48 protein-coding genes and 1 tRNA gene (1 of these 49 running past the window's edge) are annotated in these 57,671 nt (G+C 72.3%); 37 read left to right on the forward strand and 12 right to left on the reverse strand.

All coding sequences use genetic code 11. The annotated features are described in order from the left end of the window. Positions 1-51: 51 nt before the first annotated feature. Genes RM590_RS18980 through RM590_RS18990 form a run of 3 tightly spaced genes read right to left on the reverse strand, consistent with a single transcriptional unit; the run spans position 52 to position 2,931 of the window. The gene (locus RM590_RS18980) at positions 52-477 is read right to left on the reverse strand and encodes a hypothetical protein (RefSeq protein WP_311705817.1); all 426 of its coding nucleotides are present in this window, start codon (positions 475-477) and stop codon (positions 52-54) included. Continuing rightward, complete coding sequence (locus RM590_RS18985) at positions 474-1,589, reverse strand: molybdopterin-dependent oxidoreductase (RefSeq protein WP_311705818.1); 1,116 nt, start codon at positions 1,587-1,589, stop codon at positions 474-476. Before RM590_RS18985 ends, RM590_RS18980 begins: the two co-directional genes overlap by 4 nt. Before the next feature lie 10 nt (positions 1,590-1,599). Further along, entirely contained in the window at positions 1,600-2,931 is a 1,332-nt protein-coding gene (locus tag RM590_RS18990; protein WP_394813901.1) for a hypothetical protein, read from the reverse strand. Between the two features lie 106 nt (positions 2,932-3,037). On the opposite strand from RM590_RS18990, the gene RM590_RS18995 reads away from it, so the two are divergent. Further along, a complete protein-coding gene (locus RM590_RS18995) occupies positions 3,038-3,772 on the forward strand; it encodes a DsbA family protein (protein WP_311705819.1) in 735 nt (244 codons plus the stop codon). Positions 3,773-3,799: 27 nt separating this feature from the next. On the opposite strand, the gene RM590_RS19000 is transcribed toward RM590_RS18995, so the two are convergent. Then, entirely contained in the window at positions 3,800-4,654 is an 855-nt protein-coding gene (locus RM590_RS19000) for an alpha/beta hydrolase family protein (RefSeq protein WP_311705820.1), read from the reverse strand. Between the two features lie 79 nt (positions 4,655-4,733). Here RM590_RS19000 and RM590_RS19005 point away from each other — a divergent pair, with 79 nt between their 5' ends. The 17 genes from RM590_RS19005 (at position 4,734) to RM590_RS19090 (ending at position 28,425) form a co-directional block, all read left to right on the forward strand. After that, positions 4,734-5,333 (forward strand): TetR/AcrR family transcriptional regulator, encoded by a 600-nt coding sequence (locus RM590_RS19005; RefSeq protein ID WP_311705821.1) that lies wholly within the window; start codon positions 4,734-4,736, stop codon positions 5,331-5,333. A 66-nt stretch (positions 5,334-5,399) separates the two neighbouring features. Next, positions 5,400-6,644, forward strand: coding sequence for a prolipoprotein diacylglyceryl transferase (gene lgt / locus RM590_RS19010; RefSeq protein WP_394813902.1), 1,245 nt, complete (start codon positions 5,400-5,402; stop codon positions 6,642-6,644). 129 nt (positions 6,645-6,773) lie between these two features. Then, positions 6,774-7,475 carry a VIT1/CCC1 transporter family protein gene (locus RM590_RS19015; RefSeq protein ID WP_311705822.1) on the forward strand — a complete coding sequence of 234 codons (702 nt, stop codon included), beginning with the start codon at positions 6,774-6,776 and terminating at the stop codon, positions 7,473-7,475. Positions 7,476-7,789: 314 nt separating this feature from the next. Further along, on the forward strand, positions 7,790-12,352 hold the full coding sequence (gene gltB / locus RM590_RS19020; protein ID WP_311705823.1) for a glutamate synthase large subunit: 4,563 nt from the start codon (positions 7,790-7,792) through the stop codon (positions 12,350-12,352). After that, entirely contained in the window at positions 12,345-13,805 is a 1,461-nt protein-coding gene (locus tag RM590_RS19025) for a glutamate synthase subunit beta (protein ID WP_311705824.1), read from the forward strand. The genes gltB and RM590_RS19025 overlap by 8 nt, the downstream gene beginning before the upstream one ends. A gap of 574 nt (positions 13,806-14,379) precedes the next feature. Then, the gene (locus RM590_RS19030; protein ID WP_311705825.1) at positions 14,380-15,696 is read left to right on the forward strand and encodes a sugar ABC transporter substrate-binding protein; all 1,317 of its coding nucleotides are present in this window, start codon (positions 14,380-14,382) and stop codon (positions 15,694-15,696) included. Between the two features lie 7 nt (positions 15,697-15,703). Beyond that, positions 15,704-16,639, forward strand: a complete 936-nt coding sequence (locus RM590_RS19035) for a carbohydrate ABC transporter permease (protein WP_311705826.1) — start codon at positions 15,704-15,706, stop codon at positions 16,637-16,639. Further along, positions 16,636-17,463 carry a carbohydrate ABC transporter permease gene (locus RM590_RS19040; RefSeq protein WP_311705827.1) on the forward strand — a complete coding sequence of 276 codons (828 nt, stop codon included), beginning with the start codon at positions 16,636-16,638 and terminating at the stop codon, positions 17,461-17,463. Before RM590_RS19035 ends, RM590_RS19040 begins: the two co-directional genes overlap by 4 nt. 23 nt (positions 17,464-17,486) lie before the next feature. Further along, a complete protein-coding gene (locus tag RM590_RS19045) occupies positions 17,487-17,837 on the forward strand; it encodes a chorismate mutase (RefSeq protein WP_311705828.1) in 351 nt (116 codons plus the stop codon). Positions 17,838-17,897: 60 nt separating this feature from the next. Continuing rightward, entirely contained in the window at positions 17,898-20,381 is a 2,484-nt protein-coding gene (pepN, locus tag RM590_RS19050) for an aminopeptidase N (RefSeq protein ID WP_311705829.1), read from the forward strand. A gap of 257 nt (positions 20,382-20,638) precedes the next feature. After that, positions 20,639-20,815, forward strand: coding sequence for a winged helix-turn-helix transcriptional regulator (locus RM590_RS19060; protein WP_311706021.1), 177 nt, complete (start codon positions 20,639-20,641; stop codon positions 20,813-20,815). Positions 20,816-21,022: 207 nt separating this feature from the next. Continuing rightward, positions 21,023-22,495 (forward strand): pyridoxal phosphate-dependent decarboxylase family protein, encoded by a 1,473-nt coding sequence (locus RM590_RS19065; RefSeq protein WP_311705830.1) that lies wholly within the window; start codon positions 21,023-21,025, stop codon positions 22,493-22,495. Further along, complete coding sequence (locus tag RM590_RS19070) at positions 22,492-23,898, forward strand: lysine N(6)-hydroxylase/L-ornithine N(5)-oxygenase family protein (RefSeq protein ID WP_311705831.1); 1,407 nt, start codon at positions 22,492-22,494, stop codon at positions 23,896-23,898. The genes RM590_RS19065 and RM590_RS19070 overlap by 4 nt, the downstream gene beginning before the upstream one ends. 133 nt (positions 23,899-24,031) lie before the next feature. Then, complete coding sequence (gene pyk, locus RM590_RS19075) at positions 24,032-25,465, forward strand: pyruvate kinase (RefSeq protein ID WP_311705832.1); 1,434 nt, start codon at positions 24,032-24,034, stop codon at positions 25,463-25,465. Between the two features lie 161 nt (positions 25,466-25,626). Further along, positions 25,627-26,754, forward strand: coding sequence for a Gfo/Idh/MocA family protein (locus tag RM590_RS19080; RefSeq protein ID WP_311705833.1), 1,128 nt, complete (start codon positions 25,627-25,629; stop codon positions 26,752-26,754). Further along, the gene (locus RM590_RS19085) at positions 26,751-27,686 is read left to right on the forward strand and encodes a DUF6807 domain-containing protein (protein WP_311705834.1); all 936 of its coding nucleotides are present in this window, start codon (positions 26,751-26,753) and stop codon (positions 27,684-27,686) included. Before RM590_RS19080 ends, RM590_RS19085 begins: the two co-directional genes overlap by 4 nt. Before the next feature lie 4 nt (positions 27,687-27,690). Beyond that, positions 27,691-28,425 (forward strand): cupin domain-containing protein, encoded by a 735-nt coding sequence (locus RM590_RS19090; protein WP_311705835.1) that lies wholly within the window; start codon positions 27,691-27,693, stop codon positions 28,423-28,425. A 108-nt stretch (positions 28,426-28,533) separates the two neighbouring features. Here RM590_RS19090 and RM590_RS19095 read toward each other — a convergent pair. Then, a tRNA-Leu gene (locus RM590_RS19095) sits at positions 28,534-28,607 on the reverse strand. Positions 28,608-28,706: 99 nt separating this feature from the next. Between RM590_RS19095 and RM590_RS19100 the strand changes: the two genes are divergently transcribed. The 6 genes from RM590_RS19100 (at position 28,707) to RM590_RS19125 (ending at position 35,112) form a co-directional block, all read left to right on the forward strand. Beyond that, on the forward strand, positions 28,707-29,369 hold the full coding sequence (locus RM590_RS19100) for an ANTAR domain-containing response regulator (RefSeq protein ID WP_311705836.1): 663 nt from the start codon (positions 28,707-28,709) through the stop codon (positions 29,367-29,369). A 309-nt stretch (positions 29,370-29,678) separates the two neighbouring features. Then, positions 29,679-30,893 (forward strand): branched-chain amino acid ABC transporter substrate-binding protein, encoded by a 1,215-nt coding sequence (locus tag RM590_RS19105; protein WP_311705837.1) that lies wholly within the window; start codon positions 29,679-29,681, stop codon positions 30,891-30,893. Between the two features lie 94 nt (positions 30,894-30,987). Further along, complete coding sequence (locus RM590_RS19110; protein ID WP_311705838.1) at positions 30,988-31,911, forward strand: branched-chain amino acid ABC transporter permease; 924 nt, start codon at positions 30,988-30,990, stop codon at positions 31,909-31,911. Beyond that, complete coding sequence (locus tag RM590_RS19115) at positions 31,908-33,362, forward strand: branched-chain amino acid ABC transporter permease (RefSeq protein ID WP_311705839.1); 1,455 nt, start codon at positions 31,908-31,910, stop codon at positions 33,360-33,362. Before RM590_RS19110 ends, RM590_RS19115 begins: the two co-directional genes overlap by 4 nt. Continuing rightward, the gene (locus tag RM590_RS19120; protein ID WP_311705840.1) at positions 33,359-34,342 is read left to right on the forward strand and encodes an ABC transporter ATP-binding protein; all 984 of its coding nucleotides are present in this window, start codon (positions 33,359-33,361) and stop codon (positions 34,340-34,342) included. The genes RM590_RS19115 and RM590_RS19120 overlap by 4 nt, the downstream gene beginning before the upstream one ends. Positions 34,343-34,344: 2 nt before the next feature. Then, positions 34,345-35,112, forward strand: coding sequence for an ABC transporter ATP-binding protein (locus RM590_RS19125; RefSeq protein WP_311706022.1), 768 nt, complete (start codon positions 34,345-34,347; stop codon positions 35,110-35,112). On the opposite strand, the gene RM590_RS19130 is transcribed toward RM590_RS19125, so the two are convergent. Then, complete coding sequence (locus RM590_RS19130; protein WP_311705841.1) at positions 35,102-35,605, reverse strand: PaaI family thioesterase; 504 nt, start codon at positions 35,603-35,605, stop codon at positions 35,102-35,104. The genes RM590_RS19125 and RM590_RS19130 overlap by 11 nt on opposite strands. A 23-nt stretch (positions 35,606-35,628) precedes the next feature. Then, positions 35,629-37,911, reverse strand: coding sequence for an FdhF/YdeP family oxidoreductase (locus tag RM590_RS19135; protein WP_311705842.1), 2,283 nt, complete (start codon positions 37,909-37,911; stop codon positions 35,629-35,631). 59 nt (positions 37,912-37,970) lie between these two features. Between RM590_RS19135 and polA the strand changes: the two genes are divergently transcribed. The 5 genes from polA (at position 37,971) to coaE (ending at position 45,858) form a co-directional block, all read left to right on the forward strand. Next, a complete protein-coding gene (polA, locus tag RM590_RS19140; protein WP_311705843.1) occupies positions 37,971-40,673 on the forward strand; it encodes a DNA polymerase I in 2,703 nt (900 codons plus the stop codon). A 193-nt stretch (positions 40,674-40,866) separates the two neighbouring features. Beyond that, the gene (locus RM590_RS19145; RefSeq protein WP_394813907.1) at positions 40,867-42,207 is read left to right on the forward strand and encodes a lytic transglycosylase domain-containing protein; all 1,341 of its coding nucleotides are present in this window, start codon (positions 40,867-40,869) and stop codon (positions 42,205-42,207) included. A gap of 425 nt (positions 42,208-42,632) precedes the next feature. Continuing rightward, positions 42,633-44,135 carry a 30S ribosomal protein S1 gene (gene rpsA, locus RM590_RS19150; protein ID WP_311705845.1) on the forward strand — a complete coding sequence of 501 codons (1,503 nt, stop codon included), beginning with the start codon at positions 42,633-42,635 and terminating at the stop codon, positions 44,133-44,135. Positions 44,136-44,286: 151 nt separating this feature from the next. Beyond that, positions 44,287-45,237, forward strand: coding sequence for a proteasome assembly chaperone family protein (locus tag RM590_RS19155; RefSeq protein WP_311706023.1), 951 nt, complete (start codon positions 44,287-44,289; stop codon positions 45,235-45,237). A 9-nt stretch (positions 45,238-45,246) separates the two neighbouring features. Then, the gene (gene coaE / locus RM590_RS19160) at positions 45,247-45,858 is read left to right on the forward strand and encodes a dephospho-CoA kinase (RefSeq protein WP_311705846.1); all 612 of its coding nucleotides are present in this window, start codon (positions 45,247-45,249) and stop codon (positions 45,856-45,858) included. 6 nt (positions 45,859-45,864) lie between these two features. Here coaE and RM590_RS19165 read toward each other — a convergent pair whose 3' ends face one another. After that, on the reverse strand, positions 45,865-47,421 hold the full coding sequence (locus tag RM590_RS19165; protein WP_311705847.1) for a hypothetical protein: 1,557 nt from the start codon (positions 47,419-47,421) through the stop codon (positions 45,865-45,867). A 42-nt stretch (positions 47,422-47,463) separates the two neighbouring features. Here RM590_RS19165 and RM590_RS19170 point away from each other — a divergent pair, with 42 nt between their 5' ends. Beyond that, entirely contained in the window at positions 47,464-47,820 is a 357-nt protein-coding gene (locus RM590_RS19170) for a hypothetical protein (RefSeq protein ID WP_311705848.1), read from the forward strand. On the opposite strand, the gene RM590_RS19175 is transcribed toward RM590_RS19170, so the two are convergent. Beyond that, positions 47,817-49,055, reverse strand: coding sequence for an FUSC family protein (locus tag RM590_RS19175; protein WP_311705849.1), 1,239 nt, complete (start codon positions 49,053-49,055; stop codon positions 47,817-47,819). The genes RM590_RS19170 and RM590_RS19175 overlap by 4 nt on opposite strands. A 307-nt stretch (positions 49,056-49,362) precedes the next feature. Then, positions 49,363-49,629, reverse strand: a complete 267-nt coding sequence (locus RM590_RS19180) for a hypothetical protein (protein WP_311705850.1) — start codon at positions 49,627-49,629, stop codon at positions 49,363-49,365. Positions 49,630-49,727: 98 nt separating this feature from the next. On the opposite strand from RM590_RS19180, the gene RM590_RS19185 reads away from it, so the two are divergent. The 3 genes from RM590_RS19185 to RM590_RS19195 all read left to right on the forward strand — a co-directional run bounded on the left by RM590_RS19185 (position 49,728) and on the right by RM590_RS19195 (position 52,063). After that, on the forward strand, positions 49,728-50,459 hold the full coding sequence (locus tag RM590_RS19185) for a DUF7873 family protein (protein ID WP_311705851.1): 732 nt from the start codon (positions 49,728-49,730) through the stop codon (positions 50,457-50,459). A gap of 361 nt (positions 50,460-50,820) precedes the next feature. Beyond that, complete coding sequence (locus RM590_RS19190) at positions 50,821-51,471, forward strand: nucleoside/nucleotide kinase family protein (protein ID WP_311705852.1); 651 nt, start codon at positions 50,821-50,823, stop codon at positions 51,469-51,471. A 151-nt stretch (positions 51,472-51,622) separates the two neighbouring features. Further along, positions 51,623-52,063 carry a DUF6224 family protein gene (locus tag RM590_RS19195; RefSeq protein WP_311705853.1) on the forward strand — a complete coding sequence of 147 codons (441 nt, stop codon included), beginning with the start codon at positions 51,623-51,625 and terminating at the stop codon, positions 52,061-52,063. Positions 52,064-52,127: 64 nt separating this feature from the next. On the opposite strand, the gene RM590_RS19200 is transcribed toward RM590_RS19195, so the two are convergent. Next, positions 52,128-53,114 carry a zinc-binding alcohol dehydrogenase family protein gene (locus tag RM590_RS19200; RefSeq protein ID WP_311706024.1) on the reverse strand — a complete coding sequence of 329 codons (987 nt, stop codon included), beginning with the start codon at positions 53,112-53,114 and terminating at the stop codon, positions 52,128-52,130. A gap of 180 nt (positions 53,115-53,294) precedes the next feature. On the opposite strand from RM590_RS19200, the gene RM590_RS19205 reads away from it, so the two are divergent. The 4 genes from RM590_RS19205 (at position 53,295) to RM590_RS19220 (ending at position 57,116) form a co-directional block, all read left to right on the forward strand. Further along, complete coding sequence (locus tag RM590_RS19205) at positions 53,295-53,744, forward strand: type II toxin-antitoxin system PemK/MazF family toxin (RefSeq protein WP_311705854.1); 450 nt, start codon at positions 53,295-53,297, stop codon at positions 53,742-53,744. 5 nt (positions 53,745-53,749) lie between these two features. Beyond that, the gene (locus tag RM590_RS19210) at positions 53,750-55,183 is read left to right on the forward strand and encodes a 3'-5' exonuclease (RefSeq protein ID WP_311705855.1); all 1,434 of its coding nucleotides are present in this window, start codon (positions 53,750-53,752) and stop codon (positions 55,181-55,183) included. Between the two features lie 163 nt (positions 55,184-55,346). Beyond that, positions 55,347-56,087, forward strand: a complete 741-nt coding sequence (locus tag RM590_RS19215; RefSeq protein ID WP_311705856.1) for a PIG-L deacetylase family protein — start codon at positions 55,347-55,349, stop codon at positions 56,085-56,087. 372 nt (positions 56,088-56,459) lie between these two features. Continuing rightward, positions 56,460-57,116, forward strand: coding sequence for a M23 family metallopeptidase (locus RM590_RS19220; protein WP_311705857.1), 657 nt, complete (start codon positions 56,460-56,462; stop codon positions 57,114-57,116). Between the two features lie 10 nt (positions 57,117-57,126). Here RM590_RS19220 and RM590_RS19225 read toward each other — a convergent pair whose 3' ends face one another. Continuing rightward, on the reverse strand, positions 57,127-57,671 hold the 3' portion of the coding sequence (locus tag RM590_RS19225) for a hypothetical protein (RefSeq protein WP_311705858.1). The gene runs 88 nt beyond the window's last position; only the last 545 of its 633 coding nucleotides appear in the window; its start codon lies off the right edge, out of view; it ends in the stop codon at positions 57,127-57,129.

Consider the following 57,671-nt stretch of genomic DNA (forward strand, 5'->3'; position numbering starts at 1 on the left):
CCCACCCACCCTTCCCCCAAGGGAAGAGACGAGGACCGGCGGGCGGCCACCTCACTCCTCCTCGCTCCGCACCGGCCGTCGTCGCCCGCGCCGGCTCGCGGACACCGCCGCCACCGCCGCCGTCACCAGTGCCGTCGTCGCCAGCAGCAGTGCCAGGTTCCGCCCGTAGTCCAGCGGCAGCGCCGTCGCGTTGCGTGGTGCGCCGGGGCGCAGCAGTGGTGGCAGTGCGATCAGTGTCAGGCATCCCGCGACCAGCAGACCGCCGCGGATCGCGCGGCGGGCGGGGACGTGGCGGACTGCCAGGCCCACCAGGAGGACCAGCGGTGCCAGCACCAGGTCGTGCGCCAGCACCACCCCCGCCAGCCACACGGCCACCTCGCGGGGCGCGCCCGCCGGGGTGTCGGTGAAGAGGTAGCGGACGCCCACCGCCAGCAGCGCCAGCCCGGCCGCGCCCAGCGCCAGTCGTGCCGTCCTCATCGCAGCACCTCGATCCGCGACACCCACTTCGTCTGCCACACCCCGGGCCGGTTCGGCGCGATGATCCGGGCCGGGAAGCCGTGGTCCGCCGACAGCACCTGCCCGTTGATCCGCAACGCCAGCAGCGTCAGCGGGTCGCGCGCGTAGGCCGGTGGCATCTCGCTCACCCGGTAACCGCCCCGGCGCTGCGCGGACACCACCCGTACGAACGCGTCCTCCGGCGCGTTCGCCCGTGCGAGCAGGTCCACGAGTCGTACGCCCGTCCAGTCGGCCGACGCGCTCCAGCCCTCCACGCACGCGATGGGCAGCCGCGCCGAGTGCTGTGGCAGCGCGCGCAGTTCGGCCAGTGACAGCACATAGCCGCGCGGCCCGGTCACCGTCAGCCGCCACGTGTCCGCCGAGAGGCCGGCCACCCCGGCCTCGGCCGCCGTGCGGTTCACCGGCAGGCCCTGTGCGGTGCCGTCCGGGCGGCGCGGCGCCAGCAGTGTCAGCCGCCGCAGCGGCGGCAGCGACTGCCCCGCCGTCACCAGCGTCACCGCGCCGACCGCGGCGCCCACCCCCAGCAGCAGCGCCCGGCGGTCGTCCGCGTCGGGATCGGCCGCCGGGTCGGCCCGCCGCCAATGTGCCGCGATCAGCGGTGCCTTCACCGCCAGGTGCAGCAGCAGTGCCCCGCACAGCACCCAGGCCAGCGCCCAGTGCACCCGCTTGAAGCCGAACGGCCACGGATACCACTGCGCGATGTTCACCAGCCCCAGCAGCACCTCCAGCAGCGCGGCCGTCACGAGCACCGCGATCGACAGCCGTTCCAGCCCGTGCCGCACCGACCGCACCGGCGGCTTGACGAACAGCCGCGGATAGACCGTCCACAGCTTGGCCAGCAGCAGTGGCACCAGCGCGATGCCGGTCGCCACGTGCAGCCCCTGCGTCACCCGGTAGCCCCAGACCGGGCGCGACGGCAGGTGCGGCGCCAGCCAGCCGGGCGGGGTCTGGAGACCGTGGCTGATCAGCCCGGTCGTGAAACACACCAGCACCCCCGCGCCCAGCCAGCGGCCGATCGCCGTGGCCGTGCGCGGATCGTGCAGCCGGCCCCGGAATCCGATCAGTGTCCGCACGTTCACCACCTCACCAGCGCGTGATCCACAGATGGTTGACCGTCATGGCCAGCACGGCCTGCGCCGCCAGCCACCCCCGGGCGCCGCGTTCCGGCAGCAGCGCCGCCGCGGGCAGCAGCCACAGCGCGAACGGCAGCCAGATCCGTTCCGTCTCCGCCTTGCTCATCCCGGACAGATCCGCCAGCAGCATCGCGGTCAGCCCGGCACCCACCAGTACCACCAGCGCCCGGCGCCCCGGATCGCGCCACGCCTCCGGCACACCCGCGCGGCGCAGCCCCGCCGCCGTGGCCAGCCCGACCGACGCGACCTGGACCGCGAGGTTGGCCCAGATGAAATAGGAGTACGGCCGGTGCCCGCCGGATCCGGCGTAGTAGCGGTCCACCAGCGTCGTATAGCCGTCCAGGTACCAGAAACCGGCCGCCGTGAACGCCACCACCCACGGCACGATTCCCACCAGCACCCAGGGCAACGGCCGCCAGTCGCGGGCCAGCCACAGCACCGCCAGCCCCACCACGCCCATCAGCGCCAGCCCGTAACTCAGGTACAGCAGCAGCCCGAACAGCACCCCCGAGCCCAGCGCGGCGGCGCGCGGCGCCCGCACCGACCGGGTCGCGGCCAGCGCCAGCAGCGCCACCGCCCAGGCGGCCACCGCCGCGAACCAGCCGTCCGCCGACACCCCCAGCCACACCGCGGCCGGGGCCAGCACCAGGAACGGGGCGGCCCGCCGCGCCAGTTCCTCACCGGCCAGGGCCCGCAGCGTGATGGCCACCGCCGCCGCCGCGCTGGAGGCGGCCGTGATGACGAACACCGCCGCCCACGCGCCCCCGGCCAGCCCCACCCGGTCCAGCAGGACGAACGTCAGCGTGGCGCCCGGCGGATGACCGGCCACATGGGCGGGCCAGTTGTCCGGCGAGTCGATCGGAATGTGATCCGTGAACGTGTGCAGGAAGTGGCCGATCCCGTCGATGTCGTCCAGCGCGGTCAGGTACTCGTGGCCATAGGCCAGCCGGCGGGCCACCCCCCGCCGCCAGCCGTCGATCAGCGCCAGCGACCACACCCACGCCATTGACGCGGCCCAGACCGCGGGCACCAGCCACCGCCACGGCAGCCGCCGCGCGAGCGGCGGACCGTAGAGCAGGACCAGGCCCGCCACCAGCAGCGCGGCGGGCGTGCCGGGCCCGGCGTGCGGCGCCCAGCGGGCGAACATCGGCGGCCACTTGAGCGTCAGGATGCCGTTGTCGTTGATGGCGGCGCCGACCACGGCGGCGGCGGCGAACAGCAGGACGGCGAGGGCCGCCGCCAGCAGGTCGAGCGCGGATTTGCGAGCGATCACGCCGTTCACGCTAGGTGTCCCGGGCCGGGAAACGGCTCGTCGCCGGGCGGATGTCACCGCTTCGTCAGATCCGCCGGAGCGTGTCCTGGCCGGGCCCGGTTCGTTGGCTCAGGACGTGAGCCAACGGAATCGTGAGGGAAAGCGCAGCGCCCGCGAACGGCTGCGCGAGGAGCGGGAACGCGAGCAGGCGGCCGAGCGCAGGAAGCGCACGGCCAAGGTGGCCGGCGGCGCTCTGGGACTGCTGGCGGTCGTCGGCGTGATCGGCGTCATCGCCGCGAAGGGCGGCGACCCGGACGACGCCCCGGCCGCCGAGCCGGTCGTGGTGGGGGAGTCAGACGCCCCGGTCACCCTCGCCGTCTACGAGGACTTCCGCTGCCCGGCCTGCGGGCAGTTCGAGTCAAGCTTCCGGGACACCATCAACGAACTGACCGACGCCGGGACGCTGAAGGTGGACTACCACCTGGTCACCATCATCGACGGCAACATGGGCGGCAACGGCTCCAAGTTCGCCGCGAACGCCGCGCTGTGCGCCCGGGACGCCGGCAAGTTCCGCGAGTACCACGACGTTCTCTTCGAGAACCAGCCGGCCGAGAGCGACGACGCCTTCGCCGACAAGGCCCGCCTGATCGACCTGGCCGGCGACGTCGAGGGCCTGGACACCGAGACGTTCCGCACCTGCGTGCAGGAGGGCAGCCACGACGACTGGGTCGAGGGCTCCAACACCGGCTTCCTGAACTCCGATTACAACGCCACCCCCACCGTTCTCCTGAACGGCGAGGACATTTACGGCGACACGTCGGACCCGCTGACCCCGGAGCGCCTGCGGGAGCGGGTGGAGGAGCTGGCCTGACGCCGCTGGCCCGCCCCGCCCGCCGGTTCACCGGACGGTCGCCAGGTGCCGGTCGAGGAACGCGGTCAGGCGGCGGGCGAGGGCCACGCGGTGGTCCGCCAGCGCGTGGTCGGTGGGGAAGATGTCGTGCTCCAGGCGTGGCACCGGGTGGGCGCGGTAGGCGTCGACGAGCGGCACATGGTGCGTCGCGGGCGGCGTGACCGTGTCCAGGCCGGTGCCGATGAGCAGGACCGGCCGGTCGGCGAGGCGCGGGGCGAGGCGGGCCAGGCTCCAGTCGTCGCCCGCGGCCACCATCTCCGCCACCAGCGCCGCCGCGCCGGTCCCGGTCAGCGGCAGCAACTCCCCTGCCCAGTCGGCGACATACGACTCCCGCAGGGCCGGTTCGCGGCGGAGCGCGGCGGCGACGGCGCCGAAGTCGAAGCCCGCCACCGAGCCGACCGCGCCGATCCCGGGGGCGGCGGCGGCCGTCATCAGCGCGGCGAAGCCGCCCGAGCTGTGGCCGATGACGGCCAGCCGGTCCGGGTCCAGCCGGTTCGCGGCGGCGATCTCCGGCCGCCGCAGGGCCGCCGCCACCCGCGCGCTGTCCTCCAGGACATGGCCCCAGGACCACGTTCCGCCGACGCCCCAGGAGCCGCGGTAGTGGAAGACGAGCGCCGCGTAGCCCGCGCGGCGCAGCGCGTGCGCGAGGTCGAAGTTCCGCTCGTTGCCCGGGAAGCCGTGCAGGAGGAGTACCGCCGGATGCGGGCCGGGACCGGCCGGGAGGTGCAGCACGCCGAGCAGCGGCACGCCGTCGCTGTCGAACGTCACCGGCACCGTGCGGGCGGGCGGCCCCTCGGCGCTGACCGAATCGGTGAGGAGGGGGTCGAGGAGGGGATAGGGCACGGGTGCCTCCTTGAGATGGAACCGTTCGGTTCGATGTCGAGAGTGCGCACTATATCGAACCGATCGGTACTATCAAGGGATGCCGGTCCCCAAGGGCAGCACCCTCGACCCCGCCCGCACCCGCGCCGCGATCCTCGACATGGCGACGGACGCGCTCTACGAGCACGGTCTGGACGGCGTGAGCGTCGGCCGGCTGTGTACCGAGGCGGGCATTTCCAAGGAGACGCTGTACCGCCACTTCGGCTCGAAGGACGGTCTCGTCCAAGCCGTGGTCCAGGCCCGCAGCGACCGCGTGACGCGCTGGCTGAGCCGGGCCGCGACGGCGGCCGGCGAGGACCCCGCCGACCAACTGGCCGCGGTCTTCGACGCGTTGAGCACCTGGCACGCGGAGCCGGGCTTCCGCGGCTGCGCCATCGTGAACGCCGCGGTCCAGCACCACGCCGACCCCGTTCGCCCGATCGCCGCCCGCCACTTCGACCGGCGCCTGGACCTGCTCGCCGGGATCGCCGCCCGCGCGGGGGTGGCCGACCCCGAGCGACTGGGCCGCCAACTGCTCCAGCTCGTGGTGGGCGCGACGGTGATCGCCGACCTCCGCCCGGACCCCGGGGCGGCGCGGGACGCCCGCGAGGCCGCGCTCGCGCTGCTGGCGAACGCGGCGCAGAGCCCGTCAACCCGGTGACACAGGAACGGAAGTCGGGCCTCGGATTCCGTCCCGGCCGCCGGGCAGGGTAGCGTCTGGGGCACCATGGAGATCCTTGCCTCAATCCCCAGCCCCAGCGAGAGCGAGATCCACCTCGGACCGCTGCCGCTGCGCGGCTACGCGCTGTGCATCATCATCGGCGTCTTCCTCGCCATCTGGCTCGGCGGCCGACGCTGGGTCCAGCGCGGGGGGAAGCCGGGGACCGTCGCCGACATCGCCGTCTGGGCCGTGCCCTTCGGGCTGATCGGCGCCCGGATCTATCACGTCGTCACCGACTACCAGCTCTACTTCGAGGAGGGCCGCGACTGGGTCGACTCGTTCAAGATCTGGGACGGCGGCATCGGGATCTGGGGCGCCATCGCGGGTGGCGCGCTCGGGGCGTGGATCGCCTGCCGCCGCCGGGGCGTCGCGCTGCCGCCGATGGCGGACGCCATCGCGCCGGGCATCGCGTTCGCCCAGGCCATCGGCCGCTGGGGCAACTGGTTCAACCAGGAGCTGTACGGGCGGGCCACGGACGTGCCCTGGGCGGTGGAGATCGACAACGGGCTGGACACCGGCACGTTCCACCCGACGTTCCTGTACGAGTCGCTGTGGTGCCTGGGCGTGGGCGCCCTGGTGATCTGGGCGGACCGCCGCTTCCGGCTCGGCCACGGCCGCGCGTTCGCGCTCTATGTCGCGGCGTACACGGTCGGCCGCTTCTGGATCGAGTACCTGCGGATCGACGAGGCCCATGAGTTCCTGGGCCTGCGCCTGAACAACTGGACCGCCATCGCGGTCTTCCTGGCCGCGGTCGCCTACCTGGTGCTCTCGGCCAAGCGCCGCCCGGGCCGCGAGGAGATCGTGGAGCCGGACGCCGAGTCGGAGGCCGGGACGGAGTCGGTGTCGGAGTCGGCGTCGGCGGAGCCGGGCGAGACCGAGGGCACGGCGAAGGCGGTCGAGCTGGGGAAGCCCGACACGGCGAAGGCCGAGGAGCCGAACGCGGCGGAGGACCCCGCGGAAGAGCCCGCGGCCGAGGACGCCGAGCCGCAGAGCACCGAGGACGCCGAGCCGAGGGCCGCGGAGGCCGAGGAGCCCGCGGAAGAGCCCGCCGAGGAGGCCGAGCCCAAGGCCGCCGAGGCGAGCGAGGCGGAGACGCCCGAAACGGCGGAGGAGCCGGCGGCGGCCAAGGCCGAGACCGAGAACGAGACCGAGGCAGCCGAGCCCGGCCGGCCGGAGACCTCCGACGAGGAGCCGGCCGAGGCCGCCGACTCCTCCGACGCCGAGACCGCGTCCTCCGCGAAGCGTTCCTGACCCCCGGCCGGTGACCTCGCAGGTCACCGGTCCCCGCGGCGCCCGCCACCTTGGTGGCGGGCCCCGGGAATGGGTGCCACCCTTTCAGCGTTGGACAGCGCGCGAGAGGGCACAGGGAGGCATCCGGGCATGGTCACGGCGGAGGCGCATCACAGCCATCGCGATGTGAGCGGAGGCTGGCTTCGGCCGGCCGTCTTCGGGGCCATGGACGGGCTCGTCTCCAATCTGGGGCTGATCAGCGGCGTCGCCGGCAGCTCCGCCTCCGCGCACAGCATCGCCGTCGCCGGCATGGCCGGACTCGCCGCGGGCGCGTTCTCCATGGCGGCGGGGGAGTACACCTCCGTCGCGTCCCAGCGCGAGCTGGTCCTCGCGGAACTCGATGTCGAGCGCCGTGAGCTGCGCCGCCACCCCGAGGACGAGCTGGCCGAGCTCACCGAGGTCTATGTCGCGCGCGGCGTGGAGCCGGCGCTCGCCCGGGAGGTGGCGCGGCAGTTGTCCGTCGATCCCGAGCAGGCGCTGGAGATCCACGCCCGGGAGGAGCTGGGCATGGGACCGGACGATCTGCCCTCGCCGACGGTGGCCGCCCTCTCCTCGTTCGGGTCCTTCGGCGTGGGGGCACTGCTGCCCCTGCTGCCCTACCTGCTGGGTGCCACGGCGCTGTGGCCGGCGGTGCTGCTCGCCCTGCTGGGTCTGTTCCTGTGCGGCGCGGTCGTCGCGCGGGTCACGGCCAGGCCGTGGTGGTTCAGCGGGCTGCGCCAGCTCGTGCTCGGCGCGGCGGCGGCCGGCATCACCTACGGGGTGGGTTCGCTGTTCGGTACCGCACTCGCCTGAACAGCGGACGGCAACGCTATGTCGTCTTCGGACGCTTCAGGGTGAGCATTGTTTCCGAAGGGTTTCAGTTCGTTGTCGGCGGGCATGTGCATCGTGGCCAGCCACCACCGGCGCCGACGCCGGTCCAGGAATTTGTCTGGCCATACCCACCATCTCCGGCACCGCCTCGCGGGTCGAAGTCCGCATCGTGGACACTCGTATCCGCTTCCCGGGAACCGGGTCATCGTGTAACCTGCACGAAAATTTAACGTATACGCCAGGGCCAGCGTCGTCCCTCGGAATCACCACAGACCAAGACGACGACGGGAGAGCCGATGCGTTCTGCGTCACACCCGGTCAAGCAGGGGATGTACGACCCGCGCCACGAGCATGACGCGTGCGGTGTCGGCTTTGTCGCCACCCTCACCGGCGAAGCCAGCCATGAGCTGGTCGACCAGGCGCTCACCGTGCTCCGGAACCTCGAACACCGCGGGGCAACCGGCTCGGACCCGGACACCGGCGACGGAGCCGGCATCCTGCTCCAGGTCCCCGACGCCTTCCTGCGGGAGAGCGTCTCGTTCGCTCTGCCCGAGGCCGGCGCCTACGCCGTCGGCATGGCCTTCCTGCCGACCGGCGCCGACGCGGCCGCCTCCGCCATGTCGCGCATCGCGGCCATCGCGGCGGAGGAGGAGCTGACCGTTCTCGGCTGGCGCGAGGTGCCCGTGGCGCCCGAGCTGCTGGGCGCGGCGGCCCGCGAGACGATGCCCGCCTTCCGGCAGCTCTTCGTCAGCGACGTGGCCGGCGAGAAGACCGGGCTGGCCCTCGACCGCGCCGTCTTCGTGCTGCGCAAGCGCGCCGAGCGCGAGGCCGGGGTCTACTTCCCGTCGCTGTCCGCCCGGACCCTCGTCTACAAGGGCATGCTCACCACCGGGCAGCTCGAGCCGTTCTTCCCCGACCTGTCCGACCGCCGGCTGGCCAGCGCCATCGCCCTGGTCCACTCGCGGTTCTCCACGAACACCTTCCCGAGCTGGCCGCTGGCCCACCCCTACCGCTTCGTCGCCCACAACGGCGAGATCAACACCGTCCAGGGCAACCGCAACTGGATGCGCGCCCGCGAGTCGCAGCTCTCCAGCGACCTGTTCGGCGCGGGCGGCAGTGACCGGCTGGAGCGGCTGTTCCCGATCTGCACCCCGGAGGCGTCGGACTCGGCCACCTTCGACGAGGTGCTGGAGCTGCTGCACCTGGGCGGCCGTTCGCTGCCGCACGCGGTGCTGATGATGGTCCCGGAGGCGTGGGAGAACCACGAGTCGATGGACCCGGCCCGCCGCGCGTTCTACCAGTTCCACTCCACGATCATGGAGCCCTGGGACGGGCCCGCCTGTGTCACGTTCACCGACGGCACGCAGGTCGGCGCGGTCCTGGACCGCAACGGTCTGCGCCCGGGCCGTTACTGGGTGACCGACGACGGGCTGGTCGTGCTGTCCTCCGAGGTCGGCGTCCTGGACATCGACCCGGCGCGCGTGGTCCGCAAGGGCCGCCTCCAGCCCGGCCGGATGTTCCTGGTGGACACCGCCGAGCACCGCATCATCGAGGACGACGAGATCAAGGCGGAGCTCGCCGCCGAGCACCCCTACGCCGAGTGGCTGGAGGCCGGCCTCATCGAGCTGGCCGACCTGCCCGAGCGCGAGCACGTCGTGCACACCCACGCGTCGGTCACCCGCCGCCAGCAGACCTTCGGCTGCACCGAGGAGGAGCTGCGGGTCCTGCTCACCCCGATGGCCAAGTCCGGCGCCGAGCCGATCGGCTCCATGGGCACCGACACGCCCATCGCCGCGCTCTCCGACCGGCCGCGGCTGCTCTTCGACTACTTCACCCAGCTCTTCGCGCAGGTCACCAACCCGCCGCTGGACGCCATCCGCGAGGAGCTCGTCACCTCGCTGCTGTCCTCGCTCGGCCCCCAGGGCAACCTGCTGGAGCCGAACGCGGCCTCCTGTCGCAGCGTGACGCTGCCGTTCCCGGTGATCGACAACGACGAGCTGGCCAAGCTCGTGCACATCAACGCCGACGGCGACCTGCCCGGCTTTGCCTCCGCCACGCTCTCCGGCCTGTACCGGGTGGCCGGCGGCGGTCAGGAGCTGGCCAACCGGCTCGCGGAGATCTGCGCCGAGGCCGACGCCGCCATCGCCGACGGCGCCCGCATCATCCTGCTCTCCGACCGGCACTCGGACGCCGAGCACGCCCCCATCCCCTCGCTGCTGCTGACCTCCGCGGTGCACCACCACCTCATCCGCACCAAGCAGCGCACCCAGGTGGGCCTGCTGGTCGAGGCCGGCGACGTGCGCGAGGTGCACCACGTGGCGCTGCTGATCGGCTACGGCGCCGCCGCGGTCAACCCGTACCTGGCCATGGAGTCGGTGGAGGACCTGGTCGCCCGCGGCACCTACCTGCCCGGCGTGGACGGCCCCACCGCCATCCGCAACCTGATCAAGGCACTCGGCAAGGGCGTGCTGAAGGTGATGTCCAAGATGGGCATCTCCACCGTCGCGTCCTACCGCGGCGCGCAGGTCTTCGAGGCCGTCGGCCTGGACCAGGCGTTCGTCGACACGTACTTCCACGGCACCACCACCAAGATCGGCGGCGCCGGCATCGACGTCGTCGCCCGCGAGGTGGCGGCCCGGCACGCCAAGGCGTACCCGGCGTCCGGCGTGGCCCCGGCGCACCGGGACCTGGAGATCGGCGGCGAGTACCAGTGGCGGCGCGAGGGCGAGCCGCACCTGTTCGACCCGGAGACGGTGTTCCGCCTGCAGCACTCGACGCGCGAGCGGCGTTACGACGTCTTCCGCCAGTACACCCAGCGGGTGAACGAGCAGGCCGAGCGGCTGATGACGCTGCGCGGGCTGTTCCGGCTCAAGGAGGGCGCGCGTCCGCCGGTGCCGATCGAGGAGGTCGAGCCGGTCAGCGAGATCGTCAAGCGGTTCTCCACCGGCGCGATGAGCTACGGCTCCATTTCGCAGGAGGCGCACGAGACGCTGGCCATCGCGATGAACCAGCTCGGCGCCAAGTCCAACACGGGCGAGGGCGGCGAGGACTCCGAGCGGCTGACCGACCCGCGCCGGCGCAGCGCCATCAAGCAGGTCGCCTCCGGCCGCTTCGGGGTGACCAGCGAGTACCTGGTGAACGCCGACGACATCCAGATCAAGATGGCCCAGGGCGCCAAGCCCGGCGAGGGCGGCCAGCTCCCGGGCCACAAGGTCTACCCGTGGGTCGCCAGGACCCGGCACTCCACGCCGGGCGTCGGCCTGATCTCGCCGCCGCCGCACCACGACATCTACTCGATCGAGGACCTGGCGCAGCTCATCCACGATCTGAAGAACGCGAACCCCGCGGCCCGCATCCACGTGAAGCTGGTCTCCGAGGTCGGCGTGGGCACCGTCGCTACCGGTGTGTCGAAGGCGCACGCCGACGTGGTGCTGATCTCCGGCCACGACGGCGGCACCGGTGCCTCCCCGCTGACCTCGCTCAAGCACGCGGGCGGCCCCTGGGAGCTGGGCCTGGCCGAGACGCAGCAGACGCTGCTGCTCAACGGGCTGCGCGACCGGATCGTCGTGCAGACCGACGGCCAGCTCAAGACCGGGCGCGATGTGCTGATCGCGGCCCTGCTGGGTGCCGAGGAGTTCGGCTTCGCCACCGCGCCGCTGGTCGTCTCCGGCTGTGTGCTGATGCGAGTGTGCCACCTGGACACCTGCCCGGTCGGCATCGCCACCCAGAACCCGGTGCTGAGGGAACGATTCACCGGCAAGCCGGAGTTCGTGGTGAACTTCTTCGAGTTCATCGCGGAGGAGGTCCGCGAGCTGCTGGCCGAGCTGGGCTTCCGCACCGTGGAGGAGGCCGTCGGCCACGCCGAACTGCTGGACGTCTCCCGGGCCGTGGACCACTGGAAGGCGCAGGGCCTGGACCTGGCCCCGCTGCTGTACGTGCCCGAGCTGCCCGAGGACGCGGCCCGGCACCGGACCACCGAGCAGGACCACGGTCTGGGCAAGGCGCTGGACAACGACCTGATCAAGCTGTCGGCCGACGCGCTGTCCGCCGAGAGCGCCGAGGCCGCCCAGCCGGTCCGCGCGCAGGTCGCCATCCGCAACATCAACCGCACGGTCGGCACCATGCTGGGCCACGAGGTGACCAAGCGGTTCGGCGGCGCCGGGCTGCCCGAGGACACCATCGACATCACCTTCACCGGTTCCGCGGGGCAGTCGTTCGGCGCGTTCGTGCCGCGCGGCGTCACGCTGCGGCTGGAGGGCGACGCCAACGACTACGTCGGCAAGGGCCTGTCCGGCGGCCGGCTGATCGTCCGCCCGGACCGGGGCGCCGACCACCTGCCGGAGTACTCCACGATCGCGGGCAACACGATCGCCTACGGCGCGACCGGCGGGGAGATCTTCCTGCGCGGCCGGGTCGGCGAGCGCTTCTGCGTCCGCAACTCCGGTGCCACGGTCGTCGCCGAGGGCGTGGGCGACCACGGCTGCGAGTACATGACCGGCGGCCGGGCCGTGGTGCTCGGCGCGACGGGCCGGAACTTCGCGGCCGGCATGTCCGGCGGTATCGCCTATGTGATCGATCTTGACCCCGCCAACGTCAACCTCGGCTTTGTCGCCGTTGAGGAACTGACCGAGGCCGACCGCGGGTGGCTGCACGAGGTGGTGCGCCGCCATGCCGAGGAGACCGGTTCGACGGTCGCCGATGAGCTCCTGAAGAACTGGGACGCGTCGCTGGCCCGCTTCAGCAAGATCATGCCCACTACCTACAAGGCCGTGCTCGCCGCCAAGGACGCCGCCGAGCGGGCCGGACTCTCCGAGTCCGAGACCCACGAGAAGATGATGGAGGCGGCGACCCATGGCTGACCCGAAGGGCTTTCTGTCCACCGATCGCGAGGTCGCGCGCACCCGCCCCGTCGAGGCGCGGCTCAGGGACTGGAACGAGGTCTACGTTCCCGGTTCCCTGCTGCCGATCATCAGCAAGCAGGCCGGCCGCTGCATGGACTGCGGTGTGCCGTTCTGCCACAACGGCTGTCCGCTGGGGAACCTGATCCCCGAGTGGAACGACTACGCCTACCGCGGTGACTGGGCGGCGGCCAGCGAGCGGCTGCACGCCACGAACAACTTCCCGGAGTTCACCGGGCGGCTGTGCCCGGCGCCCTGCGAGTCGGCCTGCGTGCTCGGCATCAACCGGCCGCCGGTGACCATCAAGAACGTCGAGGTCACCATCATCGACAAGGCGTGGGACGCCGGCGTCGTCACCCCGCAGCCGCCGCAGCGGCTGTCCGGCAAGACCGTGGCCGTCATCGGCTCCGGCCCGGCCGGGCTCGCCGCCGCGCAGCAGCTCACCCGGGCCGGGCACACCGTGGCCGTGTACGAGCGCGCCGACCGCATCGGCGGGCTCCTGCGGTATGGAATCCCCGAGTTCAAGATGGAGAAGCGGCACGTCAACCGGCGCATCGAGCAGATGCGCGCGGAGGGCACCAAGTTCCGCACGGGCGTGGAGATCGGCCGCGACATCGACGCCGAGCAGCTTCGCAAGCGGTACGACGCGGTCGTCATCGCGGCCGGGGCCACCACCGCGCGCGACCTGCCGGTGCCGGGCCGCGAGCTGAACGGCGTGCACCAGGCCATGGAGTACCTGCCGCTGGCCAACAAGGTGCAGGAGGGCGACCTCGTCACCTCGCCGATCTCTGCCGAGGGCAAGCACGTCGTGGTCATCGGCGGCGGCGACACCGGCGCCGACTGCGTGGGCACCGCCCACCGGCAGGGCGCGCTGTCCGTCACCCAGTTGGAGATCATGCCGCGGCCGTCCGACGACCGGCCCGCGCACCAGCCGTGGCCCACGTTCCCGATGACCTACAAGGTCACCTCCGCGCACGAGGAGGGCGGTGAGCGGGTCTACTCCGTCTCCACCACCCACTTCGAGGGCGACGAGGACGGCAACGTCCAGTGGCTGCACCTGGTCGAGGTCGAGTTCGTCGACGGCAAGCTGACGCCGAAGCCCGGCACGGAGCGGCGCATCCCGGCCCAACTGGTCACCCTCGCCATGGGCTTCACGGGCACCGACCAGGAGAACGGCCTGGTGCGGCAGTTCGGCCTGGAACTGGACGCCCGCGGCAACATCGCCCGCGACGCCGAGTACGCCACCAACGTCGACGGCGTGTTCGTGGCCGGCGACGCCGGGCGTGGCCAGTCGCTGATCGTCTGGGCCATCGCCGAGGGCCGCGCCGCGGCGCGCGGCGTGGACCGCTACCTGACCGGCGAGAGCACCCTGCCCTACCCGATCCGGCCGACCGACCGCGCGCTCGCGGTCTGACCCGGCCCCCATCCGTTCCGTACAACGGCGTACGGACATGGCGCGGCGCCCGCCTCTCCCCGACCGAGAGCGGGCGCCTCGTCATGTCCGGCTAGGTCCTGTCCGGTCGGTCTTGTCGGATCAGCCTGCGGCTCCCCCAGGCCCTTGGGGGCCTGGGAGGTACCCCCAGGTGCGTGCGATCGCAAGGCGCCGGATCGCAGCTCGTACGAATGGGGGCACCTCCCTGGGGGTACCTCTTAGCGTTAGCTGGGGGAGTTAGCTGGGGGACGTACTCGCGCGATTCGGCTGGGGGCACCTCCCGGACGGAGTCTGGGGGAGCAGCGAGAGCGCGTGCTGGGGGTACCTCCCGGACGAAGTCTGGGGGAGTCGCGGGCCCGGGAAGATCGGCTGGACAGGGCCTACGGCCAACGGCCAGCCCCCGCCGCCCCGTTCACCCCTCCCCAACCGCCAGTGGTCCAGGCCACAAACGGTGCCGTTCCGTGATGTGAAGATCTGGCTCGGCCAACTCCGCGCTGTCACAATCAACGCTCAGTCCGGCTCGATGATCCATGGAGCTCTTACGGGAGGACCGGTCATGCGGCACTCACCCCGGGGGCACGGCCCCCATTCGCTGGCCAGGCGCCTGACCGCCGGTGCCGCCGTGCTCTCCCTGGGCCTGCTCACGGCCTGCGGCGACGACGGCGGCGGCGACGACGGTGACAACGCCGGGGACGGCCCGACCCTTGAGGTCTGGATCATGGAGGGCACCAACCCCGACGCCGAGCCCTATGTCGAGGACCTGAAGGCGGCGTTCACCGAGCAGACCGGCGCCACCCTCGACGTCCAGTTCATCCAGTGGGCCGACGCCCACGACCGGTTCACCACCGCGATGGCCGGCGGCGAGCTGCCCGACGTCGCCGAGATCGGCACCACGTGGGCGCCCGAGTTCGGCGCGGCCGGCGCGCTGGCCGACCTGTCGGAGAACATCGAGGGCGACGGCCTCGGCGACGACCTGGTGCCCGGCCTCTACGAGGCCGCCACCGTGGACGGCGCCGTCTACGGCATGCCCTGGTACGCCGGCATCCGGTCCCTGATGTACCGCTCCGACGTCTTCGCCGAGCACAACCTCCAGCCGCCCACCACCTGGGAGGAGTTGCGCGACGTCGCCCTCCAACTGCGCGAGCTGGAGCCGGAGATGATCCCGTTCCCGGTCAGCGGCGGCAGCGAGTACGGCCTGTACCCGTTCGTCTGGGGCGCCGGCGGCGAGATCGCCGAGCAGGACGGGGACCAGTGGCGGTCCACCATCAACTCCCCGGTAGCCGTGGCGGGCATCGAGTTCTACACGTCGCTGGCCACCGAGGACGGCCTGTCCGTCGCGGCGGCCGAGACCTGGCTGGAGACCGACCAGTTGGAGAGCTTCCAGAACGGCGAGGCCGCCATGGTCATCAACGGCAACTGGACGGTCAACACCCTGGTCGCCGAGGACCCGTCCTGGGCCGACCGCATAGGCGTGGTGCCCATCCCGGGCCAGGAGTCCGGGTTCAGCCCCTCGTTCGTCGGCGGCTCCCTGCTCGGCGACTTCAACAGCGACGAGCCCGAACTCGCCTGGGAACTCATCAAGATGATGTCCACCGGCGAGCACGCCGCCGCCTGGGCCGAGCAGTCCGGCTACTTCCCCGGCCAGCAGTCGCTGCTGGAGGAGGTCCAGCAGCAGGACGACCCGCTCGTCGCCCCGTTCGCCCAGCAGATGCTGGAGGCCGGCGCGAGCCTTCCGGTGACCGAACTGTACGGCGCCGTCCAGGGCGAGCAGGTCGTGCAGGGCATGCTCCAGTCGATCCTGTCCGGCGACCAGTCACCGCAGGACGCCGCCGACGACGCCGCCGCGGCCATGGATGAGACCTTTGGCGGCTGACCGACCCGTGAAGATCCGTGCCGCGCGCGCCTCCCGGCGCGCGGCACGGGTCCGCAGGGCACTGCACCCCTGGCTGCTGCTCGCCCCCGCCCTCGCCGTCCTGGCGCTGCTGCTGTTCTGGCCGCTGGTGCGCGTGGTGCTGCTGTCGTTCCAGGACTACGGGCTGCGCCAGATCAACACGGGGGAGAGCAACTACACAGGTCTCGACAACTACCGGGAGATCCTGGGGGATTCGTTCCTGTGGACCACCGTGCTGCCCAACACGGTGGTGTTCGCGCTCACCTGCGTCGTCCTCACCGTCGTCGTCGGCACCCTGGTCGCGCTCCTGCTGCAACGCCTCGGCCGCACCTGGCGGTTCATCTGCTCCACCGTGATCATGATGGCCTGGGCGATGCCCGCGGTGACCGGCACCTATGTGTGGATCTGGATCTTCGACCCGCTCGACGGCGTCGTCAGCGGCGGCCTCGACGGCCTGGGCATGATCGAGCCGCGCGAGACGAACTGGTTCACCGACCGCTGGTCGTTCTACGCCATCGCCACGCTGAACGTCGTCCACCACGGCTTCCCGTTCGTGGCCATCACCGTCTACGCGGCGCTGCTGACCATCCCCAGGGAGCTGCCGGAGGCCGCGCTGGTGGACGGCGCCGGCGCCTGGCAGCGGTTCTGGCGGATCACCGTGCCGACGATCAGGCCGGTGTTCATGGTCGTCACCATCCTGTCGACCATCTGGGACTTCAAGGTCTTCGCCCAGATCTACCTGATGCCGGGCGGCGCCGGGTCCAACCCGGACGTCCTCAACCTCGGCGTCTGGTCCTACACCCAGTCGTTCGCCAGGAACCAGTACGGCATGGGCTCGGCCATCGCCGTGCTCCTCACCCTGCTGCTGCTGGCCATCACCGTGATCTACGTCCGCGCGCTGTCCAAGGAGAAGGACGAACCGTGAGCCGCCGCACCTCTCTCGCCGGCCGGATCGGCACCGCGGCGGCCGTGACGGCGCTGCTGGTCTTCACGCTCTTCCCCGTCTACTGGATGATCTCCTCCGCGTTTGACCCCGGCGCCGACCACCGCGGATCGGACGTACTGCCCACCGGGTTCGGCCTGGACAACTTCCGGTTCGTCCTGGACGACGGCGAGTTCACCCGCTACCTGGCCAACTCCGCGCTGGTGGGCCTGGGCACCGTGCTGGCCTCGGGGCTGCTCGCGCTGTTCGCGGCGATCGCCGTGGCCCGTTTCCACTTCCGCATGCGCGGCCAGGTGCTGGTGATGATCCTCGTCGTGCAGATGGTGCCGCTGGAGGCGCTGGTCATCCCGCTCTTCCTCCAGATGCGCGACCTGGAGCTGCTCAACAGCCTGCTCGGGCTGACCGTCGTCTATCTGGCGTTCTCGCTGCCGTTCGCGGTCTGGACGCTGCGCGGCTTCGTCGCCGCCGTGCCCAAGGAGATCGAGGAGGCCGCCTACCTCGACGGCTGCGGCTGGTGGCGGATGTTCCGCACGATCCTGCTGCCGCTGGTCGCCCCCGGCCTGGTCGCGACGAGCATCTTCGCGTTCATCGTCGCCTGGAACGAGTTCATCTTCGCGTTCGTCTTCATGCAGGACGACAGCAAGTACACCGCCGCCGTCGGCCTGCACCGCTTCTTCGGCCAGTACAGCACCGACTGGGGCGCCGTCATGGCCGGCTCCACCCTCATCACCCTGCCGGTGCTGATCTTCTTCGTGCTCGTCCAGCGCCGCCTGGCCGGCGGGCTGGCCGCCGGGGCGATCCGCTGACCGCGCAGCATAGGGTGGGCTCCATGAACAGCGGCACCGGGAAGAACCCCAGCGGGTTCGACGAGCTCGACGAGGACGTGCGCGCCGAGCTGGCGCGGCTGCGCGACAGCATCGACAACATCGACGCCGCGATCGTCCACATCCTCGCCGAGCGCTTCAAGGCCACCCAGCGCGTCGGCCGCCTGAAGGCCGACCACCGCCTCCCGGCCGCCGACCCCGCCCGCGAGGCGCGCCAGATCGCCCGGCTGCGCCAGCTCGCCGAGAGCGCCAAGCTCGACCCCGCGTTCGCCGAGAAGCTGCTCAACTTCATCATCGCCGAGGTCATCCGCCACCACGAGACGCTGGCGAACGGGGGCCCGGCCGGGCGGGCGTGAGCGCGCGGGCCACCCCAACTGACGTGCGCCGACAGCCCGCGCTGCGGCACCATGGGCCCCATGGCCACACTGACACGCATCGAAGCGGAAGAACGCGCCCGGCTGCTGGACGTCCAGCACTACGCCATCGACCTCGACGTCACCCGCGGCGAGGAGACGTTCGCCTCCGTCACCACCATCCGCTTCACCGCGCGTCACGCCGGTGACACCTTCGTCGAGGTACGGCCCACCACCCTGCACGGCGCCACCCTCGACGGCCGCGACCTCGACCCGGCCACCCTCGCCGACGGGCGGCTGCCCCTCGCGCTCACCGCCGGCGAGCACGAGCTGACCGTCCGGGCCGACATGCCGTACTCGCGCACCGGCGAGGGCATGCACCGTTTCACCGACCCGGCCGACGGGCTCACCTACCTCTACAGCATGTGCTGCATGACCGAGGGGCCCCTCGTCTTCGCCGCCTTCGACCAGCCCGACCTCAAGGCCGTCTTCGACGTCACCGTCACCGCCCCCGAGGACTGGACGGTCCTCGGCAACGGCGTCGCCACCCGCGTCCCCGGCGAGCCCGGCCGTCGGCGCTGCGCCACCACCCCGCTCATCAGCACCTATCTGATGGCCGTCGTCGCCGGGCCCTACCACTCCGTGACCACCGAGCACGCCGGTCTGCCGTTCGGCATCCATGTGCGGCGCTCCCTCGCCGAGCACCTCGACAAGGACGCCGAGGAGATCCTCGACATCACGCGGCGCTGCTTCGACCGCTTCCACGAACTGTTCGACGAGCCCTACCCGTTCGACTCCTACGACCAGGTGTTCGTCCCCGAGTTCAACCCCGGCGCCATGGAGAACCCCGGCCTGGTCACCCTCCGCGACGAGTACATCTACCGGTCGGCCGTCACCGACTCGCAGCGCGAGCTGCGCGGCGTCGTCATCGCCCACGAGATGGCGCACATGTGGTTCGGCGACCTGGTCACCCTCCGCTGGTGGGACGACACCTGGCTCAACGAGTCGTTCGCCGAGTACATGGGCTACCAGGTCCTCACCGAGGCCACCGCCCACCGGCCCTGGACCGAGTTCTGCGCCAACCGCAAGCCGTGGGGCTACGACGCCGACCAGCGGCCCTCCACCCACCCCGTCGCGCCCGCCCCCGACGCCGTCCCCGACACGGCCTCCGCCTGGGTCAACTTCGACGGCATCTCCTACGCCAAGGGCGCCGCCGCCCTGCGCCAGCTCGTCACCTGGCTCGGCGAGGACACCTTCCTGGCCGGCATCAACGAGCACTTCGCCCGCCACCGCTTCGGCAACGCGACCCTCGCCGACTTCATCGACTCCATGGCCCACGCCTCCGGCCGCCCCGTCCCCGACTGGGCCGACGCCTGGCTGCGCACCAGCGGACCCGACACCCTCACCCCCGAGGTCACGGCCGACGACAGCCACTGGCGGCTGCGCCTGACCCACACCGGCGGCCGGCCGCACCGGCTGCGGGTGGGCGCCTACGACGCCGACGGCACGCCGCGCGCGAGCCACGAGATCGAGCTGGCGGCCGAGGAGGGCACCACCACCCACGAGTTCCCCGGCGCCCGCCCCGGCCTGCTCGTCGTCAACGACGGCGACCTCACCTACGCCAAGGTCCGTCTGGACGCGCCCTCCTGGACCGCCGCGCAGGCGAGCCTCGGCGCCCTCCCCGACGCCCTGACCCGCACCGTCGTGTGGAACGCGGCCCGCGACATGGTCCGCGACGGCGAACTCGACCCGGGCGCCTACCTCGACGCCGTCGCCCGCCATCTGCCCGACGAGCCGGCCACCGCCATCCTGGAGAGCGTCCTCGCCTTCGCCCACGGCCAGATCGCCGACCGCTACCTGCCGCCCGGCCGCCGCACCGCCGCCCTGGAGACGCTGTCCGCCCTGGCCCACCGCCTCCTCGGCCCCGACGTCACCGACCCCACCCGGCGCCTGATCGCCGCCCGCGTCGCCATCGGCGCCGTCACCGACGCCGGTGAGGCGCGCAGTTGGTGGGAGGCCGGCACCGTGCCCGGCGGTCCGGCGCTCGACCCCGAGCTTCGCTGGCAGCTCCTGCACCGCCTCGCCGTCCTCGGCGCCACCGACGGGTCCGAGATCGGCGCCGAGGCGGAACGCGACCCCACCGCCATCGGCGAGGAGGGCGCCGCCCGCTGCCGGGCCGCGCTCCCCGACGCCGAGGCCAAGCGGGTCGCCTGGGAGGCCATGTTCGACCCGGCCGACCGGCTCTCCAACTACCTGTTCCGCGCCACCGCCGAGGGCTTCTGGCACCCCGAGCAGAGCGGCATGCTCGCCCCCTACGTGGCACGCTACTTCCCCGCCGCGACGGAGCTGGCGGACCGCCGCGGCCACGCCCTGGCCACCGTCGCCGCGCGCTTCGCCTTCCCGCGCGGCTTCATCGACGAGAACACCCTCCGCCTCGGCGAGGAGGCCCTTCGCGACCGGGCCCCCATCCCGGCGCTGCGCCGCGGCCTCGATGACCAACTCGACGACCTGCGCCGGGCGTTGCGCGTCCGCGAACGCTGGTCCTGACGTCCGCGGCGGCCCCGGACGCGGGGCCGCCGGTCAGGGCCGGCCGACGGTGATCGCCAGATGCGTCCCGCGATGGCGGGGCGCGTCGATCGCCCGCCGTAGGCGGCCGGGTCCCGGACCACGGCCGTCACCGCGTGCCCGCGCCGCCGCGCCTCCGCCACCGCCTGCCGGCCCGCCCGGCCGCCCGCTCCGAACACCACGATCTCGCTCATCCGTCTACCTCCTGGGCCGGACCGTAGCCGGGGCCCCGGTTACCGATCAGCCGCACGGTCCACCCCGGCCCCACCCCGCACGTCACCTACGAACTCACCGCGCTGGGCCGCGGCTTCCTCGAACCGATGAACGTCATGTGCGCCTGGGCCGCCGAGCACTTCGACGAACTCCTTGACGCCCGCGAGAGCCACCCGGCGGCCACCGGTCACGGCCGGCCCTGACCCGCTCCCAACTCGCCTTTCCCCAGGGGGCCGTTGGAGCGCGAAACGGTCCGGGGCAGCCCCGGCGGACGCCCGAGCCGCGCGCCCCGTTAACCCCTTCGAGGGAACGCCGCACATCCGCCGGACCGGCCACCCGGTACGCGCGTACGTTGAGCCCCGTCCCAGTCACGGCACCGCCACGCCGCCGCCACGCCTGAGAGGGAGCCCATGCCCGCGCCGCCCCTGCTGCCCGATCCCACCCTTCTCGCCGGCGGAGCCGCGGGCCCGCGCGCCCTGCGCCCCCTGCTGGACACCGTCCTCACCGCCCTCGCCGAGGGGGCCGCCGCCCGCTGCGGCCCGCTCCCGGCCGGCGGTCCCGAGGCCGTGACCCGCCGCCTCCTGGAGCGCTGCGGGCCCGCGCTCCCCGCGCACGGGACCGGCGCGCACGACGCCCTGCACTCCCTGGTCGGCGCCCTTGCCGAGGGCGCCGCCGACCCCGCCGACCCGCACTGCGCCGCCCATCTGCACTGCCCCCCGCTGGCCGTCGCCGCCGCGGCCGACCTCGCCGCCGCCGCCCTCAACCCGTCCCTGGACTCCTGGGACCAGGCCCCGGCCGCCTCCGCGCTGGAACGTCACCTCACCTCCGCGCTGGCCGAGCTGGTCCACCCGGAGGGCCCGGCCCCCGACGCACTGGTCACCAGCGGCGGCACCGAGGCCAACCTCCTCGGCCTGCTCCTCGCCCGCGAACGCCTCGGCCCCGCGCTGCGGATCATCTGCGGCGCCAACGCCCACCACAGCGTGCACCGCGCCGCCTGGCTCCTCGGCCTGCCCGCCCCCACCGTGCTGCCCACCCCGCGCGGGATCCTCGACCCGGCCGCCGTCGCCGACGCCCTGGCCGGCCTGGACGCCCTGCGCTGCACCACCGCGGCACCCGCCCCCGCCCTCGTCGTGGGCACCGCCGGCACCACCGACGCCGGTGCGATCGACCCGCTGCCCGCACTCGCCGACACCGTCGCCGCCCACCGCGACCACCGGCCCACCGCCCTGCACATCGACGCCGCCTACGGCGGCCCGCTCCTGTTCAGCGCCGCCCACCGCGCCAAGCTCACCGGCCTGGACCGCGCCGACAGCGTCACCCTCGACCTGCACAAGCTGGGCTGGCAGCCGGTCGCCGCCGGCCTGCTCACTGTTCCCGAGACCGCCACCCTCGCCCCGCTCGGCCAGCGCGCCGACTACCTCAACGCCGAGGACGACACCGAGGCCGGCCTGCCCGACCTCCTCGGCCGCTCGCCGCGCACCACCCGCCGCCCCGACATCCTCAAGATCGCCGTGACGTTACGCGCGCTCGGCACCACAGGGCTGGCCGCCCTCGTCGACGCCACCTGCGCCGCCGCCGCCGAACTGGCCGCGCTCATCGAGGCCGAGCCCCGGCTCTCCCTGCACTCCCGCCCCACCATCAGCACCGTTCTCTTCCGCCCCGCCGACGCCACCGACGAGGAGGTGGCCGACATCCGCCGCCGCCTGCTCACCGAGGGCCGCGCCGTCCTCGGCCGCGCCCGCGCCCGGGGCGCTGACGGCCGCGACACCCTGTGGCTCAAGGCCACCCTGCTCAACCCCCATGTCCAGCCCGGCGATCTCGCCGCCCTGCGCAAGCTCGTTCTCGACCTCAGTCCGCCCCGACCGAAGGGTGACCAGCCGTGACCCACGCCGAGCCCAGCCGTCCCCTCGACCTCGCCGGCATCGGCATCGGCCCCGCCAACCTCTCCCTCGCCGCCCTCGCCCACCCGCTGCCCGGCCTGGCCACCGCCTGGTACGAGCGACGCCCGGGCTTCCACTGGCATCCCGGGCTCCTCATCGAGGGCACCACGCTCCAAGTCCCGTTCCTCGCCGACCTCGTGACGCTTGTCGACCCCACCAGCGACTACAGCTTCCTCAACTACCTGCGCCATCAACAGCGCCTCTTTCCCTTCTACTTCGCCGAACGCTTCCACAGCCCCCGCGCCGAGTACGACGCGTACTGCCGCTGGGTCAGCGAACGCCTCCCCGGCCTGCACTTCCACCACCACGTCGAGGCCATCCGCTGGAACGCCGAACACGCCGTCTTCGACATCGACTTCACCCGTCTCGACGAGGACGGCGAGGCGACGGGGGTCGGCCGGGCCCACGCCCGCAACCTCGTTCTCGGCATCGGCACCGAGCCGCACATCCCCGAGGCACTGCGCCCGCTCACCGAGACCGCCACCGCGCCCGTCGTCCACTCCGCCGACTACCTCGACCACCGCGAACGCCTGCTGGCCGCCGACCACATCACCGTCATCGGCTCCGGCCAGTCCGGCGCCGAGATCTTCCTCGACCTGCTGCGCGCCCGCCCGGTCGGCGCCGAGCGGCTGGCCTGGCTGACCCGCTCCCCGGCGTTCGCCCCCATGGAATACAGCAAGCTCGGCCTGGAGCACTTCACCCCCGACTACACCCGCTACTTCCACGCCCTGGCCGAGCCGGTCCGCGACGAACTCCTCGCGAAGCAGTGGCAGTTGTACAAGGCCATCGACCACGGCACGCTCGCCGCCATCCACGACGAGCTCTACCGCCGCAGCCTCGGCGGCGCGTGGCCGGACGCCGTCCTCACCCCCGGCGTCACCGTGCGCACCGCGGGCCGCATGGGCACCCACCAGTTCGAGCTGCACCTCGACCACGCCGAACAGGGCGGCCGCTCCCGGCTGAACACCGGCGCCCTCGTGCTGGCCACCGGCTACCGCGAACGCCCCCTGGACCCGCTGCTCACCGCGCTGGACCCCGTCATCCGGCGGGACGAGTCCGGCCGCCCCCGGGTGGACGCCCACTACCGCCTGGACCTCGCCCCCGCCGTCAGCGGGACCGTCTACGTCCAGAACGCCGAGCGCCACACGCACGGCATCGGCGCCCCCGACCTCGGCCTGGTGGCGCACCGCAGCGCCACCATCCTCAACTCCCTCACCGGTGAGGAGCGCTACCCGCTTCCGGAGCGCACGGCATTCACCACGTTCGGTCTCCGTCCCACCGGAGCGCGCGCGGTGGTGGAACAACGTTTCGTCACGGAAGAGGTCGGGCACATTACCTCTCGATAAGGCGGCGCTTAAAAAGCTCAAAAGAGCGGTTACCCGCTCATTTTGAAAGTTGTCGGGCTCTCGTTAAATCCCGGCCGTTGAGTAGTTACTTCCAGATAGCTCTCTACTGGCTGGTAACTCATATGGTTGGCCCATGCGCCGAGCCAAAATCGTCTGCACACTTGGGCCTGCCACTGACTCATATGAGCGCATCGTCGCGCTCGTCGAGGCGGGAGTGGACGTAGCCCGTCTCAACCTCAGCCACGGCGCCCACCGCGAGCACGAACTCCGGTACCAGCGCGTGCGCCGTGCCGCGCAGGAAAAGGGCCGCAGCATCGGAATTCTGGCCGACCTCCAGGGACCCAAGATCCGGCTCGGCGCCTTCCGCGAGGGCCCGGTTCTCCTGGAGGACGGGGACGAATTCACCATTACCACCGAAGATGTCACCGGCGACCAGAACCACTGCGGGACCACCTATGCCGGACTCGCCGCCGATGTCGCCCCCGGTGAACGCATCCTCGTCGACGACGGCCGCGTCGCGCTCGAAGTCATCGCCGTGGACGGCCCGCGCGTGCGCACCCGCGTCATCGAGGGCGGGCTCGTCTCCGACCACAAGGGCCTGAATCTCCCGGGCGTCTCCGTCTCGGTGCCCGCCCTGTCCACCAAGGACATCGACGACCTGCGCTGGGCCCTGCGCACCGGCGTGGACATCATCGCGCTGTCCTTCGTGCGCAGCGGCGACGACATCAAGGACGTGCACCGCGTGATGGCGGAGGAGGGCCGCTTTCTCCCCGTCATCGCCAAGATCGAGAAGCCGCAGGCCGAGGAGAACCTCCAGGACATCGTCGACGCCTTCGACGGCATCATGGTCGCCCGCGGCGACCTGGGCGTGGAGGTCCCGCTCGAAGCGGTCCCGCTGGTGCAGAAGCGGGCCGTCAAGCTGGCCAAGCGCAACGCCAAGCCCGTCATCGTGGCCACCCAGATGCTGGACTCGATGATCGAGTCCTCCCGGCCCACCCGCGCCGAGGCGTCCGACGTCGCCAACGCCGTGATGGACGGCACCGACGCGGTGATGCTCTCCGGCGAGACCAGCGTCGGCCGGTACCCGATCGAGACCGTCCGCACCATGAGCCGGATCGTCGCCGCCGCCGAGGACGAGCTGCTGGCCCGGGGCCTGTCCCCGCTGGCCGAGGGCAGCAAGCCCCGCACCCAGGGCGGCGCGGTGGCCCGGGCCGCCGCCGAGATCGGCGACTTCCTGAACGCCAAGCTGCTGGTGGCCTTCACACAGAGCGGCGACACCGCGCGCCGGCTCTCCCGGTACCGCTCGCCGATCCCGGTGGTCGCGTTCACCCCCGACCCGGCCACGCACGCCCAGCTCACCCTCACCTGGGGCGTCGAGACGTATCTCGTGCCCACCGTGCGGACCACCGACGAGATGGTGGCGCAGATGGACGAGCAGTTGCTGCGCATCGGCCGTTGCAACAAGGGCGAGATCGTGGTGATGACCGCGGGTTCGCCGCCCGCGACCCCCGGCACCACCAATCTCGTGCGCGTGCACCACGTCGGCGAGGACGACTCCCCGAGCTGACGTCTTCCGTGACCAGGGCGTCGCGCGGGCCGGGTGGCCCGCACGGCGCCTCTTGTCATGTCGTGCCCCGCGTGGTTGGCTGAAGCCGCTTTCGCTGAAAGCGCTTACTACACACGTCACCCAGCACAGCACACGTCACCCAGCCAGGAGTCGCACACCACATGGCTGAATCCCGCATCCGCGCCGCCGTCGTCGGCACCGGTGCCATCGTCAGCGGCGGCCATCTCTCCGCGCTCGCCGCCCACGCCGCCGAGGTGGAACTCGTCGCGGCCGTCGACATCGACCCCGGCCGCCTCGCCGCCTTCCACGAGCTGGCCCGGGCCGCCGACGGCGTCGGTGACCCCACCGGCTACACCGACCTCGCCACCATGCTCGACTCCGAGCGCCCCGACCTCGTTCTCATCGGCACCCCGCCCTCCCTCCACCGCGAGCAGGCCCTCGCCGCGCTGCGCGCCGGCGCGTGGGTGTGGTGCGAGAAGCCGCTGTGCCTGTCGCTGGCCGAGTTCGACGAGATCGCCGCCGCCGAGCGGGAGGGCGGCCCCTACGCCGCCGTCGTCGCCCAGCACCGTTACGGCTCCGGCACCGTTCACGCCCGCGCGCTCCTGGACTCCGGCGAGCTGGGCGAGCCCCGCGTGGCGCACTGCCAGACCACCTGGTACCGGGACACCGCCTACTACGCCGTCCCCTGGCGCGGCCGGTGGGCCACCGAGGGCGGCGGCCCCACCATGGGCCACGGCATTCACCAGACCGACCTGCTGCTCCACCTCCTCGGCGACTGGACCGAGATCCGCGCCATGGCCGCCCGCCTCGTGCACGACGTCGAGAGCGAGGACGTCTCCACCGCGCTGGTCCGCTTCGTGAACGGAGCCGTGGCCACGGTCGTCAACAGCGTGCTGTCCCCGGACGAGGTCAGCCGCATCCGCATCGACTGCGCCGAGGCGACCGTCGAGCTGACCCACCTCTACGGCCACCGCAACGACGACTGGGTCTACACCGCGCGCCCGGGCTTGGACGACGACGCGCGCGTCACGCGCTGGCGCACCCCGGCCGCCGACGAGCCCAGCTCGCACGCCGCCCAACTCGCCGGTGTGCTCGCCGCGATACGCGCCGGCACCCGGCCGCCGGGCAGCGGCGCCGACGCCCGCCGCACCCTTGAGTTCAACGCCGCCCTCTACAAGGCCGCCTTCACCGGCCGCCCCGTGCACGCCGGGGAGATCACCGAGGGCGACCCCTATTACTCCGCCATGCACGGCAACCACCCCGACTGGGCTCCGAAGGAGGAGCAGTGACCGCTCGGCTCACCGTCGTCCACACCCACGGCGAACGCATCGCCGTCACCGCCGGCACCACCGAGATCCTGTCCTACGTCTACCGACCCGACCCCGAGCCCTTCGAGTCCCGCAAGCCCTACGCCCATCCGCTGCGCACCCTCTCCGGCAACGTCGTCACCGGCTACCGCCCGAACGACCACCGCTGGCACAAGGGCCTCCAGATGACGGCCAGTCACCTGTCCGAGCAGAACTTCTGGGGCGGCAACTCCTATATCCACGGCCAGGGTTATCAGCGCATCCCAGAACGCGTCGGCTCGATGCGGCACGACGGCTTCCCCCGGCTCGACGCCGGCGACGACCGCGTCGAGATCACCGAGGACCTGACCTGGATCAACAACGGCGGCCAGGAGTGGGCACGTGAAGAGCGCACCCTCACGCTCCACTCGGCCGAGCCCGACGAGGGCGCCTGGGCCCTGGACTGGACGATCCACCTCACCAACACCCGTGGCGAACCACTGCACTTCGGCAGCCCCACCACCGCCGGCCGCGAGATGGCCGGCTACACCGGCCTCCAGTGGCGCGGTCCCCGCGACTTCACCGGCGGCACGGTGATCACCCCGGGCGGCGCCAGCACGGACCAGGAGACGATGGGCACCCCGGCCGCCGACGCGCCCTGGGCCGGCATCGTCGCCGAACACGACGACAACGACGCCCACTCGACCCTCCTGTTCGCGCACGCCCCCGAGAACAGCGGCGAATCGGCCATCCACCCCTCGCACTGGTTCGTCCGGTCCGAGCCGATCCCGACCATCGCGTTCTCCTGGGCGTTCTTCGAGGAGTTCGAACTCGCCCCGGGTGAGTCGTTCTTCTACCGCTACCGCGTCGTCGTCGCCGACGGTGCCTGGGACAGCGAACGCGCCGAGCAGTACCTCAAGAACCACGGCTGGTGACCCCATGGACAACCCCCTGCCCGGCGCCGTCGGGCTCTCCCACATCAGCGCCTACGACTGGCCGGCCGCCGACGGCGTCCGGGGCGGCAGCCCGCACATGCACCTGGCCTGCGCCGAGGCGTACGTCGTCACCGCGGGAGAGGGGGCCGTCCAGACCCTCACCCCCGACGGCTACACCGAGACACCCCTCCACCCGGGCGCCGTGGCCTGGTTCACCCCCGGCACTGTGCACCGCATGATCAACGGCGACGGCGCGCTGCGCATCACCGTGCTCATGCAGAACAGCGGCCTGCCGGAGGCCGGCGACGCCGTCTTCACCTTCCCCGCCGAGATCCTGGCCGACCCCGACCGGTACGCCGAGGCCGCGGCCCTCCCCGCCAAGGAGGGCCCGGCGGCCGACGCCGCCGCGCACCGGCGGCGGGATCTCGCCGTCGAGGGCTACCTCGTCCTGCGGGAGGCGCTCAGCCAGGGTGATCCCGAACCGCTGCGCGACTTCCACCGCGCCGCGGCCCGCCTGGTGGCCCCCCGCGTCGCCGCCTGGCGCGACCGCTGGCGCCAGGGCGCCCTGGCAGCGGCCCAGGCCACCGGCGCGGTGCTGGACGCCCTGGAGAAGGCCGACCCGGCGCACCTGTGGCAGGCGAGGGTGACCAGTACCGGCCCCACCCGGGAGGCGGGTTACGGCATGTGCGGCCGCCGCCAGGAGTACGAGGTCCCCGGCGCGACGCTGCCCCAGCAGTGACGTGACGAACAACGGCCCCGCGGTACGCCGCGGGGCCCTGCCGGATGCGCTCACCTCAACGCGTGACAATCGGGCGTCGAGACGGCAACCTTTGAATTGAAGGCGGAGTGCCCCGGGTGGGATTCGAACCCACACTTAATACCTTTTGAGGGTATCGCCTCTACCGGTTGGGCTACCGGAGCTCCTGCATTCCGAAGGCGAGTTTAACCCCTCGGTGCCTCAAAGATACCGCAGATAGGTACTCTCGTGGGTGCCCCATCTGGCAGGAAACGAGGAGCATCGTGAGCACCCCCGACGTCCCTGATGAGCCCATCGCCGAGGCGGCGGAGGCCGCTCATGTCCCGCCGAACACCACCCGCGTCGTCATCGCCGAGGACGAGGCCCTCATCCGGCTCGACCTGAAAGAGATGCTGGAGGAGGAGGGGTACACCGTCGTCGGCGAGGCGGGCGACGGGGAGCGGGCCGTGGAGCTCGCCCGGGAGCTGCGCCCCGACCTGGTGATCCTCGATGTCAAGATGCCCGTCATGGACGGCATCTCCGCCGCCGAGAAGATCGCCGGGGAGAGCATCGCGCCGGTGCTCATGCTGACGGCCTTCTCGCAGCGCGACCTGGTCGAGCGGGCCCGGGACGCCGGGGCCATGGCCTACCTGGTGAAGCCGTTCAGCAAGAGCGACGTGGTTCCGGCCATCGAGATCGCCGTCTCCCGGTTCAACGAGCTCAGGACGCTCTCCAAGGAGGTCGCCGACCTCGCGCAGCGGCTGGAGACCCGCAAGCTGGTGGACCGGGCCAAGAGCGTTCTCCAGACCCAGTACGGGCTCACCGAGCCCGCCGCCTTCCGGTGGATCCAGAAGACCTCGATGGACCGCCGGCTGTCCATGCACCAGGTCGCGGAAGCCGTGATCCAGGACGCGGAGGAGAAGCGGCAGAAGCAGCAGCAGAAGTAGGCGGAATCTGTCGTAACTGCAAAGGTTTCCCACTGGAGTTAACTGTCTGTTAATTCGCCCCAAAAGCGGTCAGAGCGCGCCCGGGACCCCGTCCCGGGCGCGTTCTTCTTGCCTGGAAATTCGCCGGTCCGGGTTGAGTGGATCTTGGTGGGATCGTCCGCTCACCGGTCACGCGTGTTCTGTTTCCGGCATGTGCCGCAGGTCACGAGGCGATCACATCTGTCGCGACGGTGTGTTCGTGAAGCTTGCGTGGCAATAGATTCCGCTGCACGCCGCACCGGTGTGCCGTATGCACATGGGAGCTGTGCGGTGACGACATCACTGGGTTCGCTCCAGGGGGTTTTCGAAGTGCTCAACAAGTCCATCGTGAGGCTCGCGATACCCGTCGCCCTCGGCGCGCTCGTGCTCACCGCTTGCGGTAGTGACGACGAAGGCGGCGACGGCTCCGGGGGCGGTACCACTTACAAGATCGCTTACCAGGGTCCGCTGTCCGGCGACAACGTCGCGCTCGGCGAGAATATGCAAAACGGCATCCAGTTGGCCATCAAGGAGGCCAACGAGAGCGGCGATTACGACTTCACCATTGAGTACGTCGCGGCGGACGACCAGGGGTCGGAGACCCAGGCCACCGCGGCGGCGCAGAGCGCCATCGACGACCAGGACGTGGTCGCGGTGATCGGCCCGGCGTTCTCGGGCCCGGCCAACGTGGCCGCGCCGCTGTACGCCCAGGCCGGGATGCCGGCGGTGTCCTCCTCGGCGACCGACCCGTCGCTGACCGAGGGCGGCAAGTTCGCCACGTTCCTGCGCGCGGTGCCCAACGACAACGCCCAGGGCCTGGCCATGGCGGACTTCCTGGCCGCCCAGGACGGCGTCGAGAGCGTCATGGTGATCGACGACGTCACGCCGTACGGCGAGGGCCTGTCCGAGGTGGCCAAGGCGGAGCTGGAGGCCGCCGGGCTGGAGGTGCTCAGCGAGAGCGTGCCCGCGGACACGGTCGACTACGGCGGTGCCGCCAACACGGTGGTGGACTCCGGTGCGGACGCGCTCATCTACGCGGGTTACTACCAGGCGCTGGCGCCCTTCGCGACGCGGCTGAGCGAGGCCGGCTTCGACGGCATCGGGATCTCGGGCGACGGCTCGAACGACGACGAGCTGATCAACCTGGCCGGTGACGCGGTCGAGGGCTGGTACCTGACCTGCCCGTGCACCGACGCCAGCGAGGACGAGGCCACCGCGGCGTTCGCGGAGACCTACGAGAGCGAGTACGGCAACGCGCCGGGCACCTACTCGGCCGAGTCCTACGACGTGGCCAACATGATCATCGACGCCATCGCCGGGCTCGGCGGGGACGTCAGCCGCGAGTCGCTCTACCAGGCGCTGGCCGGGGGCGAGTACGAGGGCCTGACCAAGACGTTCTCCTTCGACGAGAACGGTGAGTTCACCAACACCGCCATCTTCATGTACCAGGTCGAGGGCGACGCGCGCACCTACCTCGGCGGTATCGAGGAGCTGGTCGGCGGCTGAGGCCGACGTTCGCCGGCGGCGGGCGGGGCGCGATCCGCCCCGCGCCGCCGGCCGGTCAGCCCCTTGCCGCCCGTCCCCACAAGGAAGTCAGTCCATGTCCCTTTCCGATATCTGGGACGTAGTTGTCCTGGGTGTGGTGCTCGGCTCGTTGTACGCCGTCATCGCCATTGGTTACACGCTTGTCTACGGTGTTCTCCAGCTCCTGAACTTCGCGCACAGCGAGGTGTTCATGGCCGGGGGATTCGGGGGCGTCATCGCCCTGACCATCTTCGAACCGGCCGCCGATCCGTCCGGCATGCAGTCGGTGCTCTATGTTCTGCTGGGTATTCTCGGCGGCGCCGCACTGGGCGGTTTGGTCGCCTTTGGTCTGGAGAAGGCGGCATATCTACCGCTTCGCAGGCGCAACGCGCCACGGCTGGTCTTTCTGATCACGGCGATCGGCGCGTCATTCTTTCTCTACAACCTGGCGGGCAAGCTGTTCGGGCGTTATCCGCTGCCGATGCCGACGATGTACGAGAACAAGCGGGTCTTCGAGATCTTCGGGGCCTCGGTCAGCGTGACGCAGCTCCTGATCCTGGGTACCGCGGTGGCGATGCTGCTGACGGTGGATTTCGTGGTGAACCGCACCAAGCTGGGTTCGGGTATCCGCGCGGTGGCGCAGGACCCCGAGGTGGCCTCGCTGATGGGCGTGAACATCGACAAGGTGGTGTCGCGGACCTTCGTGCTGGGCGGCCTGATGGGCGGCGTGGCCGGATTCCTGTTCGGCACCAACCTCCAGGTCGAGTTCACCATGGGCTTCCTGCCGGGCATCACGGCGTTCGCGGCGGCGGTGCTCGGCGGCATCGGCAACGTGCGCGGCGCGATGCTGGGCGGACTGACGCTGGGCGTGGTCGAGTCGTTCACGGTGGAAATCTGGGGTGACGCCTGGCGGTACGTGGGCGGCTTCACCGTCCTGGTGCTGGTGCTCATGTTCCGGCCGACCGGCATTCTCGGCGAGCGCGTGGGGAGGACGGCATGAGCGCGGCGCAGGTATCCGTCCGCAAGCCGCCCTCCGCGGCGCGGCTGCGGCAGAAGGCGTGGTACCAGCAGCCGCGGTGGCGCAGGCTGCTGGCGCTGCTGGTCACCGCGGTGGTGATGGCGCAGGTCACCGGCGTGCAGGGCGAGCGCGGCGACCTCTTCTACGCGCTGGAGGAGAACTTCTCCGGTGGCGCGCTGTGGGGCTGGCTGGGGCTGGCCGCCGGGATCTGGCTGATACGCGAGTTCGCGCACGAGCTGATCGGCCGGTACACCTCCCGCGTCAAGGAGGAAGCGGTCCGGCCCGTGTCGCAACGCGCGGACATCCTGCCGGCGAACGGCTTCACGGTGGGGTCGACGCTGGTGTGGCTGCCCGCGGTGCTGGGCAAGCTGGTGCGGCTGGCCGCCGAGGCACTGCGCCTGCACCGGTGGCTGCGCGGCACGTCGACGCTGGCGCTGCTGGGCTTCCTCATCGTGCTGCCGCTGATGGTGTCGACGTTCTGGCAGCAGGTGCTGGTCGACCAGATCGGCATGTTCGTGCTGGTGGCCATCGGTCTGAACGTGGTCGTCGGCTGGGCCGGGATGCTCGACCTGGGCTTCATCGCGTTCTTCGCGATCGGGGCGTACAGCGCGGCGTTCTGGACCGGCGGGCTGCCGGTGGAGCCGCCGGTGGAGCTGAACAACTTCCTGGTGATCCCGGTGGCGGTGCTCACCTGTCTCATCGCGGGCGTGCTGCTGGGCGCGCCGACGCTGCGGCTGCGCGGCGACTACCTGGCGATCGTGACGCTCGGCTTCCACGAGATCGTGTACCTGACGGCGAAGAACTGGACGGAGTTCACGGGCGGCCCGCGCGGTGCGCAGTCCGACCGGTTCTCGGTGGATCTCGGGTTCTGGTCGTACGAGTGGGGACTTGATCCGCAGCCCTACTACTGGCTGCAACTGGGCTTTGTGGTCGTGGTGTTGGTGCTGTTCATGCGACTTGAACACTCGCGTGTCGGCCGGGCCTGGACCGCGATCCGCGAGGACGAGGTCGCGGCGGCGGCGACGGGCGTGGACACCGTCCGGTTCAAGCTGCTGGCGTTCGCGATCGGCGCCTCCACCTCCGGCATCGCGGGCGTGATCTACGCGAGCAAGCTCGGGTTCATCAACTCCGAGATGTTCGTGGTGCTGCTGTCGGTGCTGGCGCTGTCCTATGTGGTGTTCGGCGGTATGGGGTCCCTCCCGGGCGTGCTGCTGGGCACGGCGATGCTGGTGTGGCTGCCCGAGTATCTGCGGGACACCGTGGACGCCCAGGACCGCTATATGTACCTGGGTGGCCTGCTGGTGGTCATGATGATCTACCGGCCGCAGGGGCTGCTGCCGTCGCGGCGCCGGCAACGGGAGCTGCGGATGGCCGAGGAGGGCTCCGGGCACGCCGATGCCCTGGGCGCGCAGCCGGGAGGTGCGCAGGGATGACGACCGAGATGCGCGAGGAGGCCGCGCTGACGAAGCAGGCCGCCGGCGATGTGCTGGAGGCGTCCGGGGTGACGCTGCGGTTCGGCGGTCTGACGAGCCTGGACGGCGTGGCGCTGCGGATGGCGCGGGGCGAGATCCTGGCGGTCATCGGCCCGAACGGCGCGGGGAAGACCTCGCTGTTCAACTCGCTGACCGGCGCGTATGTGCCGCAGGAGGGAAGCATCACGTTCCGGCCGCGCGCGGGCGGCGAGTTCGAGCTGCGCGGGCGGAAGCCGCACAAGGCCAGCCGGCTCGGCGTGGCGCGGACGTTCCAGAACATCCGGCTGTTCGGCGCGCTGACCGTGCTGGAGAACGTGAAGATCGCGGTGGAGACCCGGCAGAAGACGGATCCCATCTCGATCATGCTCGGGCTGCCGAACGCGCGGCGCGACGAGCGGGAGAGCGACCGGCAGGCGCACGAGGTGCTGTCGTTCGTCGGGCTTGGGCACCGGCTGAACGAGCTGGCGTCGTCGCTGAGTTACGGCGAGCAGCGGCGGCTGGAGATCGCGCGGGCGCTGGCCACCAAGCCGGAACTGCTGCTGCTGGACGAGCCGGCCGCGGGCACCAACCCCACGGAGAAGCGGGACCTGGAGACGCTGATCCGGCGGATCAACCGGGACCTGTCCGTCAGCGTGCTGCTGATCGAGCACGACATGCGGCTGGTGATGTCGGTGGCCGACCGGGTGGTCGTGCTGAACTTCGGCCGGAAGATCGCCGAGGGCACGCCGGCCGAGGTGCAGCAGGACCCGGCCGTCATCGAGGCGTATCTGGGCGCCGCGGCGGAGGAGGACCGGGCCGTGGTCGCGGGCGTGGTGGCCGAACAGGCCGAGGCCGCGGAGGCCGAAGCCGCGGAGGCGGAGGCGCGAGAGGCCGAGGAGGCCGGCGCGGCCGGGGAGCCCGGAGACGGGGCCGTTGAGTCGGACGAGGAGGACCGGGCGTGAGCGTGGGACTGGACAAGGAGCCGGGCCCGGCCGCCGAGCCGGCGGACGCGGCAGCCGCGCCGCTGCTGGAACTGCGGGACCTGCACGTGTTCTACGGCGCCATCGAGGCGCTCAAGGGCGTCAGCCTGACGGTGGCCGAGGGCGAGGTCGTGGCGCTGCTCGGCGCCAACGGCGCGGGCAAGTCCACGACGCTGAAGGCGGCTTCCGGCATGCTGGCGCCGCGCTCGGGCGAGGTGCTGCTGCGCGGCGAGCGGGTGGACGGCATCAAGTCGCACGAGCTGGTGCAGTTCGGCATCGGGCATGTGCCCGAGGGGCGGCGGGTGTTCGCCCGGATGTCCGTACTGGAGAACCTGCGCATGGGCGCGTACCGCTTGAAGCGGCCCGATCCGGCGGACCTGGACCGGGTGTTCTCCCTCTTCCCGGTGCTGGCGGAGCGGCGCAAGCAGATCAGCGGCACCCTGTCGGGCGGCGAGCAGCAGATGCTGGCCATCGGCCGCGCGCTGATGGGGAAGCCCGAACTGCTGCTGCTGGACGAGCCGTCGATGGGCCTGGCGCCGCTGATCGTGCAGCAGATCTTCGAAATCCTGAAGGAGATCAACGCACAGGGGACCACGTTGCTGCTCGTCGAGCAGAACGCGGCCCAGGCGCTGCAACTGGCCGACCGCGGCTATGTCCTGGAGACCGGCGAGGTGGTGATGGCCGACGAGGCGTCGGCGCTGCTGTCCCACCCACGGGTGCGGGCCGCCTATCTGGGCGAGGTCACGGAGTAGGGGAAACGGGCGCCGTGGGCTCCGCCGCCTGCTGCTGGCCGGCGGCGGGGCGCAGGGCGCTGGTGAGGCGGGCGGTGCAGACGCGCTTGCCGCGCTCGTCGGTGATGGTGATGTCGTAGGTGGCCGAGGTGCGGCCGGTGTGCGCCGGGGTGGCGACGCCGGTCACGGTGCCGGAGCGGACGCCGCGGTGGTGGGTGCAGTTGAGGTCGACGCCGACGGCGATCTTGTTGGGGCCGGCGTGGAGCATCGCCCCGACGGAGGCGAGCGTCTCCGCGAGCGCGGCCGAGGCGCCGCCGTGCAGCAGGCCGTAGGGCTGCGTGTTGCCCTCGACAGGGAGCGTGCCGACGACGCGCTCCGGGGAGGCCTCCAGGATCCGGATGCCGAGCCGTTCACCGAGGTGACCGGCGGAGAACAGGGCCGGCAGGTCGAAGCCGAGCCCGGCCCACTGGTCGATGATGTGCGGCGGGAACTGTGTGCTGGTGCGCTCACCCATGGGGAGCGTTCTATCAGGTCCGGTCATGGGGCGGTGGTCGGGGTGAGGCGGATCACCAGGGACTTGCTGGCGGGGGTGTTGCTGGTGTCGGCGGTGGCGTCGAGCGGGACCAGGACGTTCGTCTCGGGGTAGTAGGCGGCGGCGCAGCCGCGCGCGGTCGGGTAGTGGACGACGCGGAAGCCGGGCGCGGTGCGCTCGGTGCCGTCGGTCCACTCGCTGGTGAGGTCGGTGTACGAGCCGTCGGCCAGGCCGAGTTCACGGGCGTCCGCGGGGTGGACCAGGACGACGCGCCGGCCGCCGGTGATGCCGCGGTAGCGGTCGTCGAGGCCGTAGACGGTGGTGTTGTACTGGTCGTGCGAGCGCAGCGTCTGCAACAGCAGGCGGCCCTCGGGGACGGCCGGGTACTCGACGGGCGCGGCGGTGAAGTGGGCCTTGCCGGACGCGGTGGGGAAGCGCCGCTCGTCGCGCGGGGCGTGCGGCAGCGCGAAGCCGCCCGGCCGGGCGACGCGGGTCTCGAAGTCGGCGAAGCCGGGGACGACGCGCGCGATGCGCTCGCGGACGGCGCGGTAGTCGTTTTCGAACTCGGCCCAGGGCGTGGTGCTCAACTCGCCGAGGACGCGGCGGGCGAGCCGGCAGACGATGGCCGGCTCGGACAGCAGGTGCGGGCCGGCCGGCTTGAGGCGGCCCCGGGACGCGTGCACCATGCCCATGGAGTCCTCCACGGTGACGAACTGCGGCCCGGCGGCCGTCACATCGCGCTCGGTGCGGCCCAGGGTGGGCAGGATCAGGGCCCGCGCGCCGGTGACGCAGTGCGAGCGGTTGAGCTTGGTGGAGACGTGCACGGTCAGCCGCGCGCGGCGCATGGCGTCCTCGGTGACGGCGGTGTCGGGGGAGGCGGCCACGAAGTTTCCGCCCATGGCGAAGAAGACGCCGACTCGGCCGTCGCGCAGCGCGCGGATGGAGTCGACCACGTCCAGGCCGGGCTCGCGGGGCGGGTCGAAGCCGAACTCCCCGGCGAGCGCGTCGAGAAACGCGGGGGCCGGCTTCTCCGTGATGCCCATGGTGCGGTCGCCCTGCACGTTGGAGTGGCCGCGCACGGGGCAGACCCCGGCGCCCGGACGGCCGATGTTGCCGCGCAGCAGAAGGAAGTTGACGATCTCCTTGATGGTGGGCACGGCGTGCTTGTGCTGGGTGAGGCCCATGGCCCAGCACACGATGATGCGGCGCGAGGCAAGGATCATGGCCAGCGCGCGTTCGATGTCGGTGCGGGACAGGCCGGTGGCCCGCCGGGTCTCCTCCCAGTCGGCCGCGCGCGCGGCGGCGGCGAACTCCTCGAAACCCGTGGTGTGGCGGCGGATGAACGGGGCGTCGATGGCGCCGCCGCGGTTGATGACCAGCTTGTTGAGCAGCCGGAAGAGGGCCTGGTCGCCGCCCAGCCGGATCTGGAGGAAGAGGTCGGTCAGCGGGGTGCCGCCGCCGGCCAGGCCGCGCGCCGTCTGCGGGTTCTTGAACCGCTCCATTCCGGCCTCGGGCAGCGGGTTGACCGTGATGATCTTCGCGCCGGCGGCCTTGGCCTTCTCCAGGGCGGTGAGCATGCGCGGGTGGTTGGTGCCCGGGTTCTGCCCGGCGACGATGATGAGGTCCGCCCGGTAGAGGTCCTCCAGCAGCACGCTGCCCTTGCCGACGCCCAGCGTCTCGGTGAGGGCGGAGCCGGAGGACTCATGGCACATGTTGGAGCAGTCCGGCAGGTTGTTCGTGCCGAACTCCCGGGCGAAGAGCTGGTAGAGGAACGCCGCCTCGTTGCTCGTGCGGCCCGAGGTGTAGAAGACGGCCTCGTCGGGCGAGGCCAGGGCGCACAGTTCGTCGGCGATCAGGTCGAACGCGCGGTCCCAGCCGACGGGTTCGTACCGGTCGGCGCCCTCCGGCAGATACATGGGGTGGGTGAGCCGGCCCTGCTGGCCGAGCCAGTACCCGGAGCGGCCGGCCAGGTCGTCGACGGTGTGCCGCTCGAAGAACTCCGGGGTGACGCGGCGGAGCGTGGCCTCCTCGGCGACGGCCTTGGCGCCGTTCTCGCAGAACTCCGCGGTGCCCGGCTCCGCGGGCTCCGGCCAGGCGCAGCCGGGACAGTCGAAGCCGCCGGGCTGGTTCACCCGGAGCAGGGTCAGCGCGGTGCGGCGCACCCCCATCTGCCGCTGCGCGGTCTTCATCGCGTGCCCGATCGCGGAGACGCCCGCGGCGGCGTGCTCGGGACCGGTGGTGACGGGCGCGTCCTGGACGGGGTCGGCGGCGGGCGGCTTCGCTGGCATGGCAGCGATCGTCGCACGGCGGGCGGGGAGTGTCAGTGGTCCGTGGCAGGATCGGGCACGTGGCTGAGAACGCATCGCAGACGACCACCGCACCGCGCCTGCTCCTGCTGGACGGACATTCACTGGCGTACCGGGCCTTCTTCGCGTTGCCCGCGGAGAACTTCACGACCGCGGTCGGCCAGCCGACGAACGCGATCTACGGCTTCACCTCCATGCTGGCGAACACGCTGCGTGACGAGGCGCCGACGCATCTCGCGGTCGCGTTCGACGTGTCACGGGTGACGTGGCGCTCCGAGCGGTTCTCGGAGTACAAGGCGACGAGATCGGCCACACCCGACGAGTTCAAGGGGCAGGTGGAGCTGATCGGCGAGCTGCTGGACGCCATGCGCGTGCGGCGGTTCGCGATCGAGGGCTACGAGGCGGACGACGTGATCGCCACGCTGGCCACCCGCGCCGCGGACGAGGGTTTCCAGGTGTCGATCGTGACCGGCGACCGGGACGCCTTCCAGCTCGTGGGGGACCGGGTCACCGTTCTCTATCCGACGAAGGGCGTCTCGGAGCTGACGCGCTTCACCCCGGAGAAGGTGCAGGAGAAGTACGGCCTGCCGCCCGCCAGGTACCCGGACTTCGCGGCGCTGCGCGGCGACCCCTCGGACAATCTGCCGGGCATCCCGGGCGTGGGGGAGAAGACGGCCGCCAAGTGGATCAACCAGTTCGGGTCCCTCGACGAGCTCGTCGAGCGCGCGGACGAGGTCAAGGGGAAGGCGGGGGAGAACCTCCGCGCCCACCTGGAGTCCGTCAAGCTGAACCGGATCCTCACCGAGCTCTCGCGGGACGTGGACCTGGGCTGCGGCCCGGCCGATCTCGCTCGCGAGCCCTACGACATGGCCGGGCTGACGGTCCTGCTGGACGCCCTCGAATTCCGGAACCCGAATCTCCGCGAGCGGCTGTTCGCCGTGGACCCCGGCGCCGAGGGCGAGCCCGTCGCCGCCGGGGAGGGCCCGGAGCTGGCCGGCACGGTGCTGACGGCCGGCGGCCTGGCGCCCTGGCTGGCCGAGCACGGCGGCGGGCCGCTGGGCCTGGCGACCCGCGACGACTGGAAGCTGGGCGCGGGCAGCGTCCACGCGGTGGCGCTGGCCGCCGGCGACGGGCCGGCGGCCTGGTTCGACCCGGCGGCCCTGGACGAGGCGGACGAGCGGGCGTTCGCGGAGTGGTCCGCCGACGCCGCGCGGCCCAAGGTCCTGCACAACGCCAAGGGTGTGCAGCGCGTGTTCGCCGAGCACGGCTGGCGGGTGGCCGGGATCCAGATGGACACCGCGCTGGCCGCGTACCTGGTGCAGCCCGGCCGCCGCTCCTTCGCGCTGGACGCGCTGAGCGTGGAGTTCCTCGGCCGCGAGCTGGACCGGGCGGCCGACGACAGCGGACAGTTGGCGTTCGGCGCGGACGACACGGCCGAGGCCGAGACGCTGATGCGCCAGGCCCGCGCGATCCTCGACCTGGGCGACATGTTCCGGACCCGGCTGGCCGACGTCGGTGCCGACGGGCTGCTGGACGACCTGGAGCTGCCCACCTCCGCGCTGCTGGCCCGCATGGAGCGCGCCGGGATCGCGGCGGACCGCGCCCATCTGGAGCGCCTGGAGCAGCAGTTCGCCGCCGCCGTGCAGCAGGCCGTGACCGAGGCGCACGCCTCCGTCGGCCACGAGTTCAACCTGGGCTCGCCCAAGCAGCTCCAGGAGGTGCTGTTCGGCGAGCTGGGCCTGCCGAAGACCAAGCGCACCAAGACCGGCTACACCACGGACGCCGACGCCCTGACCTGGCTGGCCGCGCAGACCGAGCACGAGCTGCCGGTGATCATGCTGCGCCACCGTGAGCAGGCGCGGCTGCGGACCACGGTCGAGGGGCTGATCAAGACGATCGCCTCCGACGGCCGGATCCACACGACGTTCCAGCAGACCGTGGCCGCCACCGGCCGCCTGTCCTCCACCGACCCCAACCTGCAGAACATCCCGGTCCGCACCGACGAGGGGCGGGCGATCCGGGGCGGGTTCGTCGTCGGCGAGGGCTACGAGACCCTGCTGACCGCCGACTACAGCCAGATCGAGCTGCGCGTGATGGCGCACCTGTCCGAGGACGCCGGCCTGATCGAGGCGTTCACCTCCGGCGAGGACCTGCACACCACCGTCGCGGCCCAGGTGTTCACCGTCGCCAAGGACCAGGTGGACGCCGAGATGCGGCGCAAGATCAAGGCCATGAGCTACGGACTGGCCTACGGGCTCTCGGCGTTCGGGCTCTCCCAGCAACTGTCCATCTCCGACGGGGAGGCGCGGAAGCTGATGGACACGTACTTCGAGCGGTTCGGCGGCGTGCGCGACTACCTCCAGCGCGTGGTGGCGGAGGCCACGGCCATCGGATACACCGAGACGCTGCTCGGCCGCCGCCGCTATCTCCCCGACCTGACCAGCTCCAACCGGCAGCGCCGCGAGATGGCGGAGCGCATGGCGCTCAACGCCCCGATCCAGGGCACCGCCGCCGACATTGTGAAGATCGCGATGCTCCGGGTGGACGAGGCGCTGGCCCGCGAGGAGCTGTCCTCGCGGATGCTGCTCCAGGTGCACGACGAGATCGTGCTGGAGGTCGCGCCGGGGGAGCGTGCGCAGGTTGAGGAGCTTGTGCGCCGTGAGATGGCGGGCGCGGTCACCCTGCGCGCGCCCCTGGACGTCTCGGTCGGCGCGGGGGCCACCTGGGAGGCGGCCGCGCACTGACAGAGGTGGGGCGGCGTTTTCGTAACCGCCACACCGGTGACACCGGTACGTTCTGGCCCCGAACGCGCCTGTGTCGTACTGTCATTCCGGTCGAAGGGGATCGCCGGACGGCAGATGGAGGGGAACGCACGTGGCGTTGCGTATCGGCAGGATCCGCCAGGGAATCTCGGGCTCGGCGGTGGCCGCCGCGGCGATGGCGGCGCTCACCGCCTCGCAGGCCCCCGAGGCGCTGAACGGCGACGGCCCGGGACCGCAGGAGCCGACGGACCGTCCCGCGGCGCAGGAGCAGGCCGACCAGCAGCCGGAGCCGGACCCGGAGGCCATGCCGGAGCTCCCGTACCACACCGACCTGCCCCCGCTGGACACCGCGGGCCCCGGCCAGGGCGGCGGCGACTCCGGGACCGACGCGACCGGCCCCGCGGAGGCGGGCATACCGACCACCGTGCTGGACGCCTACCGCAAGGCCGAGACGACGCTGGCCGGCACCACCCCCGACTGCAATCTGGACTGGCAGGTCCTGGCCGCCATCGGCAAGGTCGAGTCGGGCCACGCCCGGGGCGGCGACGTGGACGCCGACGGCACGACCACCGAGCCCATCCTCGGCCCCGTGCTGAACGGCGACGGCTTCGCCCAGATCTTCGACACCGACAACGGGCGGTGGGACAGCGACACGGTGCACGACCGGGCGGTCGGGCCGATGCAGTTCATCCCCTCCACCTGGGCCCGCTGGGGCGCCGACGGCAACGGCGACGGCGTGTCCAACCCGAACAACGTGTACGACGCCGCGCTGGCCGCCGGCGATTACCTGTGCGCGAACGACCGCGATCTGTCGGTCTCCTCCGACCTGGACCGCGCCCTCCTCAGCTACAACCACTCCTGGGACTACGTGCGCACCGTGCGGTCCTGGCTGGACTTCTACCGCGACGGCGTCCACGAGGTCCCCGACGGCGAGGGCTCGCTGCCCACCAGCCCCGGCCCGGGCAACCCGGACTCGCAGGGCGGCAGCGGCGGCGGGACCGGTGGCGGCGGCACTGGCACCGGCGGCGGCACCGGCACCGGCGGTGGCCGCGGGAGTGGCTCCGACGACGAGGGCGACGACTCCACCTCGCCCCCGCCGGCCTCCGAGGAGGGCGAGCTCCGGCCGGTTCCGCCGGCGGACGAGGAGGAGCCCGACCCGGGTCCGACCGAGCCCGGCACCGGCCCGGACCCGACCGACCCCGACCCGACGGATCCGGAGGACCCGACGGACCCGGAGTGCCCCACCGAGCCGGAGGAGCCCACGGACCCGACGGACCCGACGGACCCGACGGACCCGACGGAGCCGACCGATCCGGCGGAGCCCACGGACCCCGCGGAGCCCACCGACCCGGCCGACCCCACCGACCCGACGGACCCGGAGGAGCCCACAGACCCGGAGTGCCCCGCCGACCCCGAGGACCCGGAGACGCCCGAGGAGCCGGGCGACGGCGATCAGGAGCCGGAGCCCTCGCCCACCGCGACCCCGACCGCGACCGTCACCCGCCGCGCCGTGTGACCCGCCCCCGATCCGGCCCCCGCGGCCGGGCGGCCTCCCCGACGGGAGACCCCGCCCGGCCGCGGCGCCGTTTCCCTACGCGCGCGTACCGTTTCCCGCCCGTGTGTAACGGCGCGCTCACGGCGCTCGCGCGCCCCGCGTGAGCTGGGAAGTGTCAGATTTGGCCCGATAGTGCCCCTCGTGGGGCGAACCGCGCATTGACCCTGCTGGGAAGCGCCCGTATGCTATAAGACGCGCTGCGGGCCTGCGCGCCTCGGACGGAGCAGGTCGCGCTCGCATCTGTTGTATGTCCCCTCGGTTGTCGAGGCGCTTCCGGTTTTCGGACCTTCGGGGAGCGCTTCTCAGGCTGTCCGGCTTCGGCAGTGCGATACGGGCTCCGGCGTAGCAGTGCCTACGAACATGTCCGTACCGGAGCCCTTTACCACATGACGAGCAGCACCGAGACCACCGCGACCACCCCGCAGGTTGCGGTCAACGACATCGGTTCCGAGGAAGCCTTCCTCGCCGCGATCGACGAGACGATCAAGTACTTCAACGACGGCGACATCGTCGACGGCGTCATCGTGAAGGTCGACCGGGACGAGGTCCTGCTCGACATCGGTTACAAGACCGAGGGGGTCATCCCCTCGCGTGAGCTGTCGATCAAGCACGATGTCGACCCCAACGAGGTCGTCGCCGTTGGTGACGAGATCGAGGCCCTTGTCCTCCAGAAGGAGGACAAGGAGGGCCGGCTGATCCTTTCCAAGAAGCGCGCCCAGTACGAGCGCGCCTGGGGCACCATCGAGAAGATCAAGGACGAGGACGGCATCGTCACGGGCACCGTGATCGAGGTCGTCAAGGGCGGTCTGATCCTCGACATCGGCCTCCGCGGCTTCCTGCCCGCCTCCCTCGTGGAGATGCGCCGCGTCCGCGACCTCCAGCCGTACGTCGGCAAGGAGCTCGAGGCCAAGATCATCGAGCTCGACAAGAACCGCAACAACGTGGTTCTCTCCCGCCGCGCCTGGCTGGAGCAGACCCAGAGCGAGGTCCGCCAGACCTTCCTCACCACCCTCCAGAAGGGCCAGGTGCGCTCCGGCGTCGTCTCCTCCATCGTCAACTTCGGTGCCTTCGTGGACCTGGGCGGCGTGGACGGCCTGGTGCACGTCTCCGAGCTGTCCTGGAAGCACATCGACCACCCGTCCGAGGTCGTCGAGGTCGGCCAGGAGGTCACGGTCGAGGTCCTGGACGTCGACATGGACCGCGAGCGCGTCTCCCTGTCGCTCAAGGCGACCCAGGAAGACCCGTGGCAGCAGTTCGCCCGGACCCACCAGATCGGCCAGGTCGTGCCCGGCAAGGTCACCAAGCTGGTGCCGTTCGGCGCGTTCGTCCGGGTGGACGAGGGCATCGAGGGCCTGGTCCACATTTCCGAGCTGGCCGAGCGCCACGTGGAGATCCCGGAGCAGGTCGTCCAGGTCAACGACGAGATCTTCGTCAAGGTCATCGACATCGACCTGGAGCGGCGCCGGATCAGCCTCTCGCTGAAGCAGGCCAACGAGAACTTCGGCCCGGACCCGATGGCCGTGGAGTTCGACCCGACCCTGTACGGCATGGCGGCGTCCTACGACGACCAGGGCAACTACATCTACCCCGAGGGCTTCGACCCCGAGGCCAACGACTGGCTGCCCGGGTACGAGAAGCAGCGCGAGGAGTGGGAGCGCCAGTACGCCGAGGCGCAGCAGCGCTTCGAGCAGCACCAGGCGCAGGTCATCAAGTCCCGCGAGGCGGACGCCCAGGCCGAGGCCGAGTCGGCCGGTGGCGGCGGCGCTGCCCCGCAGGCCGGTGGCGGCGAGCGCTCGTACTCCTCGCCGCAGGCCGAGGACTCCGGTGCGCTGGCCTCCGACGAGGCGCTGGCGGCGCTCCGGGAGAAGCTGGCGGGCGGCCAGAGCTGACGGCTCACCGCCACCGCGGATCCGACTGACGGCCGGGGCCCGCTCCCTCCCGGGGAGCGGGCCCCGGCCGTCGTTGTCGCGCGGGGAATGACCTCGCGGTACGGTGCGTTGTCCTGTGCACACGCGAAACAGCGGAAGGGGTGCGGTGACGGTGCGAGATCCGCAGGAGTTGTACGCATGGGACCCCGCCGGTCTGGCCCGGGTCGACGAGGTCACCGGCGGCACGGGGAGCGCGGGTCCGGTGCTGATCTACCACTTCGAGGGCTTCATCGACGCCGGTGAGACCGGTGGGCAGCTCATCGAGGAGCTGCTGGACGGCCGTCCCGCCATCACCGTGGCCCGTTTCGACCACGACCGGCTGGTGGACTACCGCGCGCGGCGGCCGGCGATGACGTTCCGTCGCGACCGCTGGACCGAGTACGAGACGCCGGAGCTGACGCTGCGTCTGGTGCACGACGCGACGCATCAGCCGTTCCTGGTGCTGTCCGGCCCGGAGCCGGACGTGGAGTGGGAGAGCTTCGCCGCCGCGGTCCGAGGGATCGTCGAGCGGCTGCGAGTTCGGCTCGCGGTGACGTTCCACGGCATCCCCATGGGCGTGCCGCACACCCGGCCGGTCGGGCTCACTCCCCATGGGAATCGCGCCGATCTGATCCCGGGTCACCGCGGTGTGTTCGACGAGGCGCAGGTGCCCGGCAGCGCGGCGGCGCTGGTGGAGCTGCGGCTGAGCCAGGCCGGGCACGACATGATGGGCGTCGCGGCGCACGTTCCGCACTACATCGCCCGTTCCCGCTACCCGGACGCGGCGCTGGTCGTGCTGGAGGCGGTCACGGCGGCCACCGGGCTGGTCCTGCCGGACGCGGCGCACGCGCTGCGCAGCGGCGCGCTGAAGACACAGGACGAGATCGAACGCGAGCTGGCCGAGGGCGATTCGGAGCTGGTGGCCGTGGTGCGCGGCCTTGAGCAGCAGTACGACGCGATCGCCGGGGCGGCCACCCGGGGCAGCCTCGTCGCCGAACCGGTGGAGCTGCCGTCGGCCGACGAGCTGGGCGAGGTCTTCGAGCGTTTCCTCGCCGAACACGAGGACGACGACGGGGAACGGTAGCCTGCCCGCATGCTCAACGTGGGACTGACCGGCGGCATCGGCGCGGGCAAGAGCGAGGCGGTGCGGCTGCTGGCCGAGCACGGGGCGGTGATCGTCGACGCGGACCGGATCGCCCGGGAGGTCGTCGCTCCGGGCACGCCCGGACTCGCCGCCGTTGTCGCCGAGTTCGGCCCCGAGGTCCAGACGCCCGAGGGCGCGCTGGACCGGGAGCGGCTGGGCGCCATCGTCTTCGCCGACGAGGCGCGTCGGCGCGCGCTGAACGCGATCGTCCACCCCCTGGTCGCGGAGCGCTCCGCCGAACTGCGGGAGGCCGCGCCGCCGGACGCCATCGTCGTGCACGACGTGCCGCTCCTCGCGGAGAACCAGCTCCAGGACCGCTATGACGCCGTGATTGTCGTGGACGCCTCCGCCGACACCCGCCTGGACCGCCTGATCCGGCTGCGCGGCATGCCGGAGGCGGACGCCCGCGCCCGCATGGCGGCGCAGGCCGGTCGCGAGGAGCGCCTGAAAATCGCCGACTTCGTGCTGGAGAACGACGGCTCGGTGGACGACCTGGCCCGCCTGGTGGACGCCCTGTGGGACCGCCTGCGCCACCTCGCCGCCGAACGCGACCGGCCTTGAGGGCCGTTAGGCCCGGCACTCGGCGAGCGCGACGTCTTCCTGTCGCACCCGCAGTGGCTCGCGGCGGTCCGGGTCCCACAGCCACAGGTGGTCGCCGTCGTCGCCGAAGAACAGGACGGGCCGCTCCGGCGGCGGCAGGGGGCCGCCCAGGATCGGGATGTCGTCCGGGGCGGCGAGCGGAGTGACGCACATCAGCCGGCCGTCGATGCCGTAGTAGTCGGCGGGCTCCCGGCCGTCCGCCGCGGCCTCGGCCGCGGCGCGGGCCGCCGACCCCGCCTCCTGCACGCCGAACAGAACCGCCGTCAGCACATAGACCACCCCGGCCAGCGGCAGGGTGACGAACAGTTGCTCCCGCAGCGTCGGCACCTGGTGCAGGTGGCGCGCCCAGCCGCCGAGCGCGATGAACATCAGCACGAACACCGTCGCCAGCCCGATCGAGGGCAGCGCGATCAGGACCGGCCAGTAGAACTCGATGGGCACGGCCGAGGAGGGGATGCCGAACTCGTCGGTCAGATAGACGCTGTGCAGCACCCGGCCGAAGACCGGCAGCACGAAGACCAGGGGCGTGGCGAGCAGGGGCACCACCCACTGGGCGTTGCGGCTGAGCCAGGAGTGGCGCAGGGCCAGCCAGTCGCCGGCCAGGACCAGCAGCGCCACCAGGGAGACGGCGACCATGGCCGCCTGCCGGGCGAGCGAGCCGTCGTTGTTCGCGGCCCAGAGGAAGCCGAGGAACGCGCTGCCCCCGGTGATCAGCGTGCCGGCCGCCAGCCGCACGACCCGGGGGCGCGGCTCGTTGCCCGTCACCCAGCGGCCCACCGGGTGACACAGCGCCAACAGGGGCAGCACGGGCAGCGCCCGCCACCAGCCCGGCAGATCGGCGACCAGCGCGCCGCACATCAGCACCGGGGCGAGGAAGCCGACGGCGAACAGGCCCTGCCGGACCATGCGGCGTCGCTCGCCCTCGGCGCGGGTGGGGTCGACGGCCGGGCCCACCGCGCGGCGCACGGTGTGCGTGGCGGGATCGAACGGGGTGCCGCCCAGGTCACGGGAGTTGAGCTCGGCGATCGCGGCGGCGGCGCCGGGGTCGCCGGGCAGGGCGAGCGTTCGCTGCGTGTCGGCCATCCCGGTGGCGGCGGCCACCTCGAACGCCCAGTGCCGCACGCGCCCGGCGCCCGGTGGCGGCCGGCGGCGCGCGTGGTACTGCGTGCGCGGGGGCTCCGGCGGGGGCTCCACCAACGAGGAGTCACGTATCCACAGGGGGAGCTTGCGTTCCCTGGCGAGCGCCTCCACCTGGCGCACCGCGCTGGCCCGCGCGCCAAGCCACGCGCCGCGCAGCCGCACCTCCACCAGATAGGGCGCGCGCCGCTCCTCGGCCGGGACGCCGTCGCCGGGGGTGGCAGGCCGCACCGACCAGCCCCGGGCCGTCAGCTCCTGGGTGGCCAGGGCCAGTTCGTCGGGGTGGTCCAGGATCTGCACCACGATCCGCACCCGCCGGTTGTACGGCGGCACCGGCGCGGGCTCGTTCGCCTCGCCGCCCTCGTTTCCTCCCGGCCACTGGAGCACGCGGCCTCCCCCTCCTCGTGGCTGCCCGGCTACCGTGATCCTATGAATGTCGATGCCGCCGTCGCTCTCGTTTCGGCCGCCGCGGGCAGCGCCGCCACCGAGGCCGGGCGCCACGCCTGGGAGTCCCTGCTGTCCCTGGCGCGCCGGCTCACCGGCCGGGCCGAGCCCGAGCCGGTGGACCCGGCCGATGAGACGGCGGTCCGGGAGCTGACGGGCCGTATCGCGGACCGGGCCCGCGACGACGCGGACTTCGCGGCGGAGCTGACGGGCTGGGCGGAGCGGCACCGCGCGGCGCTGACGATCACCCAGACCCGGGTGGAGAACACGGTCTCCGGAAACGCCCAGGTGCGGAACGTGATCCAGACCGGCACCATCGAGGGCGACATCCGTTTCGGTTAGCCGGCGGTCGCCCTGCGCCGGGGCTTGAGGCGGCGCCTGGCGCGGCGGGCGGCGCCCCTCGCGCGGTGCAGGCGCGGGTAGCGTTCGCGCGACTCGCGCGAGACCCGGTCCAGCTCCTCCGCGAGGTGGATCGACCGCTTCTCGATGTTCAGCTCGTCCAGCATGCGGTCGATCTCGGCGAGCAGCGAGCCGTGCAACTGCCAGTGCCGGGGGTGCTCCTGAACGCGGGCGAGCAGCACCTTGGCGACGTGCTCGCGGCTGATCCGGGCCGCGTCGAGTTCGATGGCGAGGAACGCCTCGGCCTCGTCGGCCGCGGTGCTGACCTGGCTGGTGATCAGGGTCGCGAAGCTGTCCACCGCGCCGGCGAGGTTGGCGAACAGCTCGTGCACGGCCGGGGCCACCTCCGGGGGGAACAGCGGCTCCTCGCCGCGCCGCGCCGCGAGGTCCGTCACGGTGCGCGTCATGGTGCGCAGGATCACCGCGCACACCTCCAGCGTGTCCAGGCCGGTGCGCAGCACGATCCGGGTCAGCAGCGGCTCCTTGACCCGCGGGTTGAAGCGCAGGCTCTCCTCCGCCTGGATGATGGAGGCATCCACCTGGGCGATGTCCTGGTCCAGGCGCCTGGCCTCGGCCAGCTTTTCCTCGGGGCGCTCCAGGGGGGTGCGCTGCTCGGCCTCCGCGCTGAGGATGCGGAGCAACTCCTTCATGCGCCCGGCCTGTTCCTCGATGTCCTCGCTGGCGGAACCGACCCACACCGGCGGCACGAAGATGATGTTGAGCACGAGGCCGACGACGGCGCCGATCACCGTTTCCACCACCCGGTCCAGCGCGGTCTCGGCGACCTGGGTGACGCCGAGCACGAGCATGCCACTGATCGCCACCTCGGGCACGAATTCACCGGCGCGCACCAGGTGCCCGACGGCGAGTGAGGTGAGGATGAGCAGCCCCAGGCTCCACCAGCTCAGGCCGACGATGGTGCTGAAGGCGGTCGCCACCAGCACCCCGGTGATCACGGAGTTCACCCGGCGGACGCCGGTGGTGATCGTGGCGAAGAGGGTGACCTGCACGACGAGCAGCGCGGTCAGGGGGGCCAGCAGCGGCGCGGTGACGTCGGTGAGCTGGAGGGCGACGACGTAGGAGATGGTGGCGGCGACCGAGGAGCGGAGCGTCTGGACCACGATGGGTTCGTTGCGGCGCTTGGCGAGATCGATGATCTGGTCGGGTACATCCGGCACACTCGGCTCCTTTCGCTCCAAATGCTCCGATCCATGGAAAAGATGTCACTACCCGGGCGGATCGGGTGTGAACCGCGGTCATGTCTGCGCGTCCGGCGCCCACGCTGTCGCCGGGGGCGGGTGCCCGGGGGCCGCCGTCGTGCCGGGCGCGCCGGTGGCGTTCGGCGGGCATGACATCCCGCGTGCGGCCGACGGCCGGTGCGCGAGGTGCTGGATCGTCCCGGCGGGCGGGTGTCCGATGACGCGGCTCAACGCGGCGCCCGCCGGCCCGGATTGCCGGCCGCGGGCGCGGCACCCGCGCGGGCGGCTACGCCGCGGGCTCGGCGGCGGAAGCGAACGGCGCGGCGCCGGCCAGGGTCAGCAGGGCGACCATCTCGCTCTGGATCTCCGGCGTGAACAACTCCTGCTCGTCCGGGGTGAGACGCGGCCGGGTGAGGCCCACGGCACCGCCCGTCTCGCCGGACAGGCAGGCGTGGAAGGCGCGCATCAGCACGATGAACTGAGCCGCGGGCAGCCTGGCGCGCAGCGACTCCACATAAAGCTCCAGCGGCGCCCGGCCGGTCTCTTCGGTCATGTGCTCTATCGTGCGGCGCCGGGCCCCCGGAGGGAAGGTCGCCTCGGGGCGGGGAAACCGGGTCGCGGGCCGCTCGCGGGAACCGATACGGTTCCGGAGTGGCGAAGCTCAATCAGATCATCGCAGTGGAGAAGGGCGTCAAGTCCAAGTCCCAGCAGGACTTGACCGCGGTGCAGCACGGCCTGACCAAGGCCGCGCTGCTGGCCGGCATCTCGCGCACCTACCAGCCGAAGGACGAGGAGGGCGAGCAACTGTCGCCGGAGTCCACGCGGGTTCAGGTGAAGGCCGAGGACGTGCTGCGCGACACCGCGAAGACCCTCAGCCGGCTGTTCGACGTGACCGCCACCAAGGACTGGGCGAACTGCGCGGCGCGGGCCGATGTCACCGTCGACGGGCGGACGTTGCTCGCCGACGTGCCGGTGGCGTACCTGCTCTTCCTGGAGAAGCAGCTCGCCGAACTCGGCGCGTTCCTGCGGAAGCTGCCGGTCCTGGACGCCGCCGAGTCCTGGAGCCTGGACCCTTCGACCGACTGGTGGAAGACCGAGCCGGTGCGGACCGTGCGGACGAAGAAGGTGCCGCGCAACCACGTGAAGGCCGAGGCGACCGAGAAACACCCGGCCCAGGTCGAGGTCTACTACGAGGACATCCCGGTCGGGTACTGGACCACCGTGAAGTTCTCCGGGGCGCTGCCCGCGCGCCGGGTGAACGAGCTGCTGGAGCGGATCGAGAAGGTCCAGCAGGCGGTGAAGTTCGCCCGGGAGGAGGCGAACGGCATGGAGGTCACCGACCAGCGCGTCGGCGAGGCCCTCTTCGGCTACCTCTTCGCCTGACGGACGGGGAGCCCACCAACTCCCCGGCGGGCGCGGAGCGTTCCGCCGGGGTGCGCCTGAGGAGCGCAAGCTGAAGCTGAAGCTTGTCGTGAGGACATCAATCTCAGACTCTCGCTCCAGACTCAGCATCGCCGCCCATCGCCCGGGCAGCCGGGCGCGGGCAGGAGCGTCGAGATTGCCGGTTCGACTCCGGCCCGCCGCGCCACGTGCGGCGGTGGCTCAAAGGCAGAGCACGACGCCATGACGCTGACCCGCCCCATGAACCGCAGGGGCGTGCGAACGGGCGGCACCACAGGGGCCCGGGGGCCGGCTACGCCCCCGGGTCCTCTTCTTGTCCGCGCGTCCGGGGAGGATGAGGTCCATGCGACTGGAGGCGATCACCCCGGAACGGCTCGGCGAGGCGCTGGCGGACCGCGTGCACGGGCTGCGGCCGGAGGGTGGCGGATCCTGGCCGCGCGTGCTGATCGACGGCGCGCCGGCGGCGGGGACGGGCGAGCTGGCGGACGCCGTGGCCCAGGCGCTGCGCGTGCGCGGGCGGGCGGCGCTCGTGGTGGGCGCGGCAGGGTTCCTGCGCGCCGCCTCCCTGCGCTTTGAGCACGGCCGGCGGGACCCGGACGCCTACTACGAACGCTGGCTCGACACCGGCGCGTTGTGGCGGGAGGTGCTCACGCCCCTGGACCCGGGCGGCTCGGGGCGCGTCCTGCCGGACCTGTGGGACGCGGAGCGGGACCGGGCCACCCGCAGCCCCGCCGTGCCGCTGCCGCCCGGTGGCGTGCTCCTGCTGCACGGCACGTTCCTGCTGGGCCACTGGTTCCCCGCGGACCTCACCGTGCATCTGAGCCTGTCGCCGGGCGCGTTGGAGCGGCGGATCCCCGCGGGCGAACGGTGGACGCTGCCCGCCTTCGCCCGCTACGAGGCGGAGGTGGCGCCGCGGGAGGCCGCGGACATCGTGGTGCGGGTGGACGATCCGCGGCGCCCGGCCTGGACCGGAACGGCCGCCCGGCCGGAGTGACGCGCGACCGGCGGGGACAGGAGAAACGCACGGATAAGTGACCGAAGTCACGCGCGAATGGGGGCGATCGGGCGCGAACGGTCCCCAGGTGCCGACGAACCTGCCACACTGGGTGCTCCTACGATCGGCGCACAGTGATCAGGGGTGGCGGATGGACGATGTGGCGAGGCCCTATACCACGGAGGAAGTGCTGCATGCGGTGGCGCTGATCCAGGCGCATCTGGCCGAGGACGAGGAGGGCGTGAAAGCGCTTCAGGACGAGACCGAGGAGAGCGCCCGGCAGTGCGCCCGCTCCATGTTCGCGCTCGCGCACGTCATCATTTTCGGCCAGGTCATCCCGGAGATGTGGGTGATCAAGCAGAACCTCGACTTCGGCCACACCAGCCGCGTGCCCGAGCTCAACCTCGCCATCCATGTGCTCAAGCGCATGGAGGAGCGGATCGGGCTCGCCCATGTCCACCCGGTGGTGGGCGCGTTGTCGGCGGGTGACGTGATGGACCTGATCATTCAGTGCACGGGGACCAAGATGGAGGACGTGCCCAGCTTCCTCGACTCCGTGCGCGAACGGACGCTGCGCACCGCCCACTTCTGACCGGTCCCCCGCTTCTGACCGGTCGCCCGCGACCGCCCCCGGCGGCGCGCGGCTTCCGGTCGGCTCAGGGCAGCGTCAGGACCGCCGCGCCGGTCACCCGGCCGGCGGCCAGATCGTCCAGCGCGGCGTCCGCCCGGTCGAACGGGTAGGGCACCACCGTCGCGGTGACCCGGTGCTCGGCCGCCGCCGCCAGGAACTCCCGGCCGTCCCGCCGGGTGTTGGCGGTGACGCTGCGCACGGTCCGTTCCCGGAAGAGGTGCCGCCGGTAGTTCAGCGCGGGCAGCTCGGTGAGATGGATGCCGGCGATGCTCAGCGTGCCGCCGCCGTCGAGCGCCGCCAGCGCCACCGGCACCAGATCGCCCGCCGGCGCGAAGAGGATCGCCGCGTCCAGCGGCTCCGGGGGACCGGCGTGCGCGTCGCCCGCCGAGGCCGCGCCCAGCCGCAGCGCGAGGTCCTGCGCGGCGGCGGACCGGGTCAGGACGTGCACCCGCGCGCCCCGGCCGATCGCGACCTGCGCGGTGAGGTGGGCCGAGCCGCCGAAGCCGTAGACGCCCAGTCGCCCGCCCGCCGGGAGATCGGCGAGCAGCAGCGCCCGGTAGCCGATGATGCCCGCGCACAGCAGGGGCGCGAGCTCCTCGTCGCCGTAGCCGTCCGGCAGTTCATAGGCGTAGGCGGCGGGCACGGTGACGTACTCGGCGTAGCCGCCGTCCGCGTCCCAGCCGGTGTAGCGGGAGTGCGGGCACAGGTTCTCCCGGCCGCGCGCGCAGTAGTGGCAGCGGCCGCAGGTGTGGCGCAGCCACGCGACGCCCACGCGCGCGCCCACCGGGTGCCCGGCCGCCCGCGGGCCGGCCTCGACGACCTCGCCGACCACCTCGTGGCCGGGGACCACCGGGCTGCGGTGGGGCGGCAGGTCACCGTCCCTGATGTGCAGATCGGTGCGGCAGACGCCGCAGGTCCGCACCCGCACCAGCAGCTCGTCCGCGGCGGGGCGGGGGACCGGCAGCTCCACGGGGTCCAGCCGCCCGGGCTCCCGCACCACCCACGCCCGCATCGTCTCCCTGGCCATGCCGCCACGGTAGCGCCGAGCGACTCCACCGCCCGTCAGGCCGACGCGGCCGCCTCGGCGCTGACGGCATGTCACCACCGGGATTGTTCGCCACGCTTCCCGGCGCGGAGGGCGAGAGGGGCGCCCCCGGCGGCGCGCCCGGCGCGCGGCGATAGCGTGTGCGCCATGGACCGCATAGAGACAGACGAGATCCCGGGCCGGCAGGGCCCCGCCGCCACTGTCGAGGTCGAGCCGCGCTCCGTCGGCGCCGTGCGCACCCAGTACGCCCCGGAGCCGGACGGCGACCCCGACCCCGGAGAGATCGTCTGGACCTGGGTCCCCTACGAGGAGAACGACGGCCGCGGCAAGGACCGGCCCGTTCTCGTCGTGGCCCGCGAGGAGCGGCGCGACACGCTGCTGGCCGTTCAGCTCTCCAGCCGCGACCGCGATCACGACGGCGAGTGGCTGCCGCTGGGCTCCGGCCCCTGGGACCGCAGCGGGCGCGACTCGTGGGTCCACCTGGACCGCGTGCTGCGCGTGCACCCCGACGGGATGCGGCGCGAGGCGTGCGCCCTGGACCGGGCGCGGTTCAACCGCGTCGTGCACAGCCTCCAGTTGCGGCACGGCTGGCGCTGACGCCGATGACGGCCGCCATACCTCCCGGGCTCCTCCGGGAACGCTTCGTGGTGCTCGACTGCGAGACCACCGGATTCAGCCCCGAACGCGGCGACCGCATGGTCTCCCTGGCCCTCGTGACCGTCGAGAACGGCTCCGTCACCGACCGGTGGACCAGCCTCGTCGACCCCGGACGCGACACCGGGCCGGTCCACATCCACGGCATCACCAACGCGCGGGCCGCCACCGCGCCGCGCTTCGCCGAGCTGATCCCGCACATCCTGCGCCGGCTGGACGGCGCCGTGCTGGTGGCGCACAACGTCGGCTTCGACCTCCGTTTCCTCGCCACCGAGCTGGAACGTTCCGGCACCGGCGACCTGCCCGCGACCGCGCTGGACACGCTGCGCCTGGCCCGGCGTTTCCTGCCCGAGCTGGCCAACCACCGGCTGACCACCTGCGTGGCCGCCTTCGGCATCCCGCACCGCGCCCACCGCGCCGACTCCGACGCCGAGGTCACCGCTGCGCTGCTCGTCGAGCTCCTGCGCCGGGCGGCGGCCGACGGCCACACCGACCTCTCCCGGCTCGCCGCCCCGGCCGCCGACGTGCTCCGCGAGGAACGGCGCAAGCGCGTGCGCTGCGACGCCGACACCGACGGCATCGCACCCGCGCACCGCGCCGCGCACCTGACGATCGACGGCTGGCAGGGCGGCGCCGACGGCTGGCACCGGGCGCTGGCGGTGCTCACGGCCGAGGAGTGTCCGGAGGCGGGCCGGCTGTGGGGCTGGTTCGGCGGCATGCTCTGCGACGAGACCTCCGTCTTCGGCCCGCCCCGGCCCGGCCCCGCCCGGGACGCGCTGCTGACCGGCCTGCGGCTCCAGCTCGCCGGCGGCGCGAACCGCGAGGACGTCGCGCACATCGTCACTCACCTGGCCACCCTGGACCGGGGCGCCGCCGGCCCCGACCACATCCTCGGCCTCTTCCCCGGCCCGGCCGCGGCCATCGCCGCCCTGCCGGACTGCCGGAGCTGCTGGTCCTGCGACGCCCTGGGGCTGTGCGACACCGGCAGCCCGGGCGGCGCGCTCGTCTCGTACCACGGCGCGGCCACGCCCGGCGCCGACGCGCTGGCCGCCCATCTGCCGCTGCTCGCCGACGCCGGGGACCTGGCCGCGCTCGGCCGGGGCGCGCGCTACGCCGGGCAGGCGTTCGAGCGCCTGGGGCGCGTCGAGGACGCGGTGCGGCTGTGGCAGTGGGCGCTGGAGCGCGGCGCCCGCGACACCGTTGTCTTCAACCGGCTGTCCATGCACTACGAGCGCCGCCTCGGCGACCACGCCGCGGCGCTCGCGCTGTGTGAACGGGCCCTGGCGGAACGTCGTGGCTCCGGCGCCCGGTCCGCCTGGGAGGCCATAGCCCGCCGGGCCGAACGCTGCCGCCGCCGGCTGCCCGACGCGGTGACGGGCTGAACGGCGCCGGGACCGGAGGCGCGCGGCATGCCGGACCGCCCACCGGCGCGTGATAGGCCCGGTCCGGCCGGTCTGGCCGGGCCACGTGCCGGCGCGTGACTAGGGTGATCGGATCCCCGTGGCCGAGCCGATCGAAGAGCCGAGCCGATCGAAGAGGAGACACATGGTGACGGAGTCGTTGACCTCCATGCCCACCGACTGGCGGCGGGCCCTGGCCATCGTCGCCCACCCCGACGACCTGGAGTACGGCGCCGCGGCGGCCGTCGCGGAGTGGACGGACGCCGGCCGCGAGGTCGCCTATCTGCTGGTGACCAGGGGAGAGGCCGGGATCGACACCCTGGAGCCCGGCGAGAGCGCGCGGGTCCGGGAGGCCGAGCAGCTCGCGAGCGCCCGCGTCGTCGGCGTCCACTCCGTGACGTTCCTGGACCACCGGGACGGGGTGATCGAGGAGGGGACCGCGCTGCGCCGGGACCTGGCCGAGGCCATCCGGGCCCACCGGCCCGAGCTGCTGATCACCCTGAACCACCGCGACACCTGGGGCGGCCGGTCCTGGAACACCCCGGACCACCGGATCGTGGGCCGGGCCGTCCTGGACGCCGCCGGGGACGCGGGCAACCGGTGGATCTTCCCCGAGCAGCTCGGCGAGGGCGGCGTGGAGCCCTGGGACGGCGTGCGCTGGGTGGCCGTGGCCGGCTCCCCGGAGGCGACCCACGCCCAGGCGGTGGGCGAGAGCGCCCTGGCCCGCGCCATCGAGTCCCTCGCCGAGCACCGCGCCTATATCTCGGCCCTCGGCGACCAGGATCCGGCCGACTACGCCCGGGAGCTCCACACCACGATGGCGGACGCGTTCGCCCCCCGTTTCGGCGGTCGCCGATGCGTCGCATTCGAGCTTTTTCCGCGCTGATCGCGCCCCGCCGGTGACGCTCACCACACGCGGATCAGGGCCTACGAAAAAGCGTAGGAGATGAATGGGACCAAAGGCCGGGACTTTGGTCCCGAGCGGCCGGGCAATTCGGCGGAAGAGAGTGCCGACTTCCTGCTGGGCGGCGAAATCACCAGGTGGGAGCGGACCTGGTCAGCGCCGGTGCGGCGGGGGTGGCACGGGGGTGCCCGGAAAACACCGCGCCGGCGGCCTTGTCGAGGGACCTTTTGCCTCTGAATTCACTACGGGGTCGCCTAGTGATAGCGCTGCTTGTCCCTGCCCGGCGGGGTGGTTACAAATGGGGTTGTCCGGCCCAATTAGTCGGATTTCCCCGAGAAGCAGAGGTAGTCCCCCATGCCGAACACCACCACGAACCGCGCCCCCATGACCGCCCGGATCCGCACCCGCGCCGCCGCCGTCGTGACGGCCGGCCTGTGCGCCTCGGTGGCCCTGACCGGTGCGGCCGTGGCGGCCGAGGGCAACCACACCGATGTCTTCGCCGCGAACACGGCCACCAGCGTCGCCGACGCCGTCCGCGGCCAGGCCGACGCCCTGAACGCCGCCGCCGACGCCGCCAAGAAGAACGCCGACGCCTGGGTGTCGCCGATCGCGGACGACTACTCGCTGAGCGCCACCTTCGGTAACAGCGGTGACCGCTGGGCCTCGACCCACAGCGGCCAGGACTTCGCCGTCCCGACCGGTACCGAGGTCCAGGCCGTGCACGCCGGAACCGTGGTCAAGGCCGGCGGTAACGGTGCCGGTGACGGCCCCGCGTACGGTAACGCCATCGTGATCAAGCACTCCGACGGCACCTTCACGCAGTACGCGCACCTGTCCGAGGTCGACGTCAAGGTCGGCCAGAAGGTCTCGACCGGTGACAAGATCGCCCTCTCCGGCAACACCGGTAACAGCAGTGGCCCCCACCTGCACTTCGAGGTCCGGACCACGGCCAACTACGGCTCGGCCATCGACCCGATGAAGTTCCTGCGCGACCACGACGCGGACGTGTGATCCAGGGGGATCACACCGCCCCGGGCCGGCTCCGGCCGGCCACCTCGGCGGCCTGCTGCCTGCGGCACTCCAGCTCCAGTGCCGGGTAGGCCGCCGCTATGACGCCGAAGATCCGCTCGGTCAGCAGCCGGCGCCCCTCCGCCCGGCCGCGGCCGGGCGGCAGCGCTTCCAGCAGCAATCCGTGCGGGGCCAGTGTGTCCCGCAGATACTCCACCTCCCAGCGGGCCAGCTCCGCGGGGGCGGCCGACTCGGCACTGACCGGTCGCGGCCGATGCCCCCATGAGAGCGCGGCCCGCTGCGCGTCCCGTACGTTCCGGTGCCGCACCGCCCGGTCGGCCAGCTCCGCCGGGGCCAGGACCGGCACCTCCAGCGGAACCGTGCGGATCGCCGTCAGCGCCTGCTCCCGGCGCCGCTCGTTCGCCTCGCGCAGGGCGTGCGCCCGGCGCCGCCGCAGGTCGCGGGCCGCGACGAAGTCCGGCCGCCGCTCGGCCTCCCGCACCCGCGACGTCAGATAGAGCTCCTCGGGCCGCTCGCGGTCCGGCTCCCCCAGGAAGG

This window comes from Streptomyces litchfieldiae (assembly GCF_031845365.1).
In the GTDB taxonomy this organism is placed as follows: Bacteria; Actinomycetota; Actinomycetes; order Streptomycetales; family Streptomycetaceae; genus Streptomyces; species Streptomyces litchfieldiae.

Excerpts from the sequence above, each read along its gene's own strand:
- RM590_RS19210 (WP_311705855.1), top strand. The coding sequence starts at position 53,750 with ATGACGGCCGCCATACCTCCCGGGCTCCTCCGGGAACGCTTCGTGGTG.
- RM590_RS19145 (WP_394813907.1), top strand. The coding sequence starts at position 40,867 with ATGGCGGCGCTCACCGCCTCGCAGGCCCCCGAGGCGCTGAACGGCGAC.
- RM590_RS19045 (WP_311705828.1), top strand. The coding sequence starts at position 17,487 with ATGAACAGCGGCACCGGGAAGAACCCCAGCGGGTTCGACGAGCTCGAC.
- RM590_RS19080 (WP_311705833.1), top strand. The coding sequence starts at position 25,627 with ATGGCTGAATCCCGCATCCGCGCCGCCGTCGTCGGCACCGGTGCCATC.
- RM590_RS19135 (WP_311705842.1), bottom strand. The coding sequence starts at position 37,911 with ATGCCAGCGAAGCCGCCCGCCGCCGACCCCGTCCAGGACGCGCCCGTC.
- RM590_RS19005 (WP_311705821.1), top strand. The coding sequence starts at position 4,734 with ATGCCGGTCCCCAAGGGCAGCACCCTCGACCCCGCCCGCACCCGCGCC.
- RM590_RS19115 (WP_311705839.1), top strand. The coding sequence starts at position 31,908 with ATGAGCGCGGCGCAGGTATCCGTCCGCAAGCCGCCCTCCGCGGCGCGG.
- gltB (WP_311705823.1), top strand. The coding sequence starts at position 7,790 with ATGCGTTCTGCGTCACACCCGGTCAAGCAGGGGATGTACGACCCGCGC.
- RM590_RS18980 (WP_311705817.1), bottom strand. The coding sequence starts at position 477 with ATGAGGACGGCACGACTGGCGCTGGGCGCGGCCGGGCTGGCGCTGCTG.
- RM590_RS19180 (WP_311705850.1), bottom strand. The coding sequence starts at position 49,629 with ATGACCGAAGAGACCGGCCGGGCGCCGCTGGAGCTTTATGTGGAGTCG.
- coaE (WP_311705846.1), top strand. The coding sequence starts at position 45,247 with ATGCTCAACGTGGGACTGACCGGCGGCATCGGCGCGGGCAAGAGCGAG.
- RM590_RS19195 (WP_311705853.1), top strand. The coding sequence starts at position 51,623 with ATGGACGATGTGGCGAGGCCCTATACCACGGAGGAAGTGCTGCATGCG.
- RM590_RS19025 (WP_311705824.1), top strand. The coding sequence starts at position 12,345 with ATGGCTGACCCGAAGGGCTTTCTGTCCACCGATCGCGAGGTCGCGCGC.
- RM590_RS19205 (WP_311705854.1), top strand. The coding sequence starts at position 53,295 with ATGGACCGCATAGAGACAGACGAGATCCCGGGCCGGCAGGGCCCCGCC.
- pyk (WP_311705832.1), top strand. The coding sequence starts at position 24,032 with ATGCGCCGAGCCAAAATCGTCTGCACACTTGGGCCTGCCACTGACTCA.
- RM590_RS19190 (WP_311705852.1), top strand. The coding sequence starts at position 50,821 with ATGCGACTGGAGGCGATCACCCCGGAACGGCTCGGCGAGGCGCTGGCG.
- RM590_RS19215 (WP_311705856.1), top strand. The coding sequence starts at position 55,347 with ATGGTGACGGAGTCGTTGACCTCCATGCCCACCGACTGGCGGCGGGCC.
- lgt (WP_394813902.1), top strand. The coding sequence starts at position 5,400 with ATGGAGATCCTTGCCTCAATCCCCAGCCCCAGCGAGAGCGAGATCCAC.
- RM590_RS19015 (WP_311705822.1), top strand. The coding sequence starts at position 6,774 with ATGGTCACGGCGGAGGCGCATCACAGCCATCGCGATGTGAGCGGAGGC.
- RM590_RS19110 (WP_311705838.1), top strand. The coding sequence starts at position 30,988 with ATGTCCCTTTCCGATATCTGGGACGTAGTTGTCCTGGGTGTGGTGCTC.
- RM590_RS19090 (WP_311705835.1), top strand. The coding sequence starts at position 27,691 with ATGGACAACCCCCTGCCCGGCGCCGTCGGGCTCTCCCACATCAGCGCC.
- RM590_RS19200 (WP_311706024.1), bottom strand. The coding sequence starts at position 53,114 with ATGCGGGCGTGGGTGGTGCGGGAGCCCGGGCGGCTGGACCCCGTGGAG.
- RM590_RS19120 (WP_311705840.1), top strand. The coding sequence starts at position 33,359 with ATGACGACCGAGATGCGCGAGGAGGCCGCGCTGACGAAGCAGGCCGCC.
- pepN (WP_311705829.1), top strand. The coding sequence starts at position 17,898 with ATGGCCACACTGACACGCATCGAAGCGGAAGAACGCGCCCGGCTGCTG.
- RM590_RS19170 (WP_311705848.1), top strand. The coding sequence starts at position 47,464 with ATGAATGTCGATGCCGCCGTCGCTCTCGTTTCGGCCGCCGCGGGCAGC.
- RM590_RS19220 (WP_311705857.1), top strand. The coding sequence starts at position 56,460 with ATGCCGAACACCACCACGAACCGCGCCCCCATGACCGCCCGGATCCGC.
- RM590_RS19130 (WP_311705841.1), bottom strand. The coding sequence starts at position 35,605 with ATGGGTGAGCGCACCAGCACACAGTTCCCGCCGCACATCATCGACCAG.
- RM590_RS19030 (WP_311705825.1), top strand. The coding sequence starts at position 14,380 with ATGCGGCACTCACCCCGGGGGCACGGCCCCCATTCGCTGGCCAGGCGC.
- RM590_RS19065 (WP_311705830.1), top strand. The coding sequence starts at position 21,023 with ATGCCCGCGCCGCCCCTGCTGCCCGATCCCACCCTTCTCGCCGGCGGA.
- rpsA (WP_311705845.1), top strand. The coding sequence starts at position 42,633 with ATGACGAGCAGCACCGAGACCACCGCGACCACCCCGCAGGTTGCGGTC.